General features: G+C 56.8%; 49 protein-coding genes and 1 tRNA gene (1 of these 50 running past the window's edge). 34 read left to right on the plus strand and 16 right to left on the minus strand.

Annotated elements, in window-relative coordinates; genetic code table 11:
• The 7 genes from G438_RS12340 to G438_RS0104975 form a co-directional block, all read right to left on the minus strand.
• On the minus strand, positions 1 to 302 hold a 302-nt coding region (locus G438_RS12340; protein ID WP_131245782.1), incomplete at its 3' end, for a hypothetical protein.
• Positions 296 to 2,404, minus strand: a complete 2,109-nt coding sequence (locus G438_RS0104950; RefSeq protein WP_205618411.1) for a putative T7SS-secreted protein — start codon at positions 2,402 to 2,404, stop codon at positions 296 to 298. The genes G438_RS12340 and G438_RS0104950, both read right to left, overlap by 7 nt.
• Positions 2,405 to 2,409: 5 nt before the next feature.
• On the minus strand, positions 2,410 to 2,748 hold the full coding sequence (locus G438_RS0104955) for a hypothetical protein (RefSeq protein WP_034285304.1): 339 nt from the start codon (positions 2,746 to 2,748) through the stop codon (positions 2,410 to 2,412).
• 20 nt (positions 2,749 to 2,768) lie between these two features.
• Positions 2,769 to 3,068, minus strand: coding sequence for a hypothetical protein (locus tag G438_RS0104960; protein WP_131245784.1), 300 nt, complete (start codon positions 3,066 to 3,068; stop codon positions 2,769 to 2,771).
• Positions 3,058 to 3,384, minus strand: coding sequence for a hypothetical protein (locus G438_RS0104965; protein WP_026460391.1), 327 nt, complete (start codon positions 3,382 to 3,384; stop codon positions 3,058 to 3,060). The genes G438_RS0104960 and G438_RS0104965 overlap by 11 nt, the downstream gene beginning before the upstream one ends.
• 279 nt (positions 3,385 to 3,663) lie before the next feature.
• Entirely contained in the window at positions 3,664 to 4,719 is a 1,056-nt protein-coding gene (locus tag G438_RS0104970; RefSeq protein ID WP_026460392.1) for a YhjD/YihY/BrkB family envelope integrity protein, read from the minus strand.
• Positions 4,720 to 4,899: 180 nt separating this feature from the next.
• Complete coding sequence (locus G438_RS0104975; RefSeq protein ID WP_026460393.1) at positions 4,900 to 5,442, minus strand: 2'-5' RNA ligase family protein; 543 nt, start codon at positions 5,440 to 5,442, stop codon at positions 4,900 to 4,902.
• Between the two features lie 150 nt (positions 5,443 to 5,592).
• Here G438_RS0104975 and galK point away from each other — a divergent pair, with 150 nt between their 5' ends.
• The 13 genes from galK to G438_RS10905 all read left to right on the plus strand — a co-directional run bounded on the left by galK (position 5,593) and on the right by G438_RS10905 (position 27,155).
• Entirely contained in the window at positions 5,593 to 6,882 is a 1,290-nt protein-coding gene (gene galK, locus G438_RS0104980) for a galactokinase (protein ID WP_420804715.1), read from the plus strand.
• Positions 6,883 to 7,114: 232 nt separating this feature from the next.
• Complete coding sequence (gene pth / locus G438_RS0104985) at positions 7,115 to 7,717, plus strand: aminoacyl-tRNA hydrolase (RefSeq protein ID WP_026460395.1); 603 nt, start codon at positions 7,115 to 7,117, stop codon at positions 7,715 to 7,717.
• A gap of 55 nt (positions 7,718 to 7,772) precedes the next feature.
• Positions 7,773 to 11,459, plus strand: coding sequence for a transcription-repair coupling factor (mfd, locus tag G438_RS0104990; RefSeq protein ID WP_026460396.1), 3,687 nt, complete (start codon positions 7,773 to 7,775; stop codon positions 11,457 to 11,459).
• A 171-nt stretch (positions 11,460 to 11,630) separates the two neighbouring features.
• Entirely contained in the window at positions 11,631 to 12,182 is a 552-nt protein-coding gene (locus tag G438_RS0104995) for a hypothetical protein (protein WP_026460397.1), read from the plus strand.
• Between the two features lie 420 nt (positions 12,183 to 12,602).
• Positions 12,603 to 13,883, plus strand: a complete 1,281-nt coding sequence (gene eno / locus G438_RS0105000) for a phosphopyruvate hydratase (RefSeq protein WP_026460398.1) — start codon at positions 12,603 to 12,605, stop codon at positions 13,881 to 13,883.
• A 283-nt stretch (positions 13,884 to 14,166) separates the two neighbouring features.
• Entirely contained in the window at positions 14,167 to 15,654 is a 1,488-nt protein-coding gene (locus tag G438_RS0105005) for a cytosine permease (RefSeq protein ID WP_051259318.1), read from the plus strand.
• A gap of 3 nt (positions 15,655 to 15,657) precedes the next feature.
• Positions 15,658 to 16,485, plus strand: coding sequence for a purine-nucleoside phosphorylase (locus tag G438_RS0105010; RefSeq protein WP_026460400.1), 828 nt, complete (start codon positions 15,658 to 15,660; stop codon positions 16,483 to 16,485).
• A gap of 567 nt (positions 16,486 to 17,052) precedes the next feature.
• Positions 17,053 to 17,622, plus strand: a complete 570-nt coding sequence (locus G438_RS10890; RefSeq protein ID WP_051259319.1) for a hypothetical protein — start codon at positions 17,053 to 17,055, stop codon at positions 17,620 to 17,622.
• 68 nt (positions 17,623 to 17,690) lie between these two features.
• On the plus strand, positions 17,691 to 18,182 hold the full coding sequence (locus tag G438_RS0105020) for a hypothetical protein (protein ID WP_026460401.1): 492 nt from the start codon (positions 17,691 to 17,693) through the stop codon (positions 18,180 to 18,182).
• Positions 18,183 to 18,196: 14 nt separating this feature from the next.
• The gene (locus G438_RS0105025) at positions 18,197 to 23,245 is read left to right on the plus strand and encodes a hypothetical protein (RefSeq protein ID WP_026460402.1); all 5,049 of its coding nucleotides are present in this window, start codon (positions 18,197 to 18,199) and stop codon (positions 23,243 to 23,245) included.
• Between the two features lie 28 nt (positions 23,246 to 23,273).
• Positions 23,274 to 24,443, plus strand: a complete 1,170-nt coding sequence (locus G438_RS10895) for a zinc ribbon domain-containing protein (protein WP_034285266.1) — start codon at positions 23,274 to 23,276, stop codon at positions 24,441 to 24,443.
• A gap of 106 nt (positions 24,444 to 24,549) precedes the next feature.
• The gene (locus G438_RS10900) at positions 24,550 to 25,986 is read left to right on the plus strand and encodes a zinc-dependent metalloprotease (RefSeq protein ID WP_051259320.1); all 1,437 of its coding nucleotides are present in this window, start codon (positions 24,550 to 24,552) and stop codon (positions 25,984 to 25,986) included.
• On the plus strand, positions 25,986 to 27,155 hold the full coding sequence (locus G438_RS10905) for a YlbL family protein (protein ID WP_051259321.1): 1,170 nt from the start codon (positions 25,986 to 25,988) through the stop codon (positions 27,153 to 27,155). Before G438_RS10900 ends, G438_RS10905 begins: the two co-directional genes overlap by 1 nt.
• A 67-nt stretch (positions 27,156 to 27,222) precedes the next feature.
• Here the strand turns inward: G438_RS10905 and G438_RS0105045 are convergent, their stop codons facing one another.
• Positions 27,223 to 27,771, minus strand: coding sequence for a PPA1309 family protein (locus G438_RS0105045; protein WP_026460403.1), 549 nt, complete (start codon positions 27,769 to 27,771; stop codon positions 27,223 to 27,225).
• A gap of 209 nt (positions 27,772 to 27,980) precedes the next feature.
• Between G438_RS0105045 and G438_RS10910 the strand changes: the two genes are divergently transcribed.
• The 3 genes from G438_RS10910 (at position 27,981) to G438_RS0105060 (ending at position 33,164) form a co-directional block, all read left to right on the plus strand.
• Positions 27,981 to 31,001 carry a UPF0182 family membrane protein gene (locus G438_RS10910; protein ID WP_051259340.1) on the plus strand — a complete coding sequence of 1,007 codons (3,021 nt, stop codon included), beginning with the start codon at positions 27,981 to 27,983 and terminating at the stop codon, positions 30,999 to 31,001.
• A 9-nt stretch (positions 31,002 to 31,010) separates the two neighbouring features.
• Positions 31,011 to 31,721: a putative quinol monooxygenase gene (locus tag G438_RS12555; RefSeq protein ID WP_205618412.1), complete on the plus strand. Its 711-nt coding sequence runs from the start codon at positions 31,011 to 31,013 to the stop codon at positions 31,719 to 31,721.
• 108 nt (positions 31,722 to 31,829) lie between these two features.
• A complete protein-coding gene (locus G438_RS0105060) occupies positions 31,830 to 33,164 on the plus strand; it encodes a carbohydrate-binding domain-containing protein (RefSeq protein WP_034285269.1) in 1,335 nt (444 codons plus the stop codon).
• A 263-nt stretch (positions 33,165 to 33,427) separates the two neighbouring features.
• On the opposite strand, the gene G438_RS0105065 is transcribed toward G438_RS0105060, so the two are convergent.
• On the minus strand, positions 33,428 to 34,024 hold the full coding sequence (locus tag G438_RS0105065; protein ID WP_026460405.1) for a 1-acyl-sn-glycerol-3-phosphate acyltransferase: 597 nt from the start codon (positions 34,022 to 34,024) through the stop codon (positions 33,428 to 33,430).
• A 25-nt stretch (positions 34,025 to 34,049) separates the two neighbouring features.
• Positions 34,050 to 34,889, minus strand: coding sequence for a D-hexose-6-phosphate mutarotase (locus G438_RS0105070; protein WP_026460406.1), 840 nt, complete (start codon positions 34,887 to 34,889; stop codon positions 34,050 to 34,052).
• Positions 34,890 to 35,103: 214 nt separating this feature from the next.
• Between G438_RS0105070 and typA the strand changes: the two genes are divergently transcribed.
• The 6 genes from typA (at position 35,104) to G438_RS0105100 (ending at position 41,367) form a co-directional block, all read left to right on the plus strand.
• Positions 35,104 to 37,023 (plus strand): translational GTPase TypA, encoded by a 1,920-nt coding sequence (typA, locus tag G438_RS0105075; RefSeq protein WP_026460407.1) that lies wholly within the window; start codon positions 35,104 to 35,106, stop codon positions 37,021 to 37,023.
• A gap of 202 nt (positions 37,024 to 37,225) precedes the next feature.
• Complete coding sequence (locus tag G438_RS0105080; RefSeq protein WP_026460408.1) at positions 37,226 to 37,507, plus strand: HU family DNA-binding protein; 282 nt, start codon at positions 37,226 to 37,228, stop codon at positions 37,505 to 37,507.
• A gap of 290 nt (positions 37,508 to 37,797) precedes the next feature.
• On the plus strand, positions 37,798 to 38,577 hold the full coding sequence (gene nagB, locus G438_RS0105085; protein ID WP_026460409.1) for a glucosamine-6-phosphate deaminase: 780 nt from the start codon (positions 37,798 to 37,800) through the stop codon (positions 38,575 to 38,577).
• A 73-nt stretch (positions 38,578 to 38,650) separates the two neighbouring features.
• On the plus strand, positions 38,651 to 39,013 hold the full coding sequence (locus G438_RS0105090; protein WP_026460410.1) for a DUF3039 domain-containing protein: 363 nt from the start codon (positions 38,651 to 38,653) through the stop codon (positions 39,011 to 39,013).
• Between the two features lie 59 nt (positions 39,014 to 39,072).
• Positions 39,073 to 40,818 (plus strand): DEAD/DEAH box helicase, encoded by a 1,746-nt coding sequence (locus G438_RS0105095; protein ID WP_026460411.1) that lies wholly within the window; start codon positions 39,073 to 39,075, stop codon positions 40,816 to 40,818.
• A 222-nt stretch (positions 40,819 to 41,040) separates the two neighbouring features.
• Complete coding sequence (locus tag G438_RS0105100) at positions 41,041 to 41,367, plus strand: DMT family transporter (RefSeq protein WP_026460412.1); 327 nt, start codon at positions 41,041 to 41,043, stop codon at positions 41,365 to 41,367.
• 259 nt (positions 41,368 to 41,626) lie between these two features.
• On the opposite strand, the gene G438_RS0105110 is transcribed toward G438_RS0105100, so the two are convergent.
• Positions 41,627 to 42,970: a nicotinate phosphoribosyltransferase gene (locus G438_RS0105110; RefSeq protein ID WP_026460414.1), complete on the minus strand. Its 1,344-nt coding sequence runs from the start codon at positions 42,968 to 42,970 to the stop codon at positions 41,627 to 41,629.
• 107 nt (positions 42,971 to 43,077) lie between these two features.
• Here G438_RS0105110 and clpS point away from each other — a divergent pair, with 107 nt between their 5' ends.
• From clpS to G438_RS0105130, 4 genes are read left to right on the plus strand one after another with little or no spacing between them, the layout of a single operon-like run.
• On the plus strand, positions 43,078 to 43,341 hold the full coding sequence (gene clpS / locus G438_RS0105115; RefSeq protein ID WP_026460415.1) for an ATP-dependent Clp protease adapter ClpS: 264 nt from the start codon (positions 43,078 to 43,080) through the stop codon (positions 43,339 to 43,341).
• Complete coding sequence (locus G438_RS0105120) at positions 43,301 to 43,939, plus strand: DUF2017 family protein (RefSeq protein WP_131245787.1); 639 nt, start codon at positions 43,301 to 43,303, stop codon at positions 43,937 to 43,939. The genes clpS and G438_RS0105120 overlap by 41 nt, the downstream gene beginning before the upstream one ends.
• A 9-nt stretch (positions 43,940 to 43,948) precedes the next feature.
• Positions 43,949 to 44,779, plus strand: a complete 831-nt coding sequence (gene murI / locus G438_RS0105125; RefSeq protein WP_026460417.1) for a glutamate racemase — start codon at positions 43,949 to 43,951, stop codon at positions 44,777 to 44,779.
• Entirely contained in the window at positions 44,776 to 45,585 is an 810-nt protein-coding gene (locus tag G438_RS0105130; RefSeq protein WP_420804717.1) for an MBL fold metallo-hydrolase, read from the plus strand. Before murI ends, G438_RS0105130 begins: the two co-directional genes overlap by 4 nt.
• 29 nt (positions 45,586 to 45,614) lie before the next feature.
• Here G438_RS0105130 and G438_RS0105135 read toward each other — a convergent pair whose 3' ends face one another.
• On the minus strand, positions 45,615 to 46,511 hold the full coding sequence (locus tag G438_RS0105135; RefSeq protein WP_026460419.1) for a LysR family transcriptional regulator: 897 nt from the start codon (positions 46,509 to 46,511) through the stop codon (positions 45,615 to 45,617).
• Between the two features lie 80 nt (positions 46,512 to 46,591).
• Here G438_RS0105135 and G438_RS10920 point away from each other — a divergent pair, with 80 nt between their 5' ends.
• Positions 46,592 to 46,921, plus strand: a complete 330-nt coding sequence (locus tag G438_RS10920; RefSeq protein WP_240470992.1) for a CBU_0592 family membrane protein — start codon at positions 46,592 to 46,594, stop codon at positions 46,919 to 46,921.
• A gap of 163 nt (positions 46,922 to 47,084) precedes the next feature.
• Here G438_RS10920 and rdgB read toward each other — a convergent pair whose 3' ends face one another.
• Positions 47,085 to 47,780, minus strand: a complete 696-nt coding sequence (gene rdgB, locus G438_RS0105145; protein ID WP_084403117.1) for an RdgB/HAM1 family non-canonical purine NTP pyrophosphatase — start codon at positions 47,778 to 47,780, stop codon at positions 47,085 to 47,087.
• On the minus strand, positions 47,777 to 48,550 hold the full coding sequence (gene rph, locus G438_RS0105150; protein ID WP_026460421.1) for a ribonuclease PH: 774 nt from the start codon (positions 48,548 to 48,550) through the stop codon (positions 47,777 to 47,779). The genes rdgB and rph overlap by 4 nt, the downstream gene beginning before the upstream one ends.
• Between rph and nudC the strand changes: the two genes are divergently transcribed.
• Positions 48,549 to 49,673 (plus strand): NAD(+) diphosphatase, encoded by a 1,125-nt coding sequence (nudC, locus tag G438_RS11940; RefSeq protein ID WP_051259323.1) that lies wholly within the window; start codon positions 48,549 to 48,551, stop codon positions 49,671 to 49,673. The genes rph and nudC overlap by 2 nt on opposite strands.
• A 104-nt stretch (positions 49,674 to 49,777) precedes the next feature.
• Entirely contained in the window at positions 49,778 to 51,850 is a 2,073-nt protein-coding gene (locus G438_RS0105160) for an ATP-dependent helicase (RefSeq protein ID WP_026460422.1), read from the plus strand.
• A 103-nt stretch (positions 51,851 to 51,953) separates the two neighbouring features.
• Here the strand turns inward: G438_RS0105160 and G438_RS0105165 are convergent, their stop codons facing one another.
• Complete coding sequence (locus G438_RS0105165; protein ID WP_026460423.1) at positions 51,954 to 52,886, minus strand: hypothetical protein; 933 nt, start codon at positions 52,884 to 52,886, stop codon at positions 51,954 to 51,956.
• A gap of 177 nt (positions 52,887 to 53,063) precedes the next feature.
• Here G438_RS0105165 and G438_RS11945 point away from each other — a divergent pair, with 177 nt between their 5' ends.
• The 4 genes from G438_RS11945 to G438_RS0105185 all read left to right on the plus strand — a co-directional run bounded on the left by G438_RS11945 (position 53,064) and on the right by G438_RS0105185 (position 55,573).
• Positions 53,064 to 53,942, plus strand: a complete 879-nt coding sequence (locus tag G438_RS11945) for an FtsB family cell division protein (RefSeq protein WP_165569232.1) — start codon at positions 53,064 to 53,066, stop codon at positions 53,940 to 53,942.
• 38 nt (positions 53,943 to 53,980) lie between these two features.
• Complete coding sequence (locus G438_RS0105175; protein WP_034285330.1) at positions 53,981 to 54,490, plus strand: DUF501 domain-containing protein; 510 nt, start codon at positions 53,981 to 53,983, stop codon at positions 54,488 to 54,490.
• An 18-nt stretch (positions 54,491 to 54,508) separates the two neighbouring features.
• On the plus strand, positions 54,509 to 55,468 hold the full coding sequence (locus G438_RS0105180; protein ID WP_034285271.1) for a Ppx/GppA phosphatase family protein: 960 nt from the start codon (positions 54,509 to 54,511) through the stop codon (positions 55,466 to 55,468).
• Between the two features lie 31 nt (positions 55,469 to 55,499).
• Positions 55,500 to 55,573: transfer RNA gene (locus G438_RS0105185), tRNA-Leu, on the plus strand.
• A gap of 13 nt (positions 55,574 to 55,586) precedes the next feature.
• Here the strand turns inward: G438_RS0105185 and G438_RS0105190 are convergent.
• Positions 55,587 to 57,167 carry a L,D-transpeptidase family protein gene (locus tag G438_RS0105190; RefSeq protein WP_051259325.1) on the minus strand — a complete coding sequence of 527 codons (1,581 nt, stop codon included), beginning with the start codon at positions 57,165 to 57,167 and terminating at the stop codon, positions 55,587 to 55,589.
• Positions 57,168 to 57,392: 225 nt separating this feature from the next.
• Here G438_RS0105190 and G438_RS0105195 point away from each other — a divergent pair, with 225 nt between their 5' ends.
• On the plus strand, positions 57,393 to 57,671 hold the start of the coding sequence (locus G438_RS0105195) for a Bax inhibitor-1/YccA family protein (RefSeq protein ID WP_026460427.1). It continues 624 nt past the right edge of the window; 279 of the gene's 903 nt are visible here — the first part of the coding sequence; its start codon is at positions 57,393 to 57,395; the stop codon falls past the right edge of the window.

The following is a 57,671-nucleotide window of genomic DNA, read 5'->3' on the forward strand; positions in this document are numbered from 1 at the left end:
GGTTTGGGTGTGCGGTAGGGCAGGCGGATGTAGAGGTAGTTCCTGCGTTCACGGTAGGCATCTCCGGCGATTGTGATGATGTGGCGGAGCATGTCGTCAATATGTGTGGCGCGCGCGAAGACTTGTGGGGGTTCCCAGCGTTCGTAGGAGTCGAGTTCGAAGAGGCCATCCCGTTCATGCAACGTGTACGTTATTCCAGTACCGAATATTAGGCGCAGTCTGTTGCCGCGGGCTGAAAAGAAACTATCGGGGTGATCGAAAAGAAGGCTCCCCACCGTATGACTCAGCGAAAGACTCACCATAGTTGAATAATACCGGCTTCTTTAAGGGCAGCCATCGTCTTTATTTCACCATCGGGACTGCGGAATTGTATTTGTGTTGCCCCACCGGGATATCCCATGCCGGGTGAGGCAGTGGACACTTCGACCGTCCATCCGTCGGGCAGGGAAGAGATTGTCATTTGGTTGTACGCTTTGCCTAAGCTGTCAGCTGGGATAGCGCGTTCTTGGAAGCTATATGGTCGCCCGTCCACTACAGGAGAAAACCACCTGCCCTTTGAATCGCCGACACGGTCAATGGTGTCGCCAAATTCGCGGACGAATTCGTCGAGTGTGAGTGTGCGTTCAGTGCCAGGAAGCGCCGACGGTTCCGGCCAGTGGTAATGCAGAGTCTTGTCCTCATGCCTGTAGGAATACTCATCCAACCATTCCTGGGTGTCGTTGAGGGCATTACCTTCGCGGTCCACGCCGTATTTTGGCGTGCCGTCAAGGATATCTGCACCTTTTGCGCCAGGCCTGAGCAACGACGGGTCTTTAAGTAGGTGGTGGGGATCAGAACTGGTTTGTGGGGTGGTTTCCGCAGTGTGCGAGTCGTCAGTACGGGCGTGATCAGCCTCGTTGCGAGTGTGGGTGGGTGCTTCGAGTGTGTCATCAAGGTGGTCGGCCTGTAGTGCCTCAGCGCCTTGGTCGAGGCGGGTGATACTTGGTGCAGTGACCGCACCGCCAGGCAGGTGCTTTTCGTTCGCCAAGATCCCCGCGCTACCGCTATCGATGGCGTCAGCGTTGCTGCGCTCAACTCTGGTATTGTCATGCGAAGCGTCATGTCGGGGGTTGACCGGAGAGTCGTTGACCGTAGCATCTTTGCGAGTCGTAACCTCGACCGCATTGTCAGCGGGTGATGCGGGAGTGAGTGTATCTCTTCGGGCTGTCGACCCGGCCGGATCACTGTGGGCGACGTCCAATGATTTTGGTGCGGTAGGTGCCCTGTTACCAGGGGTATCCAGGATACTTGAGGCTCGTGCGTTTTCGCCAAGACGGTCCCTGCCCAGGGTTTTGATTGAATCCGCACCGTCGTCAAGTTTGTCGACATTGCGAAAATGAGTGGCATCGCCGAATTTGCGTGCCGCCCCCAATGCGTCATCGACCCTCCCCACCCCTGAGGTGAGACGCCCCGCCGTTGAGACGCCACGCGTGGCCGCGGCACCCGCACCACCTGTCGCCAACGCCAACACCATATCAGGCACCAAATGGCCAAGTGCACGGGCAGGGTCATCAACCCATGTATCCCAGTCAAGGACTGCTTTAGCGATCTCAATACCACTGCCCATAGGATCGCCAGCAACCGCGTCGAGGAAGTCGAGAGCGTCTTGCGCACGAATACCGTATTTGGCACACAACTCGTCAACAGTCAGCTGCCCATTCGACAGCTTCATCACGTCCAATAAACCACCGTATTGCAGTTGAAATAGCAGATCATGCATATCAGCAACCGTTTCGAACGCGCCGACAAGCACCCCACCCACAAATGCCAGACCCGTTTGCGCCCAATTACGTGACGCTGGTGCCCCTTCACCACATGCGTACAATTCGGTGGCGCATGCGTGGGCTTGAGTATCAACCTTTACGATCAGTGCAGAAAAATCCGCTATAGCCTGGTCACGAAGCGCCTTGCCTGGATCCACAAACGGTTCCGACAGCACCGACACTTTCAACGAAGGTGTCAACACATCAACGCTCTCGCCCCAAGCTAACTCCTTCCTACCTAGTCCCATACGTTGCTCATAAGCATGGAGCGCCTTGAGTGTTTCCATTTCCCCACGGGCATAGAGGTTGGCGCATTCACGCCCATCCTGCTGTGCCTGAGCAAGAGCAGCTGCATACCCCTCCAATGCGGACGCAGCCCGAGTAAACATATCCGATGCCTGATACCACCGCTCAGGCTCCACTCGGAAACGATCCTGGAAACGCCGCGCTGCGCGTCCCGACCACCCATCAGTCGAAATTCGCTGCAAGGACCGTGCAATATCAGCCCACTGACCTGCGCGTACACGCATCACATGAGCGCGAGCATTAATACCTTCAGCGTTACCCTCGATAGAAAAAACGGGTGCGCCCTGAAATCTCACGCCCATTAATACGAACTCACCACCCGTTGAGTTGACAACCCTGCTGCCCTGTCACGCACGGCCTCAAATGTTTGGCGGGCAAAGGCATCAAACTCAACGTAATGAGCTGCGACCTTGCCTAAACGTCCTGATACCTCACTTAAATCATCAGTCATATCGTTGAGCCCGCGTTCCCACCGATCCTGGAAAACATCCAACGCGTCCCACACAATGTCATTAGCAACATCTGCGCGTTTCGGAACATAATCGTCCACATCAAAATCCCGCTTCTGCTGGACAGCATCAGCTGTCGCCGTTGCTGCAGTCACCAATACCTGCACGTCAATCTCAAAATCATGCGACACCCACACACACCACCCTTGGATCAGTCCAATAGCGCCACATTACGCACCTCAACGTCATAGGCAGCCTCGGACACCATGCCCACCGCATTAGCTGCATCATCCAAAAACCCAGCCAATTCCTCGATACGCTCATCAACACGCACCTGCGCACCCAATTGCGACTGTCTCGACGCCGACTCCTCGTCCCACTGATACACCTCGAAGGCAACCTGTGAACGCAATGCCTCACCATCAGCACGCACACCCTTCGCCTGCTCGACTAACAGTTCTCGCAACGCTTCGGCTTCCTGGTGTCGGAACACAATACGGCTAGCTGCCAACAGGACCACCCAACCGTTCCGTGAGGCGAGCCAAGGAGGTAGCATTTCGCTGTTCAGCAGCTGCCATATCTTGGTCCAGCATCTGCAATGCACCCCCATAAGCGCCCAAATCATGACACACCACGGCTACTGACTCAGTCCACAACGTCAGTGCCTCCCGCAAGGCTTGGCTTCCACTGGTGGACACACCTGGAAGTAATGTATCCGCTTCGTCCACCAGGGTTTCCATGCCATCAAGTAATTCAGACTGACAATTAAATACCACGTGGGCTGCACGCGTTTGTGCCCCAACGTTCAATGCGACCAAGCTGCCCACAGCAACTCCCGTAGTCAACGAATCAGATCAACCCACCGCAATATAACAAAATAGCAACACCTACCCCGCCGCTTGCCGTCAGACGGACTTCACGTCAATTGGGGACGTGTATTCACCGCGAAACCTACCATTCGCCACTGCGCGGACCTCATACACTCTGAACCAAAACGCCATGTCAGTCCCCATGAACTCACGTCTGTCATACGCGCTGTCGCGTCCCACAGCCATTAGGCGGCACACAACCACTAGCCGCAGGCTACTTTAATTGGACGACCTTGCCTAATGGTCCTCCAAGGCACCTGTGAGCGGATTATGTGGCCACGCCAGGGTATGGGGCGCCGACAAGGTGACGTAGTTTGGACATTCAGAGTCGTGCGGAGCAGCGGAGCCTTGCGCGGGCGTGATGGGAGGAGGGTTGGCTGCCCACGCACAGGCGTACAATATAGCTTGAAGCTGCAGATTGAGCCACAAAATTACTGTGAGTATTGCTGTGGCCGTCGCCATTAGTGGATTTTTCGTCAGCTGTACGATAGTTGTCCCCGCAACTCGTAAGGCGACTGAAGACACCGCAATGATGCCCACCGCCTGCCACAGGTCGCGCCCAAGTGGCCGCACCGCAGCAACCACGCGAATTAGCACAAAGCCAACAAAGCCATACATCAGCAGCGACACCAGATATGACACTCCGGTTGTCACGCGAACCAATGTGGGATCTTGAGCGCCAAAGGCACCGACAAGCCACGTTGAAGCCGTATCGGTTGCCACACCTAGGGCTGAGGCAAGGAGCAACACCAAGGGGAGCAGCACTACCCCAATGAGGCCCCGACCTTTAGCTCCTCCAAGGCCGGTAGGGGTGGTTGTCAATCCAAACATCAAGCGGATCGCTCTGCCAAGGGCCGCAATCATCGACGTTGCGCTCCACAGAGCAATGGCAAGTGCGATGCCGGTCGTGAGCCACGTGCCTTCAGTGCGAATAAAAGCCGAAAAATCAAGAACACCCTCAGGGTAGTTCTCGGTTTTCACTAGCCCTGGCAGTGTCGCATCGAATGTGGTGGAAAGCTCCGCCAAAAGCGCCGGGCGAGATCCAACAACGGCAACGGTGGCTGTGATGGCGGCAGTAAGTAGCGCCACTAAAGACATGAGTGCACTCAGCGCCATCCCAGCCGCAAGCTGCGACCCATTCCAGGTGGCGTAGCGCGTGGACATGCGTGCAATACGCGACGCCTTGAGGCGCTGCCCCCAAGGAGCAATACTGCGTGTCAGAGCATGCACAAGCGACGAGGCGGTGCGACCAAAGCGGTGATGTGATGACGGCTGTTGGCTGCGCCTGCCCATACCTTCGGTCCCCCCTTCGCGTTGCCTCTCTTCATACTAGCGATCCGAGCCAGCATCGTAAGTAGTGGCGTCATCAGAGTTTAAGATGCGGTGCGCCCGCAGCGTGTCATCGGGCCGTGCCGCCAGGATAGATTCTGCTCGGAGGTAACGCGGCGTGAAGGTGCCTGACGCACAGTGAAGCTACGATGCTTCCAAATCAAATAAGGCCATTGACGAGTAGATGCCGTTTTCGCTGACACGATCAAGACGAAAACCAGGAACCATCCACGACGCTTCAACAGTGTCACCGTAGACGAGAGCGCGACTGAGCTCTTCGTGTGTGACCCCTTGCGCCAGCGTCACATGCGGGTGGTAGGGGAAACGTGTGGGATGATCCAGTGGCCCAGAGCGGATGTCGTCCGCGAGCATGGAACACTCAGCGGCACCTTCATCTACGTTGACGAAAGCAACTGGAGACGTGGGCAAAAAGGAACCAGATCCGCGTAATGTCACGTGAAAGGCACGATGTTTTTTCGCTACCGACCTTAGGTGCCGAATGATGTCGGCACGTTTGTCGCGTTCGACCGCAATGGGGGGCATTAGAGTGATGTGCGCAGGCACGGAAGCACCTAATTCGTCACCAAAACTTAACCGTGCCGCACTAAGCTGGCTTACCCACGGTTCAGGGATGGCGATCACCACGCCGAGCCATTCTTGGCCCTCGCGAAGAGGCGGAAGAAACATGCAGCACCTGATGTTGAGTAGTAGCTGAGTGCAGTGTGGCGACGATGCGTCAAACTGCGGTGACACGCTAGTGTATTCGCTCTGAGCCCATGTAATCTATGTGACGAAACGAAAAGGCCAGGATTGTGTGAAGACGCACCCTGGTCCCCAATGGAGGTTGCACGCGAAAGGTTGATGACATTGTCCGAGGTTATTTGGAATCCTGCAGTTGATCCCACCGAAGGTAGCGCCAATGCTCGCGCATTATTTGCCGACGTTTTCGGCAATGAACCCGACGGTGTGTGGTCAGCTCCGGGGCGGGTCAATGTCATCGGCGAACACGTGGACTACAACGGTGGCCCTTGCCTACCTATCGCGCTGCCTCACCGTGCCTACCTCGCAGTGAAGAGACGCGCGGATCGCACCGTGCGCCTCGTCTCTGCCCAAACACGTGATGCCGTCGACGTTATGGACCTTGACGCTATTGGCCCTCAAGGTAGCGCTGGAGAAGTGAAAGGATGGGCCGCCTACCTGGCAGGCGTCGCATGGGCACTGGAACAGGAAGGCTATGGGCCTCTGCCGGGTTTTGACGCTGCCCTGTGGTCTTGCGTGCCCCAAGGTGGGGGGTTGTCATCTTCTGCTGCCTTAGAGTGCGCAATGGCAGTTGCCCTTGACGAGCTTGCGGACCTGGGACTTGCTGGGACGAACCATGCCCCTAATGATCGCGGCCGACAAATCCTTGTCAATGTGTGTCGCCGTGCGGAAAACGAAGTTGCGGGCGCAAATACGGGCGGTTTGGATCAAACAGCATCTCTGCGGTGCCGTGCCGGCCATGCGTTGGCTTTGGATTGTCGAGACATGTCTACTGAGTACATTCCATTTGACCTGGCGGCACACGATTTGGCGTTGCTCGTCATTGACACCCGTGCTTCACATTCCTTAGCTGATGGGCAATACGGTCAACGGCGTGCTGATAGTGAAGCGGCGGCAGTAGCGCTGGGGGTCCCGTTGCTGGTGGACGTCACCGATTTTGACGAGGCGATGGCCACGCTTGCTGGTACGCAGGAAGATCAGCCCCGCCTGCGTATGCGTGCCCGTCACGTCATCAGTGAAATTGCGCGAACCCGCGCATTTATTGACCTATTGAAGGGTGGTGAACTGTCAGGCGCGCGCCTGCGTGCGGCGGGTGCGCTGATGAATGACTCCCACGATTCGCTGCGTGACGACTATGAAGTGTCCAGTATTGAACTTGATGTGGCGGTAGATGTGGCCAGAGCCTGTGGTGCTTATGGTGCGCGAATGACAGGTGGCGGATTTGGCGGTTCCGCCATTGCCCTTGTGGATGTTTCGGCAGTTGACGATATTGCGCAGGCGATTACCTCTGCCTATGCGGCGCGCCGATGGACATTGCCGCACATGGTTGTGGCAACGGCTGGTGCACCTGCGGGGCGTAATCCCTGAGATTGCGCTGCTACACCCGCCGGTGTGCAGACACTGCGTGCCCGTCAGCCCACGGATACTGTGCCTCGTCAGCCCACCGACACTGCGCCCCCGATGGCTCGCATAGCGGTGCGACTATTTCGACTCGAGCCCGGGCAGGCACCCACATGGACGACAGTTCGCGTAGCAGTACGGCTATGGAGTAGCTAACGTTATTCAAGCCCGGTATCCACCGGGTGCGACAATAGACGCCATGACATCTTCACAGCCATGGCTGATCGTTGGACTGGGTAATCCCGGTGCGCAATACGCCGACACCCGTCATAACGTTGGACATATGACCATTAACGCCCTCGCTGCACGCTTAGGTGTCGCATTGACAAAACACCGCACACGCACCCACGTTGCACAGGGGCGCCTTGGCGTCCTTCCGGGTGGCATTCCAGGGCCGCAGGTCACGCTGGCAATTACCGACAGTTACATGAATGTCAGCGGCGGCCCAGTGTCCCTCCTCATGAAATACCTGGGCACTGACGCAGAGCACCTTTTGGTGATACATGACGAACTGGACCTGCTAGCGGGACAGTTACGGCTAAAAAAAGGTGGCGGCGAAGGCGGACATAACGGGTTGAAATCCATTAGCCAATCCTTGGGCACAAAAGACTACGCCAGGCTCCGCATTGGCATTGGACGACCGCCAGGCCGCCAAGATCCAGCAGACTACGTGTTGGCGCGCATTAGCGCTAAGGACCGCCCTGATATAGACGTCACCATCGAACAGGCCGCTGACGTCGTCGAAGATATTGTCCACTCGGGATGGAGCGCGGCCCAACAGCGCTTGCACAGCCAACCATAAAAGGCGCGTCAACGTCTCAACGTCGCTCCACCTCGTCAACTACGAAAGGCCCCCTGTGAAATTCAGTGCCATTGCCCCTCACCTGGCCAAGGATGCTGCCTTTGAACAGGCAGTGGACAGCGTACGCCAGGGCATCAGTGGCACCGTCGTCGCACCTAAAGGTGTGCGCGCTGCCCTGGCTGCGGCGATGGTGCACAACACGGAGGCACCGCTGCTGTATCTCACCGCCACAGGACGCGAAGCTGAAACCGTTACTTCTGCCTTGAGTAACTGGATGGATCCGGCACGTGTGGCACTTTTTCCCGCCTGGGAAACACTGCCACACGAACGCCTCTCGCCTCAAGCAGATACTATGGCGCGCCGCATCGCTGTTCTGCGGCGACTAGCGCATCCACGCGCAGACGACACCCAAGGGGGCCCCATTGATGTCCTTGTCGTCCCCATCCGCGCATTCCTTCAACCCATCATTGCTGGCCTAGGCGACCTTGAACCGGTTCGCGTCCGCGTCGGTGATCGCATTGACCTCACTGAATTGACTGAGCGCCTCAGCGCTTTGGGGTATCAACGCACTGACATGGTGGAAAACCGCGGCCAATTCAGCGTGCGTGGCGGTATCCTCGACCTCTTTCCCCCACATGAGGCTCACCCCTTGCGCGTCGAACTGTGGGGTGACGAAGTTGATGAGATCCGGGTTTTTTCGGTGGCAGATCAACGCACCATTGCCGAGGCGCCCAGTGGCCTCTGGGCGATTGCCTGCCGTGAGTTGCTCCTGACCCCTGACGTGCGCCAGCGCGCACAACAGGCTGGTGCGACACTGCCGGGTGCCAGCGAAATCTTGGAACTCGCATCGGAGGGCATTGCTGCGCCAGGTATCGAAAGCCTCGCTCCGCTCCTGGTGGATGGCATGGAACGCCTCATTGACCTTGTTGCGCCGCGTGCCACTATTTTCGTCTCTGACCCAGAACGTGTGAGCGCCCGAGCCAAGGACCTGGTGGCAACCACTGAGGAATTTCTGTCTGCGGCATGGTCGGTGGCGGCAGGTGGGGGAGCGGTCCCCCTGGAGGCGGGCAGTGCCTCGTTCCTTGATTACGGGCATATTCAGGCGCAGGCTCGGGAAGAAAAACGGCCCTGGTGGGAGGTGACGTCGTTGCCGCCAGCGGAACTTGCCGAGGCAATGGCAACGTGTCACCCTGCTGGTGCTGGTGCTGGTGCTGGTGCTGGTGCTGGTGCTGGTGCTGGTGCTGGTGCTGGTGCTGGTGCTGGTGCTGGTGCTGGTGCTGGTGCTGGTGCTGGTGCTGAGGTGCCATCGACCGTGGTCTCGCCACACCTGATGATCATCGGTGCACGGGATGTGCGACCATACCGAGGTAATTTTGAGGCCGCCACAGCCGACCTTACTGAATTGGCTCGCGCCCAGTGGCGCCTCGTTCTTGCCACAGATGGGCCAGGCCCCGCTAAACGCCTCGCCAGCATCCTTTCCAGCGCCGAGGTGGGGGCGCGCGTCGTCGACAAGGTTCCCCACGCCGATGGATTCGTACCTGGGACAGTCTTTGTCCTAGCTGCCCCCACAGGGCAAGGGTTCGTTGCTCCTTCCCAGCGGCTCGCTGTCTTAACCGAAGCTGACCTGACAGGGCGCAGCGGCACCGGCACGAAAGACATGCGTCGTATGCCGTCGCGGCGCCGCAAAGGTGTGGACCCACTCACCTTGAAAGCAGGCGACCTAGTGGTACACGAACACCATGGTATTGGTCGTTTTATCGAATTGGCGTCGCGCACCGTGGGGCGCGGAGAAGGAGCCGTGACCCGCGATTACCTTGTCATTGAGTATGCGCCGTCAAAACGAGGACAGCCTGGTGACCGTCTGTTCATGCCCACCGATTCTCTTGACCAAATATCTAAATACACCGGTTCTGACCAGCCGACACTGACAAAAATGGGTGGCGCGGAATGGGCGAAAACGAAAGCCAAAGCCCGCAAAGCTGTCAACGACGTCGCTAAAGAACTCATCCGCCTCTACGCTGCTCGTCAAGCGACAAAAGGATTCGCCTTCTCACCTGACACCCCCTGGCAGCGAGAATTGGAAGACGCCTTCCCGTACGTGGAAACACCCGATCAGTTGGTCACCATCGATGAAGTGAAAGCGGATATGGAAAAATCCGTGCCGATGGACCGACTCCTTACCGGTGACGTGGGATACGGAAAAACTGAGGTTGCGGTACGCGCCGCATTTAAAGCCGTACAGGATGGAAAGCAGGTCGCGATCCTCGTGCCGACGACACTGCTGGTTCAACAGCATTTGGAAACATTCCAAGAACGCTATGCAGGTTTTCCTGTGACGGTGGCCGCCCTATCGCGTTTTTCTACGCCAAAGGAATCAGAAGCTGTCAAAGCGGGTTTAGCGTCAGGTGGTGTCGATGTCGTCATTGGCACGCACACCCTGTTGACAGGCACTGTGGCATTTAAAGATCTTGGACTTGTCATCATTGATGAAGAGCAGCGTTTCGGAGTGGAACATAAAGAAACGTTGAAAGCGCTGCGTACTGATGTTGATGTCTTGTCGATGTCGGCCACGCCGATTCCACGCACATTGGAAATGGCTGTCTCAGGGATACGCGAAATGTCGATCCTGCAAACTCCGCCGGAGGAACGCCAACCGGTACTGACCTTCGTAGGTGCCCATACAGATGCACAGGTGATTGCGGCGGTGCGTCGTGAATTGCTGCGAGATGGACAGGTTTTCTATGTGCATAATCGGGTGGAGTCCATTTCCCGCGTTGCAGCACGTTTGGCTGATTTGATTCCCGAGGCGCGGATACGTGTTGCCCACGGAAAACTCAGCGAACACCAGTTGGAAGAGGTGATCGTTGACTTTTGGAATCATGAATTTGATGTTCTTGTGTGCACGACCATTGTTGAAACAGGTTTGGATATTTCCAACGCCAATACATTGATCGTTGACCGAGCAGATACCTTCGGTTTGTCTCAGCTTCACCAGCTACGTGGCCGTGTGGGGCGTGGCCGCGAACGCGCCTATGCGTATTTCTTTTATCCACCTGATCGCACACTGACTGAAACAGCGCATGAGCGGTTGAAAACTATTGCTGCTCATTCGGATCTGGGGGCGGGTCTTGCTGTTGCGCAAAAGGACCTGGAGATCCGAGGCGCCGGTAACCTGCTGGGAGGCGCGCAGTCGGGCCATATAGAAGGGGTTGGTTTTGACTTGTATGTGCGCATGGTGGCCGACGCTGTGGCGGCATATAAGGGGCAGGCACCTGCGCCTCGAGCCGATGTGCGTTTCGATCTTGCTGTGGATGCGCACGTTCCTGAATCTTATGTGGCGGGAGAACGACTCCGTTTAGAGGTGTATGCGCGCATCGCTGCAATCACCTCACCCGAACAAGAAGCGGATGTGCGTGCCGAACTTATTGACCGGTACGGGCCTATTCCGCGGGAAGTGGAGTTACTTTTTGCGGTGGCACGCCTTCGGGAAGTGGTACGTCGCGCTGGTATTGAAGAGATTGTCACCCAAGGCAAATATGTGAGGGTCAACCCGGTGTCCTTGGCGGATTCTCAGGTGATGCGTCTGAAACGCCTGCATCCGGGGGCGGTAATAAAGGCTGCGGTGCGTCAAGTACTGGTGCCAGCACCAACCACGTCACGTGTCGGCGGGGTGCCGGTAACTGACGAAGCCTTGCTGGAGTGGGTGGAAACGCTAGTGACGAAGATCCTGGTGCCCTTCTAGAAACCGTGTGCCTTTCCTTTCCTTATGTACGCCCACGCTGTTAGGTGCCTGTCGGCAGCATGCACATGCGGATGAGTGTCTCGTGTGGCTGGTGCGGCAGTCGACCTGGTTTATTCGGTACAATAGGCCCGGTTTCGCTGTGGAGACGCAGCACAGATTTGAGGAGTAGCAATGAAATTCTCGGCTGGGAAGAAGATGCTGGCAGTGATCGGCTCTGTTGCGGCGGTGGCTGCGCTCGGCGCTTGTTCCGCTCAGCCGGGGACTGCGGTGTCCATCGGTGACGTCGCATATAGCGAAGCGGAACTTGACCAAGGTGTCGCCCAGATTTCCGTGTTGCTTGGTCGTGAGATTAGCCGCACTGAACTGGTGTATGGCCTGCCGCAATTTGCCCACATTAACACCATCGGTGATGAGCGTGGCCTTGGCATCGATGAAGCGAATGTGTCGACAGAATTGGGAGCGTTACTCGCTGCAGGCCGCATCACAGCAATCCCAGAAAATCCGGGACGTATCGTTGAGGATTTCGTCAACGCTTCTGCTGTTGCCCGCGACCTTGGTGCCGACATTGAGCCACTCCTTGCCGAGGCGCAGGCGACTATGCCGGTGTCTGTTAACCCGCGTTATGGACAGTTCGACGAACTCTCAGGTCAATTCCAGCGTGTTCCGCTTGGCGACGTGCTGCCTATTCAGTTCCTTGGAGCGCTGACGCAGACTGCGCAATAGTTCTTGTGAGTTAGCGTGTAGGCTTGTGAGTCGGCGCGCAGGCGGGAAATCGTTCGTACCGCATTCAGAGGCGGCTGCCTGCAACGAACTAGGTGCTGGCTTCGTTGGAACCGGGTGCGCTGGCGTTGCTGCGAGGCGGTAGGCGGGCTTGCTGTGAGGTTGCCGCGCTGTGTGTGGCGTGCGCAGGTAGCTACTTGACGCACCTGCCCCAAGCAATAGGCACACTTATGTGATGGAGGTCGCTTAAATGTTCCATCCTCCTGACCTGCCGACGGGACCAATGTCGCCCCACTGATCGTGCGCCTCGGCCCGCGAGGTGGAAAGCATTTTGAAAATGTGTCCACGAAGATGACCGATGGGCCAGCACAAACTAAACTGGCTTGTGCATACAGTCACGCACTTAATCGATTGGAGAATGACGTGGCAAGGATTGAGGCAATTGGAGCTCGCGAGATCCTGGACTCGCGCGGAAACCCGACCGTCGAGGTTGAGGTCCTGCTCGAGGACGGCACCGTTTCGCGTGCTGCCGTTCCCTCCGGCGCATCCACCGGCGCCTTCGAAGCGGTTGAACGCCGCGACGGCGACAAGGGTCGCTACCTGGGCAAGGGTGTGCAGGCTGCAGTTGAAGCCGTCACCGAAGTTATCGCCCCTGAACTTATCGACGAAGACGCCTCCGACCAGCGACTGATCGATGAGGCAATGATCGACCTTGACGGCACTGACAACAAGGGACGTCTTGGCGCAAATGCTATCCTCGGCGTGTCTCTTGCCGTTGCGAAGGCGGCTGCGGACTCCGCTGACCTGCCGCTGTACCGCTACCTCGGTGGCCCCAATGCACACGTGTTGCCTGTCCCCATGATGAATATCCTCAACGGTGGTTCTCACGCAGATACCAACGTTGATATTCAAGAATTCATGATCGCCCCTATCGGCGCAGACTCCTTCTCTGAAGCACTGCGTTGGGGTGCGGAGGTGTACCACACCCTCAAGGCAGTGATCAAGGGCCGTGGACTGTCCACCGGCCTTGGCGACGAGGGAGGCTTCGCGCCGAACCTTGATTCCAATGCTGCTGCGCTGGACCTCATCATCGAAGCCATCGAAAAGGCTGGCTTCAAACCTGGCGACGATGTCGCTTTGGCACTTGACGTGGCATCAACCGAGTTCTTCAAGGATGGTCTGTACCAATTCGAAGGACAGGGTCGTTCCACTGACTACATGGTTGACTACTACGAGAAGCTCATCACCGACTACCCGATGGTTTCCATTGAAGATCCATTGTCTGAAGACGAATGGGAAGCCTGGACCGCTCTGACTGCCAAGATTGGTGGCCGCGTCCAGCTCGTCGGTGACGACCTCTTCGTGACCAACCCGGAACGTCTGCGCAAGGGTATTGCTACCGGCGCTGCGAACGCCCTGCTGGTCAAGGTGAACCAGATCGGCTCCCTCACCGAAACTTTGGACGCTGTCGAAGAAGCACACCGCAACGGCTACCGTTCCATGACGTCGCACCGCTCCGGTGAAACCGAAGACACCACCATTGCCGACCTGGCAGTTGCCACCAACTCCGGCCAGATCAAGACTGGTGCTCCGGCTCGTTCCGAGCGCGTTGCCAAGTACAACCAGCTGCTCCGTATCGAAGAAGAGCTCGCAGGCGCCGCCGTTTACGCTGGCCGCACTGCGTTCCCTCGCTTCGCGCGCTGAAGATGACAGCACTGAGATAGCTCACGCTAGCTGATTTCAACAAAATCCCCGGGGTCACAAACGGTGGCTCCGGGGATTTTGTATTGGCAGGTGGAATCGCAAACGAATCGCCACCAAACGACGAGTACACCCGCTAACCTGAGCCCTTCAGCAGCTTAGGACGAACTGGGGGTATCCTCCCGAGTTCACACGTCAAAAGTTTTTCATACTGTAAAATAAAGGGCGCAATCGGGCGACGTGGCCTTGACGGGCAGCGTAGTCACGAGCACCTGAAACTACACGAATGGTGAGCGTCCCGCTGGGTCGTTGCCAACATGAGGAGTTATACGTGTCCGACACAAACGTTATAGAACTCACCGGTATTGAAATTGTTGGTGAGGAGCAGCGCACAGCGAAACCACATCAGCTTTTCTTGCCGTGGTTTGCCTCAAATATTTCCGTCTTCGGTATGTCCTACGGTGCCTGGATTTTCGGCTTTGGTATCTCCTTCTGGCAAGCCACCCTGGTTGCCGTCGTCGGCGTGACGTTGTCCTTTATTATTTGCGGCATTATTGCACTTGGTGGCAAACGTGGTTCCGTTCCTACGATGGTAATGTCCCGCAGTGCTTTTGGTATTCAAGGGGCCAAAATCCCTGGAATTGTCTCGTGGCTGACCTCCATCGGATGGGAAACCGTCCTGGCAATCACCGCCGTACTGGCCACCGCGACGATCTTCGAACGTCTGGGTTGGGTCGGACAGGACCACACAACAGTCAATATTGTTGCCTCGGTCGTGGTTGCTGCCCTGATCGTTCTTGGTGCTGTTTTGGGTTACCACATCATTATGAAACTGCAGTCAATTCTGACCTGGCTCACTGGTATCACCACTATTATTTATGTCTTCCTAGTCGTACCCCATATTGATTGGGCTGCGGTGATGAGTATTCCGTCTGGTTCCGTTGCGGGCATGATAGGCGCGTTGACAATGGTGATGACTGGCACGGGCCTAGGGTGGGTAAATATTGCCGCCGACTGGTCTCGCTACCAATCCCGTGACGCAAAAGATTCCGGCATCATTTTCTGGAATACCCTTGGTGGCTCACTTGGCCCGGCTGTGCTCATCACCTTCGGTCTTATGCTCGCAGGCTCCTCTCAAGAGCTTTCTGACAATGTGGGACTTGACCCCATCGGTGCACTGTCGACGCTGTTGCCGACGTGGTTCCTCATTCCGTTCTTGCTGACTGCAATTTTGTCGCTGCTCTCAGGTGCCATCAACGGTATTTACTCTTCCGGCCTGACCTTGCTGACGTTGGGCATTAATATTCCGCGTCCTATGGCTTCATTGATCGACGGTATGATCTTGACGGCCGGTACCGTTTACGTGGTCTTCTACTCGCCCACCTTTATTGGCCCCTTCCAGTCCTTCTTGGTCACGCTTGGGGTACCGTTGGCTGCTTGGGCTGGCATCATGATGGCTGACATTATTTTGCGTAAGAAGCCCTATGACGAGAGGGCGCTTTTTGAGGCCTCGGGCCGCTACGGCGCCTACAACTGGGTGTCCCTTGGCCTAATGGTTGTCGCCTGCATCATCGGCTGGGGCCTCGTAGTCAACGGTTTTGAAGATGCCGCATTCAACAACTGGCAAGGCTACCTTCTGGGTCTTATCGGCGGGAAAGATGGCGTGTGGGCAGGCGCAAATATTGGCGTAATCTTTGCCCTTGTTCTGGGCTTTGTTGGCTACTGGCTGACATCAGCTGGCCGTATCCGTGCCCAGGAATCCTCTCAACGCTAGGGGATGGCAATGGATCCCATGCATTTTCGCAAGTACCTGGCCACCGACGAGGCGCAGCAAGGTGCGGACTATGTGCGCCGCCTCGCCAATGGTCCGCTGGACGTTTTCGTCGTCCTCGGCTCCGGGCTTGCCGAGGTGCTGGCTCCTTGGGGCGATCCACTTGCCCACTGCGCGCTTTCTGATATCCCCGGTGTCATTGCGCCGGTGGCTGACGGGCATGAGGATCGTTTCCTTGTGTATCGTCGACCCGTAGCTGTCGGCCCTGGCTCAGTCACTGTAGGTGTGGCCTGTGGGCGCACACACCTGTACGAGGGGCACGGCCCCGATGCGGTCACCCACCTGTCGAAGGTGGTGGCGCTAGCGGGTGCAGGTGTTGCCATCGTGTGTAACTCCAATGGTTGCCTGCGTGACTGGGACCTTGGGGATGTGGTGGCGATTGAGGACCATGCGAATCTGTCGGGGACCTCGCCGTTCTCAGGTACCGTATTCCTGGACGTTGCTACGGTATGGGATGACGAATTCACCGACGTGTTGACACAGCATGTGCAGCGGCGCGGCAATTACGCCATGTTACGTGGGCCGGAATACCAGACGCGCTTGGAAAGCCGCATGTTGCGCGCTGCTGGTGTGGATTGTGTTGGCATGTCGACCGTGCTTGAGGCCATTACTCTTCACGCCTTCGGTGTGCGGGTCTGCGGTCTGTCGGTGGTTTCAGATTTGAGTTTCGCTGTAGCGCCCACTGATCCTGGAGCCGTGTTGGAAGCGGCGGCGGCAGCTCAACCGGTGGTAAGGCGAGGTATTGAGGCGGTGCTCGCTGCCGTGTCACCGTGACGGACGACGACAATCAGGATGTGCCTTCGCTTTGCAGATCGGTGTTGTGTCTGCCGCGAAGGATAGGCATTTTTGTCAGTGTGGCGCTCCAAAAGGGGCGCCACACTGATTGTTTTGTGCAACCCATGGTTGCCACAATATTTTGAATGAATACACTTTGAAAAAGTGGTGAAAGTCATATATTTTCGGTGTGTTCATGATACAATATAGCGCACAATGGGGCTCACTTTTCAAAGGGGGAATGCTCTGTGGGTCCGTAATAGTGGCGTATGCGCCTCGTATTGTCGCCAGTGAGTGTGGGGCATTGGTGCCCAGGAAATGGCGATTCGTTGTGCCGCATATGTGACAGTAGACGCGCAAGCAGCGGCACCCAAGTGCCCAGATCTTCATAATGAATGCCGATCACCTTCAATGGCGAGATGCCAATGGTTGACGGCACCTACGTGCGATGGGACAAGATCGCAGCGCAAAGCAACCGACCTTCGTCTCTGACTTGGGTATTGCTGTTGCATTGTTTGTATAAGGAGCGATTCACGCAACTGTAGGAGCGGTGGAAAGGATTGCCGCATGACTACTATCGCAGCACCACCACAAGCACGCTGGAAAGCTGTGCTGAAAATGATGCTCAACCCTGGGGAAGTCGTCAAAAATCAAATGCTTAAGGTGCCGTGGCCGCTGTCGTTGACAATATCAGGGCTGGCATTCGCATTGTTTTTCCTGCAAACCGGGTTGGATATGTACCGCTCAGGCACAACCAGCATCATCATCGTTGGTGTCTTGACAGGATTGGGTTTCGTCTATGGAACCGTCGGCATGTCGCTTTTGGCACTGCTGATGTGGTCGCTGTCCCAAGCACAGCAGCACGGGCACACGATAGGTTGGGCGATATCAACCTTCGCATTAGGGTATTCGGCGACGCTGATATACAGCATCTTCGGTCTTATTTTTTCACTGGTATTCGACTGGAATACGTCGGTGGCATTCGGTGTGACGGGTCTTCTTTGGGCACTGAGGCCGACGATGCACACGATCAAGCAGATGTCTGGCGACCGTGTGGCGTTCAGTATCGCAATGACGTCTCTGAGTGGCGCCATCCTTCTATTTGGTTGGGCGGCGCTAGGAACATTTGCAAGCTAAGTACACGCCACTACGGCATATCCGCCGAATGAGAGATGTGGAAGATATGCGGGAGAGCAGGAGGAATAATGACAGCTCCAGTACGACAGGCGAGTGTCGTCGCACCCCAACGCAGGGGTGTATGGCCTGCGGTCTTGTGTTTCATTACCTTCGGTGTGCTGATGCCGTTGACGAGGCCAGCATTTAGTGTGTGGACATTCCTCTGGTCCATCCTCCTTGCGCTTGTTATTGCTGCGCTAACGCTGAGTCTCCTCCTTGCCTCCTTCCGTATGGGAACGCAACAACTCAGGCAATATGACCAACATTTTGCGCGCAATGTCGTAGGCGCAGGCATGATCTTTATGATTCCTTTCGCTGTTTTGGCAGCATTGGCGCTCATTGCTTTTGGATGGGACGCCATCATGCCCTTCGCATCCGCCGCAGTTACCACCGGTGCTGCCGCAGCTGGAACAGAAGCGATGACACGAGGCGCGCGCGGATTGCGCTTGATGATTGTTCCCACCGTCATTGCCATGATCTTTTCCACGATTTGGATGGTTCTTATTACGTTCATCCCCTAAAGGAGGTGGCTCCGATGTCGCATCGAAATACCTTTCGGCGAGCAGAATACTGCGTCAATAGGTTGGTGAAGTACGGGCTGCTGGCGCTTCTTGTCACGACCTACGTGGCACTGCCTCGACCTGCGATGGCAGCAAGCGTGCCCGATATCGTGACGGCAGTTGCAGGCAGCCATTTCACAAATGTTGAGGTCGATACCGGAATTGAAGAGCAGACCGGTTTTGATATCGATATGACTGGTGCCATGGGTGACTATGGCAGTGGCTATGGAGTACTCAGCGTTGTGGGGCCAACCGACCAAACAGGGATAAATGCGCTTTTGACATATGTCGACACTGTGGTTGAACAAACAATGGTTGACACCCAAACAATCAGCGGTAGCGAAGTGAGGAAATACAGGACTAACGGTGGTGTCGGAGTCGGTGTGGTCTTGGCTGACTATTTTGTCGTAGTGGAGCTCTATGACACAGGATTTGCCGAATCCGCAGATTTTGCAGCCTCAATGGTGATGGCTCAAGAACTTCTAGACGGCATGGAACAAGCAGGTCTGCTGTCCAGGGAAGCCCCCGACCTTGTCGATCAAGAGAGCGTCACAGAGGACACCGGTGGGATTCGAGCACTGACGGATCCCGAACGGATTATCGACACGATGAACGGTGGGGAAGCGTATAACGGTCCAACGGTGCCGTTGACTTTCGTCGCTCACATGCCGCACTACGTGACAGAAATACTGACCTACCACTGGAATGACGGGCAGGGAGCGTCACCGGGAACGATCGCATTACAGCACAATGATGGGACTGTTTATGGGCCATGGCAGGCGGTAGCTGGCTCAGGTCAAGGAGGTGCCCCTAACGTTGGATGGCATGTGTATCCCAATATTGTGATCCCCGAAGGAACCTACACCGTTGTTGATTCTGACCCCGCAACTTGGTCACACAACGCGCAGTCGGGTGGTCAAGGAATGGGCTACGTGATGGCGACCCCGGATTTCGAGGTGACTCAGGGCGAAGCAGACACACCTCCTTCTACCGGCGAACAGAATCAAGAAGCAACCGAGCCAACAACTAGCGCACCAGGACAAACAGCAGCTGGCGAGGCGGGGAGCCCCGCAGGGGTAGGAGCGGTTGGAAATATCCCCGGTCCAGCAACCACAGCCCAGGCGGTGATAGGTGTTGTTGTTCCCGGTGCAGTGGTGAGTCTTTTGGGTGTACTCGGCGCGATCGGTGGGGGCAGCGTGCCTCCGGTTGGGCCGACCACTCCGCTTCCACCCATATCTGGCGGGGGCGGTATGCCTCCAGGTCCGGGTATGCCAGGTGCAGGACGCACCCCTTCGGGTCTGCCAATTTCGGGGATGAGCGGACAGCAGCCATATCCAGGCGTGGGCAGCGGAATGCGCATTCCTTCGATACCTCCGCCGACTGGACAGCCGCCTGCACTGTCGCCCTTCCCTGTGCCCACCGGCAATGCACCCATACCCACCGGCGGAGCGTCCATTCCCACTGGCAAAGCACCCATGCCCACCCAAGGTGCGATACCCAGCGCAGGTAGCGCCGCCTCGCCAATGCCCAGTGGCTACGGTACGCAGGAAATGGCACCCCATAGCCCCATTGGAGCACAGCACTCACCGCCGCCCCAGGGTGCTCCACTACCTGGCCCGAGGCCCGTGCCACGTCCAGGTGCTGACGAGGCCATGCCAGGTGTTCCCGTTACGCCAAGTGCCGCGGCACTTGCGTCGCCAAATGCTCCTGTATCCAGCACGCCCGGCATACCTGGCGCGATGCCTGCCGCATCCGTCGGGCAAAGCGGACAGGTTCCAGGTGAGTCGATCACTCAGAGCGGCGTCAAAGGCAATGCTGAGCGCATGCGTCTACCAGCGGACGAAGTTGACAATAACAGTGTACTGAACCCTGCTCACAGTAGGTCTGAGCTGCGCACACATGGCAGCGCCGGATACGTCGACCCTGAGGAAGGTGGTACGCCTGATCCACAGCCTGAAAAGCACTACGACGAGTGGGGATACGGGAAAGACGGTTTCAATGCTGATGGTTTTGACCGCGATGGCTACGACCGGCAAGGTTTCGATTTTGAAGGGTATGACCGAAACGGACGTGACCCGTGGGGATATGACCGCAGAGGTTACGATAAAGACGGATACCACTGGAGTGGATTTAATGACGAGGGGTATAACCGCGTAGGTCGGCATTGGAGGGAAAGACCTACCTCCACTAATCCTTTCGCAGACGATCTTCCCATTAGCCTTGACGGCACTGAGGCACCGTGGTCACCCACTCAACCTCGCTTTGGCGAACCGTACCCTCCGACAGTATTACGATTTGGACCCAAAGCATGGACGGACGATCCTGGCTCGGGTGCAACCCAGTCACCATTGCCTGGTTCTTTACGTGACGGGTCGCCGACTTCCTCAGATGTGGCACCAGGCAGTTCAACCCGTATGCGCTCGGTGCCCACGGTGACACAGGCGCGGGTGAAAATTGGTGACATTGAGGGTAGTGATCCCGCACATGATGCTGCACCGCTTGCAGACGATACAACGTCACGTGTCGACGCCTTAGGTCACGATGGCACAGTGGATTTTGAGCAGACACCAGGATCGGATGCAATGCCTGAACCCGAGGTTTCGACACAGTCCAATTGGGAAGAAGGCTTTGATTACACCGATCCTGAAACTGGGCAAACATGGCGCTACGAATACGAACCAGGCTATGACGGTCCGCGACATGGCCAAACCGAAACCCTGGTGGGCCACGGCGATGGGCAAAGCTACGAAATTGCCTTCGATGCGACTACCGGGCAGTGGTACAACACAGACACCGGCAACGAATTTGATCCTTCGACCTTTAGGCAGTGGCAGGAAAGTGTCGCAGAGGACCGTCAGCGGGCATTGAGTGATTTAGCCAAAATGGCGGTGCGGCAGGACGCCGCAAGTAAGGATCTTGACGCCGCTGCGGACAGTTGGCATCAGCTCGAACAGATGGAGAAACTAGCTGACAAGTGGAATATTGGGCACGATGGTGGGCCCGGAGATATATCGGCGGCGATACAGGAGCAAAGAGACAAACTCACAGGTGGCGGTCGAGTCGACCTTGAGAAAATGCGGCGAATTCGACAAGTAATCGCTAGCCGCATTGAAGGGAAAACGGAGGCTGACACCGGTCCGCGTTGGGAAGACGGTTGGGATAAATACCTTGGGTGGACGATTGACGCTGCTGCTGAAACGACTCGGGAGGTGATTACGGGCGAACATAGTGACGGCACGATTTCGTGGAAAGGGATTGTGGCGCGTGTTGGGATTGCCGCACTTTCCGGGGGTTTTACCGAGGCAACGCGGGCTGTCGTGGTCAACGGTGTTATGGATGTTGCCGAAGCGATGTACCGCGTCAGTGACAGCATCGCTGCGGGTGAAACAGGTACGCAGGCGACTGCCAAGGCTGTCGGTGGCTACATGATGGGTGAATTCCTTGGTGAATTCATCGGCTGGGGAATGGGCAAGGGGATGAGATATGGAGCGGAGGCGATGGACAAATACTTCCCCGCTGCGAGTACCAGAATCGTTGATGGGGTTGAGTTTCTTGCCACCAAAAACAAGCAATGGAGTCGCGGCCTCGGCCTTATTACTGAGGAAGGGGGTGATGAAATCCTCGACAGAGTCAACAAAACCCTTGTTGACATGAGTGATGGCGCGGAAGGTAAGTTGCCGGATACAACGGTGCGGGCGCCTCGTCTTTCCGCAGATGACTACACGCCGCCTGGCCCAAAGGCACTAGGCGGCGACGGTGCCGGAGGAAGTGGGAAACTCCTGTCAGATGCCCAAAGGGCACAAGCAGCAGCCCACAGCACAGTGCGCGGTAGTGTCGAACATTTTGATGACCTACCTGATGCAACAAAGGCCGATCTGCTTTCCGAACAAGCTCGATACCAGGAATACAGACTGCAAGCTGAAGAAAACGTCTGGGGTATTGCCGACAAAACGCTGCGTGGTGAAGACCTCACAGTTGACGACCTCATGCGCCTCAAATCCGATCAAGCCTCAATGCGGACCTTGAAGAAGATTGAGCAGATGGAAGGACTCGGCTCACAGCTGACACCGCAGGAAGCGCGCGGCGTGCAAACGGCTTTCAACCAGGCAATGGAGGAGAAGGTATATCGACCCTCCTACGGACAGGTGGAGGATCACATCCGCACGAAATACCCCGACCTCGAGGCTGACCAAGTGCGTTGCCGGACCGTGCGTACCCCCGGCAGCGATCCCAAACAGTGGAGTATCAACACCGACAATGACGTAGTTGTCGAAAAACTCGTGCCAGGTCCCAATGGGCCAGAATGGGTGGAGATCCCCAAGAGCGAATGGGAGGACGTGTATTACGAAGCCTTTGCAGATAACTCTGGGTATAACCTCGCCGAGGCGAGGCGGCGCTTCCCACATGCCGACTGGGACAGCATGGATCAGTCGATGCGTCTCCAACAATGGGCAAAATTCCATGAGGAAACACCGATGGATCAATTTGATTTGTCGGCAGCGCGAGATTTTTCTGACCAACGTACCGCGATGATCCCTCCTTCTCCTACACATGGTCGGCCCATGATCGAGGTGACACAAGCTGAACTCGACAGTGGAGTGGATTACGTCATCGTTGACGGCAAAGCAATGCGCCCATCCACCGGCTATGAACTCACCCGACGTGGACAAGGCACAATGATCGATCCTCAACAGCTTGGCCTGATGGAGCAGCATAAATTTGACCAATACTGGAATGCCGGTTCGACGCCCGCAGAAGTGATGCGCAATCAAACGGAAGCACTTGAACAGTTGGGTAAGACCGCTGCAATCGCTCACACCGTTGAGCGAAGCTATCAGGACATGGGGTATCGCATCGTACCTATGCCAGAAAATATGCGCACAGCCATTGAAGTAGTAACTGACAATCGCCTAGCTCCAGCGGTGCGCGCACAGCGTTTGCAGGGACTGGGTTTTGAAACGCCAGGCGCGTTGCTCGACAAAATTGTGGGACGTATCGATGCAATCAAAATTGCACGGAAATAACAGACGTATCAATCCGTAAGGGGCAGCAATGGACACACCACATGAGGCCAACGCCATTGATATTTTCAAAATAGCGCCAAGCGACGTCGCGCACCTTGCTCGACAGGTCAGTATCACACCAAACCCTCTGTCACCCTACTGGGGTGACGGACAAGAGATGAGCCTAGGGGAGCCATCACAATATTTGGATGCCATCATGCGCAGCCCGCATTGCGTGCCAATTACGCATGCTCTCGTGGCACCCCTGGTGAAAATTGAGTGCCGCCGAGGAGGAAGTGTGACGGCGCCTGAACATTACCAGGTGCTCCTATCACGTTCCGGCGGCGCGGTAGTGGCACATATGCGCAGCAGGGATGGTGAAGTGCTTGTACTGCATTTTGCTAACGCAGCTATCTTCGTTCAGTGGTGGCTCAGTATCTCTGCCTCGTCGGCCAGTTACGCCTCTCCACCGCTGTTTTCGGAAGGAGAAGATCTGCATGTTTTCCTGTGCCTCCTGCATAGCATCGACATGTATCAACGGGCGTATTTTGAAAGTATGCTTGACTACCGCCCAACGCTTGATGAAACATTTGACACACTGCACTTCGTTGACCTGTTCCGTCGGTCTTTGGCGAGTCGTGATTGGCGCTGGCAAATACCGACCCTTTTGGGGGTGCTTCCCGAACTTGAACAGTGGAATATCGAGCTGCTAGAGGGGCACCTTGAACGGGCATGCGCTTTAGGTTTCCTGACTCGGCACGAGGCCAAGTGGGCTTTCGGGGATCGTGTGAGGTTAATGGGGACCGAGGTCATCACCAGTTGGCTTGGTTCCACTGGTGCTCACGCCAGTGTGATGATGGACGGAAACCGGGCGGATCTGAGCAGCCTGCTTCTGATGCCAACAGCAATTACCAACCACCTTTTTACCTTCCTGCCCATGCAGGAACATGGTGTGACGGTGAGCCACCACTCGTACAGTACGCAGGAGGCGACCAACAGCATATTGACCTGGTTTGCTGCGCTGTACGAAGCAGCTGAACAGACACAAGCACAACCCGCATTTGGGCACGGTGAGGCAGGAATAGTCCCTCCATCTCCTGGACGGCCGGTAGCGCGGCGCGTGGATGGTGCCGTATCGCAGGTATGCGGTAACTGTCGGGCGGAACTCCATGGTGATGCGCGTTTTTGTCCATACTGCGGGACGCCGGTAGTGGGGTGACCCAGTGGGGAAGCACTGCGATAGTTGAACAAGGAAGGTCCCATCTCACAGCACACCTACAGGTCATCTCAGGCGCTCACCCAACTGGGCGCGGTAATGTCAGACTATGAATAGCCAGACACCTGGAACTGGAGATAACCCAGACGACAACGATGCCGCGCTCGAAGCATTCTTCCGCGGACTTCTCGGGGAGGAAGCAGGCGCGGAAGCTGCGCGTGCAATGAAAGCCTCCGGTATTGATCCCAGCGTAGTCAACGAGGTAATCGGCTCTCCTTCGCACATGCAGGCAGCCTTGGGACAATTCAAGTACCTTCTTGATACGTCGACCTCGCCAGTAAACTGGAAAATGGCGCGCGATATTGCTGTTCAAAAGGCATATACGGCGGGTGACCCTGCCCCCACGGCCTCTCAAGCCGAACGTGCGCGTAATGCCATGAGCGTGGCGGACCTATGGATTGATGCCGTCACTGACTTTGTTCCCGGACAAGTGGAACGCACAATCTGTTCCCGCGTGCAATGGATTGACGCGACTATTCCCATGTGGCAACGGATCTGCGAGCCGGTTGCAACGAATGTGTCGCGTGCCCTCGTTGATACGTTGGCGTCACACATGGGTGGTGCTGACGACCAGGACGATGATGGCGCGATGCTGCCTCAGGAAGTGCGCTCTCTGTTGGGGCAGAGTAAGCAGATGATGCCGCGCTTGGCCTCAATGATGTTTGCTGCTCAGGTTGGGGAAGCCCTTGCGAGCCTGGCAACCGACAGTGTCGGCTCCACCGATGTGGGTGTTCCACTTGCGGGCAGTGGGGTCAGCGTATTAGTCCCGCATAATGTCGATTCATTTGCTGATGGACTCGATATTCCTTTTGAGGAGGTGCAACAGTATCTTGCAGTGCGTGAATGCGCACACCAGCGTCTTTTCCACGCTGTCCCGTGGCTTGCCGGTGACCTTATTCGAGCGGTGGAGACCTACTCTGCACATATTGCGATTGATACCGAGGAAATTGCTGCATCAGTGGCGTCGGTGGATATGTCGGATCCACAATCGATGGAGCAAGCGCTCGCAGGTGGAGTATTTGCCAGCGAACCTACTGTTGAACAGGCCAAAGCCTTGGAGCGCCTCGAAACGCTACTTGCTTTGGTCGAGGGCTGGGTGGAAGTGGTGTCCTTCCGCGCTGCTGCACCGTATTTGCCTCACATTGAACAACTGTCGGAAATGCTACGTCGCCGTCGCGCAACCGGTGCGCCTGCCGAACAGGTGTTGGGGCGCCTGATTGGGCTGCACATGCGGCCGCGGCGTGCCAGGGGAGCGGCTGAGCTTTTCCGCATTGTCGAGGCCGAAGAAGGTCGCGCTGGCCGTGACGCATTGTGGGATCACCCGCATATGACGCCAGCATCATCAGATCTTGACATGCCTGAAGCATTCCTTGTGATGCGGCAAGCCGCCCGTGAACAAGACGCCGATATTGACCAGGCCTTGACCGCTTTGCTTGACGGCACCATGGGGTATGCCGAAGGTATGGATCCCGAGGTGGATAAGTAGTGGCGCAATATCATGACGACGATACGGCGACTCTTCGTCCGAAGCGCCGCATAGCCACTGGGATAATTGCCTGGTCGGGGGTGGTTGCAATTGGTTTGGCACTCACACTTATCCCGGTGCCCTTCGTCGTTGAATCACCGGGACCTACCGTTGACGTGGGCGGCAGTCTGGGAGGCAACCCCATCCTTGACATTTCAGGGACCGACCCGCAGACAGGGGATGCGCTCACGCTTGACCCGCTGCATGAGGCTGGTGACGCCTCGGGGCAGATACGCTTAGTAACGGTCAGCGAAAGCGGCGGCCCAGGGCATTCTCTTAGTACTGTTGAACTCTTCCTCAAATGGCTTGATTCCCGTAACACTATTCATCGTTACAGCGATATATACGGTCCCGATGTCACTAGCGACGATGTGACTGCCGCAGGTCAAGCGCAGATGTCGAATGCGCAGTCCGCATCAACCGTGGCGGCCTTGGAAGAATTGGGCTGGGACGTGCCAGCAACGATTAAAGTCGTGGGCGTTGTTGAGGGCTCCCATGCGGTGGGCAAATTGATGGAAGGCGATGTTCTTGTGTCCATCACGACGCCTGATGGCACAGTTCATCAGGTCGATAGCCCATCGGTGCCATTTCGTGTCATGAAGTCAGTGGCGCCGGAATCTCAGCTGAATGTCACAGTGGTCCGCAATGGTGAGACCGTTACTGTTGATGTGACGTCGATAGGGACGGTTGGTGCTGACGGCCAACCTGAGGAGGGTTCCAAACTGGGGTTGTACTTAGAGCCTGAAGCGACTCTGCCCATTGAGGTGGGCATTGAGCTTGAAAATATTATGGGCCCCTCTGCTGGCATGGTCTTTGCCTTAGGGATTATTGATCGTCTAACGGCTGGTGATATGACTGGCGGTCAGGTGATTGCGGGAACCGGTACCTTGACCTTTGATGGGGAGGTGGGGGCCATCGGCGGAATCAAACAGAAGATGTGGGGTGCTGTGCGCGATGGTGCCACATGGTTCCTTGCGCCGCAGGATAACTGCTCTGATGTGGTGGGGAATGTGCCCGAAGGCTTGCGTGTGGTCTCTGTGGGCACGCTTTCCGAGGCGCGGGCTGCGGTTGACGCTATCGCACAAGGCAGCGGTGAAGCACTTCCTACCTGCCAAAGCGTGCAGGGATAGTGGCAACTGTGCGACAGCGTCGCTGTCGCCTCCTGTCCTGGCTGTTGCCTCCTGTCCTGTCGGGCAACTAATTCAGGGAAGCCAACAACGCCTCGGCAAGTGAAGGAGCAAGCGCACTGGCTTGGCCTACTTTGTCGTCAGCATCATGGGTGCGACTACGGATCGCCGACCATGTTTCACCACTGCGTAGCGCGCCCACGGCAAGACGCACATCCGTGCGCTCAGGATGATTTTGCACATAGGCCAGAGCCTCCTCTGGGTCTGCTGGGGCAGATTCTTCCACATGAGGGGGAACAACAACTCGTTCCACAGTCAGTGCTGCGCCAACGACTTGTTCTGGCCAAGCTAAATGGCCCAGCACGTCCTCTAGGTCCTCTTCACTCAGGTCGTCTTGGATGATTGCGCTGAGGTGCTCGTCGCTACCATCCCACCCGTTGCGAAGATTCTGCGCGATGTCATCGGGAAGATCACCGTGTTCCAGCAGGCGTGCGGTGGGCACCAGGGCATAAAGCGATGGGGCATGATCCCAGCCTGCGTGGGATGCCACTTTCTCAATGTCGACAACAACGTGTGCGAGGGCAATCTGGCGTGCAGTGGGCATCATTGGGTCTGTCATAAAGGTATTTTCGCATCCTTCACACGACAGTACACAGCAGCGGTACTCACCTGCTTACCAAGCAGGCGGCGAGGCGCGCCGCTAGGATTAATGCGACACTCCACGACGCATGAGAGGACTCCTCAGTGAGCACCTTCCCCACCTTCCCAGACTTTGGTGGCAGAGGCAACGGCGATGAGCCAAAGCGCCCGCAGATGCCCCAATTGCAGATGAAGAAACTTGGCCCTGGTGCCATCGTGCTGATCGTATTGGCGGCACTGGCGTTATTTGTCTACTCGGCCGCGTCGTTTTGGACTGAGATTTTGTGGTACGACCAAATGTCATCCACACGTGTGCTTTTCACACGCTGGATCGCTGTCGCCACTCTATTCCTCATTGGTTTTGTGCTGACAACGTTGGGGACCCGTTGGGTCTTTGGATGGTCGTGGAAACGGCGAGAAGCAGCCACCCGCGGGGAACAATCCGCTAATTTACGAGGCTACCGTGAGGCTCTGGAACCAATCCGCGGGTTGGCATTTTGGGGTGTCGCACTCTTCCTGGGCGTAACCACCGGCTTACGACTGGCGACGGAATGGCAGACGGTCCTCACCTTCCTTAACCGCACACCATTCGGTGTGACCGATCCTGAGTTCGGTTTGGATATTTCCTTCTACGTCTTTACTTTGCCGATGCTGGCCTTGGTGGCAGAGATTTTCCTGCGGATTACTGGCATTATGCTGCTCGCGGCACTGGTTATCAGCTACCTGTATGGCACTATCCGCTTGCTGCCTCGCCCTCATGCATCCAAACCTGCCCGCCTGCTCACTGGAATCCTTGCCGCTATCGTCAGCGCCCTTATCGGAGTGAACTACTGGTTGGGACGTTACGCGCTGCTGTCGAAGCGCGGGGCGAATTGGGATGGCGCAATGTATAGCGACATTCATGCAACGTTACCAGCGCAGACAATATTGGCCGTGATCTCGGCAATCGTGGCTATCCTTTTCGTATTCGCTGCGTTCCGTGGCACATGGCGCCTTCCAGTTGCAGGTGTAGCAGTCACAGCTGTATCTGCCGTTGTTCTGGCCATGGCGTACCCGGCGCTGATCCAACAATTCCGTGTAGTGCCCAATGAACGTCAGTTGGAGTCGGAGTATATTCAGCGCAATATCGACGCTACCTTGGCGGCATATGGTTTGGACGACCTTGAGTATCAAACCTACGACGCGAAAACCGAAGTGGAATCTGGCCAGCTTCGCGCTGACACACAAACAACCTCACAGATTCGCCTTCTTGATCCGCTGGTCATTGAAAAAACAGTGCAGCAGTTGCAGCAGTCTCGTCCTTACTATGGGTTTACCAACGGTTTCTACGTTGACCGCTACACCGTCAACGGCGAAAAACGTGACACTGTGATATCAATGCGGGAACTCAACCTTGCTGGCCTGTCTGAGGAACAACGAACTTGGGCCAATATGCATACGGTCTATACCCATGGTTTTGGTGTGGTAGCTGCATATGGTAATACCGTCACACCAGGCGGTTTGCCGTCATACTGGGAACAATCAATCCCATCAGTTGGTGAAATGGGCGAGTACGAACCGCGTGTCTATTTCTCGCCTTCAGTCACCCACTATTCGATTGTTGGCGCACCGGATGGTGCGCCTGACCAGGAACTTGACTATCCAGATGACAATGCCCCCGGCGGACAAGTGTCCACTACCTTTAAAGGCAACGGCGGCCCGTCAGTGGGTAACGTGTGGAACAAATTGTTGTACTCCATCAAATTTGCCTCCACCGATATCTTCTTCTCGTCCCAAACTAATGAGGCATCGCAGATTCTCTACGACCGTGATCCGCTGCTGCGTGTCTCAAAGGTCGCGCCGTATCTGACGTTGGAACAGGAAGCGTATCCTGCTGTCGTCGATATGGACGATGACCCAGCAACGCCCAAACGGCTCGTGTGGATTGTTGACGGCTATACGACCACCAACCACTATCCCTATGCGCAGCATCGCGCCCTTGACCAGTCCACCTTGGATTCACGTTCTACCCAGGCCGCAGCATTCGTTAACACGAATACGGTTAATTACATGCGTAACTCCGTTAAGGCAGTGGTGGATGCTTACGACGGTTCAGTGAAGCTGTTCCAATGGGATCAGCGCGATCCGATCTTGTCGACGTGGATGAAGGTGTATCCCGATACTGTTTCCCCCCTCTCGCAGATTTCTGGCGATCTCATGAGTCACCTGCGGTACCCTGAGGACCTGTTTAAGGTGCAACGTGAGTTGCTGACCAGCTACCACGTGACCAACGGTTCTGATTTCTACACCGGTGGTGACCGTTGGCGCCTCGCACAGGAAACATCGACAGCGGCAGGCGCTACAACGACTGCAGTGGATGCCGAGGGTAATCAGGTCACTGTGCCTGCCGCGCAACCTCCGTACTACCTCACTATGCAGATGCCAGGGCAGCCCACGGCTGAGTTCTCGCTGACCTCTGTCTTTGTGCCAGGTGGTGAGTCGCGTCGCGAGGCAATGGCGGGCTTCCTTGCAGTTGATTCTGAAACGGGCAATGAGCCAGGAAAAATCCGTGAAGGCTACGGTAAACTGCGCCTGATTGCTTTGCCAGCGTCAACGACGGTACCTGGCCCGGGGCAGATCCAGAACGCCTACGACACGAATAACCAGATCGCGTCACAACTCAACATTTTGAACCTGTCAGATTCCACGGTTATTCGCGGGAACCTGCTTACCCTGCCAGTTGGCGGTGGATTGCTGTATGTGCAGCCGGTCTATATCCAAGGCTCCGGCAACGCCCAGTACCCGATTTTGCGCTTTGTGCTCACCGCTTTTGGCGATCAGGTTGGTTTTGCTCCAACTTTGGAGGAATCTCTTGACCAGACCTTCGGTGGTGATTCGGCGGCTACGGTGGCTGACACGTCGACAAGTGCCGGGACAACAGATGCCAGTGGCGTTGAGACGATGACTCCCACGAGTGCCCAAGAGCGACTGAGTCAGGCATTATCTGCTGCATCAGAAGCAATGAAGGCCGCTGACGCTGCTCGTGTGGCGGGTGACTGGGCAGCCTTCGGCAGTGCCCAAGAGAACTTAAATAGGGCCATCGCTGATGCCATTGCGGCGCAGACAGAACTTGGTATGCCGATTCCAGGTGTGACTGATACAGCTCAAAGTGGGGCAGCGACCGGTACTGAGGCGACTGACAGCGCTGCTCAAACCACCACTGCGCAGTGAGGGGTGCCTATGGCTGAACACGTCGTACTTGAGGGTGAACTGATTTGTCGCACGAAGGAAGAAACGGCGTGTGTGCGTGATGAATTGCCTGCCCACATTACTTTGACGCAGGCTGAGCAGGGGTGTCTGCGCTTCGTTGTTGAGCGAACCGAAGATCCTTTGGTGTGGGTGGTGTCAGAACGATTCATGAGCCGCGATGCTTTTGAGACGCATCAACAGCGCGTCGCCGCTAGCCGATGGGGCGCGGCGACACGCAGTATTGAGCGCCGGTATCAAATCACCACGGTTGATGCACCTGACCCTTACCGCATCGACTACGAATGGTTATGGCAGCCGGGAGCGCAGGAACTTACCGCAATCCTGCGTGTAAGGCTCAGCCACGCTGATGCCGATACCCTCGCGCAGGCAGTGGAGATTTTTCGTGAGGGTCTTCATTGCGATATAAACGGCGTGCGAGGCCGTGGTGGGTGGTCAGTGCGCCTGCATGCTGAACACGATAATGGTGCTGGTGCTGGTGCTGGTGCTGGTGCTGGTGCTGGTGCTGGTGCTGGTGCTGGTGCTGGTGCTGGTGCTGGTGACGCTGTGTGCACGATTGACCTTGTGAGCGGCGGCGAAGACGTGGCCGACGCTATTGAGGATGCCGCAGACTATGCGTACCGGATATTCTCAGTGGTACCGGGTATCGGCATGGAATGGACCCAACTGCCACGCGGATCATAAGTACACCCAAGTGCCTCCACAGCTTCCTCATAGAAACCCCAGGTGGAATAGGGGACAACAAGGGCAATGCGCTCCTGCGCAGCACCTGCCCACCACTAGGAGGAAATTGTGGCACGTTCAGTACCAGGTACAACAAAGAAAATCACAGCTGCGCTCGCGGCGCTTGCGGTGGCGGCTGGCCTCGCTGCTTGCGGGACCTCAACAGCAGCACCCGCAGAAACTACGCAAACCCAGACCGCGGCCTCGACAACAACAAGTTCCGAAGAAACCAGCAGCGGTACAACAGCTAATGCCAGCGCATGGACCGCAGCAGGCGGCACCACCGAATTAGCCAGTATTGACACTCACTTTGATGCCGACGACTTGACGTGGGAGGCCTCCGAAGTACAAAGCGTCACCTTGGCAGACAATGCCTCCGCCTCAAGTGCTGCAGGTGTCACCGTGTCCGGTAACACGGTGACCATTACTGAGGGCGGTGTTTATGAGCTTTCAGGTAGCCTGAGCAACGGCCAAGTTGTGGTTACTGTCGCAGATGATCAACGTGTCACACTCATCCTTAACGGCGTGAATATCACCAATAGCGCAGGTACCGGCATCGCTGTAACCATCGCTGACGAAGTGTTGGTGTACACGGCCGCCGGAACGACCAACACTATCGCTGATGGAAGCGGATACACGGTGGCCGATGATTCCACGCCTGTGGCGGCCATTGCCTCGAAAGCAGACCTTACCCTGGCTGGTGAAGGCACTCTGAATGTCACCGGCAATACTAATGACGCGATCTCCTCTTCCGATGGTTTGGTCATCGTATCGGGCACTATTCACGCGACAGCAGCTGATGACGGTATCCGCGGCAAAGACTACGTCGTTGTTCATTCGGCAGCGATCACCATTGAAGCTGGCGGCGATGCGCTCAAGTCCGACAACGTTGAAGACGAACAACGAGGATGGATCCTCATTGGTGGCGGTCAGATCACCATTAATGCCGGCGACGACGGCATAAAAGCAGAGCAGGCAATGGAAATCTCCGGTGGCACCATTGACATTCAATCCTCAGTAGAAGGCTTGGAATCGATGTACCTCACCATCAGTAGTGGCGATGTGTCAATTGTTGCCTCCGATGACGGCATCAATGCCACCACCTACATCGAGTCCAGCAGTCAAAACAGGGAAGCCGACGATGGGTCAATGCTCACCATCAGCGGCGGTAGCGTCACGATTGACGCTGGTTTTGATGGACTGGACTCTAACGGTGGTGTGTCACTCACCGGCGGCAGCATCACCATCAACTCCGCACAAAACGGAGGGGACTCACCGATTGACGGCAATGGCACTGTCACACTGAACGGTGCCACAGTCACAGCAAACGGCCAACAGATCACGTCAGCATCCCAGCTTGGGGGAGGCATGGGGCCTGGCGCTGGTCGAGCACCACGCCAATAACAAAGTCTGACTGCAGCAGGCGAGGCCAAGAGCACGCACCGACAGGTACGCCGTCGCAGCTTACGGAATAGTGCGTTGACAAAGAGCAGTATCAGCCTCTACACGGTAATGGGAGCAGGTTCCGACAAAAACGGAACCTGCTCCCATTCGTATCGTCGTCACACACAATCACCACAAGTGACAATGCGCGTCGAATACGCGTAGAAAGATACGGCAGTTCCCTCATGCGTCTATGCGCGTCACCATAGTGCGCAGGCCTGCGGCTAAGCCTGACTCTCGTCGTCTTCCATCCGAAGACGAGGTACAGAGGTCTTGTCAGCCCGCACCCCCGCCATAGGTGCGTAGAAGCGGCGAATCACGTCCATATCCGCCTTCGTATCACCTGTGAGATGCACAGTCGGTCCCCACCCAAAAGACATGGAATTGCGGTCAACAAAACCCAACTGAATGGGAATATCCGCTTCGCGAGCAATCCGATAGAAGCCTGATTTCCAATAGGGACGAGGCGAACGGGTCCCTTTGGGGGTGATCGCAATGGTGAAGGTTTCACCGCGCGCGCGAGCCTGGTCAGCCATCCGCGCCACCGCCTCGACAATCCCGTTGCCGCGACTACGGTCCACACCGATACCACCCACCCAACGGATGAAAGGACCTAAAACGGGGGCCTTCACCAACGAATCCTTCACAAGGAAACAAAACGGTCGTCCTAGGCTCCAAAATGCTACCGCCATAAATACGCCATCCCAGTTCGACGTATGGGGTGCTCCAATGACAATAACCTGGTCAGGCAGGGGTTCATGGGAAAAAGACCAGCGCGACAGGCGCAGGAATGTGCAGGCAATGGCTTTGCGGATACGCATATATTCTCTTTCTGGCACGCCAGTGTTAGTCGAGCGGATCTACCGAGATTGACACCGACACAGTGTGGGACTGTCCGGCCTCAAGATGCATGGCATTGTCCCGAATATTACCGGATTCGACACAGATAAAATCCTGCCACTCATCACACAGAACGTCGGCAAGCGATTGGCATCCCTCAAGCCATGGAGACCAGACAACGGTTGAGTCTGAGCCTTGCTTTTCCACGGTGATCTCTCGCAGCCATCGGGGATCACGTATTGTCACCGTGGACCGTGAATCGTAGACGCGGTCAATGGGTCCAACAAGGAGCACTTCGCCGTGTTGAATATGGGAAGGGCCTACACCTTCGTCACGCCACGTATCGCCCTCAAGGCCCCACAGGGTGACATCCTTGACATCACCAACTGCAAAATAGGTATGTAACGCCACTTCAAGGTCGAAGGCATGATTGTCACTATTAGTGAGCGTCAGAGCAAGGGTGAGGCAGGTGCCACTGGTGACGACAAGCTCAGCGGCGAACGCATGAGGAAAGACCCCGTCGTGCGCCTCGGGGCGGTGATTCAGAGCAAAACGTACCGTTGCCTCGTCAATACGCTGGGCACTCCAGCAGGACGTACGGGCAAAACCATGCCGAAGCGTGGTGGGTACGCTGAGCACGGGCGAACGATCAGGTCGGCTAAACCACGGAAGACATATGGGAATACCTCCGCGGATGGCCTCGCCGTCAAGGGGAGGTGTCGTGCGAGGCATCCACAAAACAGGGCGCTCACCCTGGGGTGCCCAGGTGAGCACTTGAGCACCGTACGGTACAGCTGTGCCGTGTGAGTCCAGCGAAGAGATGCTGAGGGGATCGACCGTAGTCATGCAGGTAATTTTATGATGTTTGAACTACCTCTGACGACCGGTTTCACAGTATCGCCCGTATAACCGTGGTGTATTTCGCAAGCGTCGGGGGATGGCCCCAGGGCAAAGAACCGATACGCTGGAGGTCAACGTGACGTCATCTACCCTCGATATTCCCGAGGCTGCCGACTGCCCATCTTAGGACATGTGTGACGTCCCCTTGAGGAGGAACCCTATGCCGCAACGCTCAGACCTGCGCAATGTCGCTATCGTCGCACATGTTGACCACGGGAAAACCACACTCGTGGATGCCATGCTGTGGCAGTCAGGAGCGTTTAGCGATCGCGCTACCGTTGAAAAAACTGGCGAGCGTGTCATGGACTCAGGTGATCTTGAGCGAGAAAAGGGGATCACAATCCTTGCGAAGAATACCGCCGTGCACTACGCCGGTCCGGCTGCACAAGAACTGGGCATGACCAATGGCGTCACCATTAACGTCATTGATACGCCTGGTCACGCAGACTTTGGAGGGGAAGTCGAACGCGGATTGTCAATGGTTGACGGTGTGGTTCTGCTGGTTGACGCCTCAGAGGGACCTTTGCCTCAAACGCGTTTCGTCTTACGTAAGGCGCTCCAAGCACAACTGCCGGTGGTTGTTGTTGTCAACAAAGTGGATCGCCCGGACTCGCGCATTGAGGAAGTGGTATCCGAAACGACGGACCTTCTGTTGTCGTTGGCTGAAGACCTGTTGAACGAGGGTGTTGAAGCAGATGTTGATGCCTTGCTTGACGTGCCCGTCGTCTATGCATCCGCGAAAGCTGGTGTATCGTCTTTGACAAACCCGGGGGACGGGCAGCTGCCCACCGAGGATCTTGAGCCGCTTTTTCGTACGATCCTCACACGCATCCCAGGTCCCACGTTCGATGAGGATGCGCCCCTTCAAGCCCACGTCACTAACCTGGATGCCTCCCCATTTCTTGGGCGCCTCGCGTTGCTACGCATACATAACGGCACCTTGAAGAAGGGAGCCACTGTTGGTTTGGCGCGGCACGATGGCACAACGAAATCGGTGCGCATCACGGAACTTTTGCGCACCGAAGGTTTGGAACGCCACTCGGCTGAGCAGGCCGACCCCGGCGACATTGTTGCGGTTGCTGGTATTGAGGACATCACCATTGGTGAGTCCTTGGTTGACCTTGATGATCCGCGTCCTTTGCCGCTGATTAAAGTGGATGATCCTGCGATCTCCATGACTATTGGTATCAATACCTCGCCCATGGCGGGCCGTGTCAAAGGTGCGAAGGTCACAGCACGTCAGGTAAAAGATCGCCTTGATCGTGAACTGGTAGGTAACGTGTCGCTGCGGATTGTTCCCACAGAACGGCCTGACGCGTGGGAGGTGCAGGGACGAGGCGAACTGGCCTTAGCGATTCTGGTTGAGCAGATGCGTCGGGAAGGTTTCGAACTGACCGTTGGAAAACCGCAGGTGGTGACTAAGGATATTGATGGCGTTACCCACGAGCCGATGGAGCGGATGACCGTTGACATTCCCGAGGAGCACTTGGGTGCCGTTACGCAGCTCATGGCGCAGCGTAAAGGCCGTATGGAGACGATGGCGAACCACGGTTCCGGGTGGATTCGTTTGGAGTTCCTTGTGCCTGCGCGTGGCCTCATTGGTTTTAGGACGCGGTTCCTCACAGAAACGCGAGGTACAGGCATTGCCTCGTCAATTGCGCAGGGCTATGCGCCGTGGCAGGGCGTCATTGAACAGCGTCTCACCGGGTCTTTGGTTGCTGACCGCCCAGGTCAGGCTACCCCTTACGCCATGATTAACCTTCAAGAACGCGGCAGCTTCATTATTGAGCCTGGCTCTGAGGTTTATGAGGGGCAGGTTGTGGGTGAGAATGCGCGCGCCGAAGATATGGACGTCAATATCACCCGCGAGAAGAAGCAAACGAATACGCGGTCGGCGACTGCTGATGTGTATGAATCGTTGACACCGTCTCGTCGCCTCACTTTGGAAGAGTCCTTGGAGTATGCCGCTAATGATGAATGCGTCGAAGTGACCCCCGATGCGGTGCGTATCAGGAAGGTCGTTTTGGATTCGCAGGAGCGGTTTAAGATTGCTGCCCGGGAGCGTCGCGCTCAACGTTAACGTGCGCCGCGCAATACGTCCGAATGTGACGCGAGGCATTATTTTTCCTCTTCGGAGCCGCTGTGAGCGTCCAAAATGCGGGAATTGCAACACTTTTGGCTCAAATCCTGGTTCAAAGCTGACAATCGGGTGTCATATTCCGTACTGTTTCCCTTGTGACCACTACTGTGGTCCCTGACTACGAAAAGAATGAGGTTCCGACATGTCCGTCAACCGCACCGAACTCGTTGCAAAGATCGCTGAGCGCGCAGGCCTGACCAAGGTTCAGGCAGATGCCGCCCTCACGGCTTTCCAGGATGTCCTGGTTGAGTCGCTCGCTGCAGGCGAAGCCGTCAAGGTAACCGGCCTGCTGTCCGTGGAGCGTGTTGAGCGCGCCGCTCGTACCGGCCGCAACCCCCGCACTGGTGAAGAAATCCAGATTCCTGCTGGCTTTGGCGTGAAGCTCTCCGCTGGCTCGACTCTGAAGAAGGCCGTTTCTGCCTGATTAGTTCACTGACTATTGGTTGTGCCCGCCTCGATGAGGTGGGCACAACCTTTTCTGCGGTGGCAGCGGGGCTGAGGTGAGACCACGGGCTGAGGGCACCACGGGCTGCGGTGAGACCACGGGCTAAGGTGGTTGCGTGCCTGCGTGCCGAGGCGGCATGCCGTGGTTGGCTGCGTAGGCCGGTGTGGGGGCAGTGGGAATACATGCCGTTAGGCGTTTTTCTGAGGCGAGGGCTATGCTTTGTTGGACTGCTAATAAAGATGCACGTTACCAACGACCAGGAGAAGCTGATGCGCATTGCAATCCTTCCCGACGAGGCGACGATCGCCAGCGTTGCTGCTGACCGTATCGAAGCGCTCTACCAACGCAAGCCCGAGTTTGTTATCGGTCTTGCCACCGGCTCGACACCGCTGCCGCTGTACGCCGAGCTTATTGAACGTTACAAGGCCGGGCGCCTATCCTTTGCGCACGCACGTTCCTACAACCTCGATGAATACATTGGTCTTCCTGAAGACCACTATGAAGGCTACGCCAATTTCATTCACCGCAACCTTGTTGACCACGTCGATTTTGCTCCAGGTGCGGCACACGGTCCGAATGCATGGACTGGTGACTCTCATGCGGCAGCCGCGGCCTACGACCAAGCAATTAAAGATGCTGGCGGTATTGATCTGCAGGTCCTTGGGATTGGCTCTGATGGCCATATTGGCTTCAATGAGCCAGCAGGTTCCCTCACGTCGCGTACGCACGTGGGTGTCCTTACCGACCAGACACGTCGCGACAACTCGCGTTTCTTCGATGGTGATATCACCGCTGTGCCCACTCACTGCATTACTCAGGGCCTTGGCACCATTATGGAGGCACGCGAAAACCTCATGATTGCCACTGGGGAAAACAAAGCCGACGCTGTGCGTGAACTGATTGAAGGTCCGATCAGCCAGCGCTGGCCTGCCACAATCCTCCAAATGCACGACAATACGATCGTTTTGCTTGACCGGGCCGCCGCCTCGCGTCTGGAGATGGTCGACTTCTATAACGAAGTGTGGGAAAAAGAGCAACTCCCGTTGTGATCTCGACTCCACTGCCCCCGCTCGTCGTGAACGAGCGGGGGCAGTGTCGTAAGTGAACACATACAATGGAGCTATGCGTGCACTTGACGATCCCCTTGGCCCAGGCGACCCACTCGGCCCTGGTAGCCCCCAAGGGCCTACCGGAACCCAGACCTCGACGGGACTTCTTGAACGCACCGAAATTGAACGCGAAAAGGCACCCGGCGATGGTGACCGGTTTGCGCATTTCGTCCGCAAAGATAAAGCGGATCACTCAATGATGACCGGACAGCCGGTCGTTGCCTTGTGTGGCAAAGTATGGATACCAAGCCGCGATGCATCCCGTTACCCGGTATGTCCCACCTGTAAGGCTCTGCGGGACAATATGGGCAATAACGGGAGAAACTGGCCCTTTTCAAATGGTGACTCGTCAGGCTCGGGAGGCACTGACAAGTGACTCCGGCCCACTCGCGGCCCGCAGGTCCAGCCCACGCTTCGACCTCGGCCGCCCAGTCGTTGCCGCCTGCTTTTCCGGCGCGTGCTCCTTGGGGGACCGCCCAGAACCTTCGCGCCTGGCAGGCAGCAGCCCTTGAACTTTACCTGGAGCGCCAGCCGAAAGATTTTCTTGCGGTCGCTACGCCAGGTGCAGGAAAAACGACATTCGCGCTGCGTATCGCTGTGGAACTCATGGGTCGAGGTGTTGTCGACAAAGTCACCATCGTTTGCCCAACCGAGCATTTGAAAGTTCAATGGGCAGAGGCGGCATCACGCGTTGGAATCCACATTGACCCTGCGTTCACGAATGCTCAAGGACGCGCTGGTTCTCATTTCGATGGTGTTGCAGTGACCTATGCGCAGGTCGCTTCTAACCCAATGGTCCATTCGTCACGGACGCGCACCTACCGGACGCTGGTAATACTCGACGAGATCCACCATGCTGGCGATGCGCTGTCGTGGGGCGACGGGGTTCGGATGGCATTTGACGAGGCTACCCGGCGCCTCGCGCTCACAGGTACCCCATTTCGCTCCGACACCTCGCCCATCCCCTTCGTCCGGTACGTTGAAGATGCTGAGGGGATACGACGGAGCCGAGCCGATTACACCTACGGCTATGGGGATGCCCTGCGCGACGGCGTGGTACGTCCGGTGCTATTTATGTCGTACTCAGGGCAAATGTCGTGGCGGACACGGGCAGGCGACGAGTACACCGCGCGGCTGGGTGAACCGCTGACGAAGGATCTGATGAAACAAGCGTGGCGTACCGCGCTGGACCCAACAGGAGAGTGGATTCGATCGGTCCTTCAAGCAGCCGATCAACGTCTTGAAGAAGTCCGTCGTCAAATGCCTGACGCTGGCGGCCTCGTCATTGCTGCTGATCAGAAACAAGCGCGCGCATATGCGCGTCATTTACGGGAAATCACTGGCAGGACAGCCACTGTGGTACTTTCTGACGATGCTGACGCTTCGGAACGCATTGATGCTTTCCGCGAATCCACTGACAAGTGGATGGTGGCGGTGCGCATGGTGTCGGAAGGTGTTGACGTGCCACGGTTAGCAGTGGGTGTCTATGCGACAAATACCGCGACGTCGCTGTTTTTTGCGCAGGCAGTTGGACGATTCGTACGCGCGCGTCGCCGAGGCGAAACGGCAACAGTGTTTATCCCATCGGTATTGCCCTTGTTGGATTTGGCCGGTCAGATGGAGGTCGAGCGCGACCATGCCCTTGACCGTAGGCCTAGTGATGAGGATACGACGTGGCATCCTGAAGACGCTGAACTGGCTGCCGCACAGCGCGAAGAAAAGGCCTCCGATGATTTATTAGGATCATTTGAAGCGCTAGGCGCTGACGCAGAATTCGATGCGGTGCTGTTCGACGGGTCGCTGTGGGGAACCGGTGCAGAGGTCGGTTCTGTTGAAGAACAGGAGTATCTGGGTATTCCAGGTTTGTTGGACCCGCATCAGGTTACGGCATTGCTTCGGGCCAGGCAGGCTGAACAATTAGCGCAGCAGAAACGGCACGCAGCCGCCAAACGGCAGCGTGAAGCGAATGCGGGTTTATCGGATCATCGTCGACGAGCAGCGAAGCGGAAGGAATTGTCTCACCTGGTGTCGTCGTGGTCGCGTCGATCAGGGGAGAGCCACGCGAATATCCATGCCACATTGCGACGCCGTTGCGGGGGGCCAGAGGTGGCGCAGGCAACAACCGAGCAGATCGAAGCAAGAATCGCATTATTGCGCGAATGGTTCGTTGGGCGTTCGTAGTTTTTCGCTGTTATCGTTTGTGCCACTACGGTGCGGGTGTCACCTTTTTGTGGTGGTGCCACCCTCTGGAGGGTCGCCGTATCATTGACGAGGCGATTGCCTCTGCGCTGGAACGCTCCGTAAGTGGTCCCGCACTGAGGTCATTGTCCTTTCGCATTGACGTGCCGGGACGGCCCGGTGCGTACACCACAGTCGGGGACGGCCCCGAGAATGGACAGTGTCATGCACTGGATCGTGTTGATCGGATCGGGTCTTTTTGAAGCCGCATGGGCGGCAAGCCTTGATCGCTTAGGGAATCGCTTTTCCTGGATTGACCTCGTGACATTTGCGGCGACGGTGACGATATCAATGGGCGGCCTGATGTGGGCGATGAGGGAGGTCCCCGTGGGTACCGGATATGCCGTGTGGGCTGGGACAGGAGCCGTGGCAACCATTGCGTGGTCGGTGTATTCAGGGTCGGAGACACTGACGCCAATGAAAGCTATTCTGTTGACGACCTTGGTAGCGTCGATCGTGGGCTTGCGGTCACTCGAAGGTGGATCGGCTTAAAGAGCCGCATGTGGGGGTTACTGTCTGCAGTATGGGAGGTGTGTGGCGACGCTCATACCTGCGGAGGTACGCGTGGCTCCACGCACGGGCACTGTGCCACCCTCATCGCACTGTGCACTACCGCCAAGATCGTGTGCGACCCTCATGGCATCGTGGGTGCCACGGCGATGTGCCACCGCCAAAGCACTGCGCACCGCCGCAAAATTGGCGTGCTATCCGTAAGTTCGCCCTACGCCGCATAAGCAGGCTCGGAGCTGCACTACGACACGGTGACGTAACGTGTCGGAATGGCCGCATCTCCTTCAGACAGGCGCCACGCCTGGTACGGCAACTCATTGCGTGAACGAATGTGATGCTCCTGGGCACGCAGCAACGCCTGAGGCCCCCAGGCATCAGGATCAATGACGCCATCCTTGACTAACTGAACCTGCAGCGGGCGGGCACCAATACGGTGCAACTCCGCCTGCGCCGCCTCGTCCGTGTCAGCAACCACCAGCACTTCCTCGCTGGCGTATCCTGACTCATCGACCACGCGCCCAGCCCATTTGCGTCCGCCAACGGTGGATTTTGATTCCGATTTCTTAGCAACAGGCCACATTTTCCCGTCGCTGCCTTCACGGATCACCACTTTGTAGACCAGTGCCGCAGTAGGCACACCCGAGCCGGTGACAAGTTTTGTGCCGACGCCATAAGAGTCGATCGGTGCGGCACCCAACGCCGCGATAGCGTATTCGTCAAGATCATTCGTCACCGTAATCTTCGTGGAGGTTGCGCCCATGGCGTCAAGCTGCCCGCGTACAGTGAATGCTTGGGCTACCAGGTCACCAGAGTCGAGGCGGACTGCGCCTAATTCGCCACCTGCTGCACGTGCCGCCTCGACCGCATTTTTCACGCCCTGTGTGACATCGTAGGTGTCGACCAGCAGCGTGGTACCTGTGCCCAGCAAAGCAATCTGCGCAGCAAAAGCCTGCTCTTCGCTGTCGTGGATCAGGGTGAACGCATGTGCTGCGGTACCGATTGCCTTAATGCCGTATCGTTTGGCCGCTTCAAGATTAGATGTTCCAGCAAAACCACCAATAATTGCTGCACGCGCGGCAGATACTGCGGCACGCTCATGGGCACGGCGCGCACCCATATCCATACACGGGCGACCGTGGGCGGCAATCGTCATACGGGACGCTGCTGAGGCAACAGCACAATCGTGGTTGAGGATACTCAGTAGCAGCGTTTCCATGAGGGTGCATTCAGCAAAGGTCCCCTCAACGGTCAGCAGCGGCGACCCTGGGAAATAACATTCCCCTTCGGCATACCCCCAAATATTGCCTGAAAAACGGAAGTTTTCCAGGTATTCCAGTGCGTGCTCCGACACTACGCCGCGTTCGCGTAGCCACTGGATTTCCTCGGCTTCGAACGTGAAACGCTCCAAAGCTTCCAGAATGCGGCCGGTACCAGCGACCACGCCGAAACGACGAGTCGCCGGTAGGCGGCGACCAAATAGCTCAAAAACGCATCGTCGCTGTGCAGCACCTGAACGCAAAGCGGCGTCAAGCATCGTCAGCTCGTACATATCCGTCAGTAAAGACGTTGAATAAGAGGCAGGCATGGCACCAACCTAGCCCACATTGGGGCAATTGATCCAACCAAAGTCCCGCGCGCGGACGCGAAGCGTCATAGGCTTGTGCCGTGAGCATCGACGTGATCACACATCCGATGGAGAACACGCAGTCCAGGCAAACGACATTGGCTGCGTGGCGAACTGTGGTTTGGGACGACCCCATTAACCTCATGGACTACGTCACTGAAGTCTTTGCGCGCCATTTCGGTTACCCACCTGACAAGTGTGAAGCCTTGATGTTGTGCGTCCACATCTGTGGCAAAGCGATTGTGTCGACTGGTCTGCGGGAACGTATGGAAGCTGACGTGATGGCTTTGCATGGCTACGGCCTCCGCGCAACGCTGGAACGGGACGAGTGACTCAGGTGATCGGACACGCGTGGTGATCGGACGTTTTGAGCGTACTGGCGACGGCTATACGGCGACAATCGACGGAGACCACAACCTCCTCGTCCAGCAACTTGCCCACGAAGTGCTGGTGTTGCTGGACACGCCTGACGAACCCTCCCCACTGCTTGCTGCCGTCACCGATGACTTCTCGCGCCTGGAACCGGCGGACCCGGCACTGACCTACCTGCTGCCAGCTATGAGCGGTGACGGCGCGCAAGCGCAGGAGTTACGGGCACTCACCGAAGATTATTTACGCGCCGAAAAATCGTCGCGCCTACGCAAAGTACGTGCGGACCTGGAACGTGCCCGCTTGGCAGAAACAGGGCAGGTGAGCCTTGGTCACGACGACGTGTGGGAATGGCTGGCTGCGCTCAATGATGTTCGTCTCGCTTTAGGTGGCGAACTTGGCGTGGAAACGCAAGCCGATGTGGCAGCAATCGAGCAATTAGCTGCGCAACTTCAGCTGTCACGCGATCAGCGTTCGAATGCGGCGCTGATCTACATGATTATCACCTGGTGGCAGGACTCACTACTAAGGGCAGTGCGCGAAGGGGCCTCAAGCAACTAGTGTCCAAGTATGGATAATGCGCCCATCGGCATCTTTGACTCCGGTCTTGGTGGTTTGACCGTTGCGCGCGCAGTGATTGACAAGCTTCCTGACGAAGAAATCCTCTATCTTGGCGACACAGCCAATACGCCCTATGGGCCAAAGCCGATTGCTCACGTACGTGAACATACGCTGGCGGGTCTTGACGAACTTGCCTCCAGAGGCGTCAAAGCGATTGTCATCGCCTGTAACTCGGCAACTGCTGCGGCACTGTCAGATGCGCGTGAACGGTACTGGATTGACGCCGGTATTCCGGTCATCGAGGTCATCACTCCAGCAGCGCGGGCAGCAGTCAATGCCACGCGGAACCGGGTGGTGGGCGTGATTGCCACCGAAGCGACCGTGCATTCTCAGGCCTATCAGAATGCGTTAGCTGCGGTACCTGATTTGGAGTTGCATTCAGTGGCGTGCCCGCGTTTCGTCGAATTTGTCGAGGCGGGAGTGACTACCGGTCCTGAGTTGGAGCAGGTGGCCCGTGATTATCTCAATCCGCTAAAAGATGCTGGCGTGGACACATTGATTTTGGGGTGTACGCACTATCCGCTACTTACAGGTGTGATTGGCCGTGTACTTGGTGAGTCCGTTACCTTGGTGACATCTTCGGAGGCTACTGCGAATGTCACGTATAACCTCCTCACTGATCGCGATATGCTACACGCGCCGTGGGATGAGGGCCAAGGGCCCGCTCATCAGTTCCTTACGACTGATTCGGGATCAACCTTTCCGCGGCTTGCTCGCCGTTTTCTTGGCCCTGAGGTGCAGCGAGTTGAAGAAATCCAGTTACAAGGCATCGGAGCATGATGGAACTTCGGGTGATCGGCTGTACGGGCTCAATGTCAGGGCCAGCGTCGGCGGCGTCGTCCTACCTGGTCCGTGCCTATGGGCATGATCCGCTTCGAGGCCGTGACCGTTGGTGGAATATTGTTCTTGATATGGGTCCGGGTTCTTTTGGTGGCCTGTGGCGGCATATTGATCCTCGGGACCTTGATGCAGTTCTTTTTTCTCACTGTCATGCGGATCATATTGGTGATGTGATTTCCCTTCATGTTCACCGCAGGTGGGGTCCTGCCCAAGGTTTGCCACCGATTTTGCTGGTGGGGCCAGCCGGTCTTGAACAGCGAGTCCGGCAAATTGATGGCGTGGATGAAGCGGAAGATTATTCCGGAGAGTTTCGTTTTGCGACCTTTGTTGACGCGCATTCATTTGCTGTGGGGCCGCTGACGATCACCCCTGCGCGCGGCTGGCATTCCGTTGACTCTTTTGGTGTACGCATCGATGGCCCTGGTGCGAAGGGGCAGGTGTCGCTTTTCTATACGGGCGATACTGATGAATGCGATTCCATTGTTGAGGGTGCTCGCGGTGTTGATCTGCTGCTGTGTGAAGCAGGTTTTATGGCCACTGACGAGGTGCGCGGTATTCACTTGGATGGGGCGCGTGCGGGGCGTGTGGCTTCGCGCGCCGATGTTACGTCGCTGCTGTTGACGCATATTCAGCCGTGGAATGACCCTCAGCAGGTGTGTGCCGAGGCGCGCACGACGTGGACTGGTCCACTGGGTGTTGTGCGAACTGACGCGATTTACGAGGTCGGGGTGGGCTTTTCGGCGTAGCGTGCCTTTTGTGGGCGTTGCGCTAGTGACTATTGTGTTCGGCTGTGCTGTACCCAGTCCATGAGGTGCGTGATGACCTGAGCGGTCGGTCCCTGATTTGCGCCGCGTTTGTGTCGCAGGAGGATTTTGCGGCTGCCCAGGTGAGGCATGGGTGTGACGCGTAATCCTGTGAGGTCAATGCCGCTGACAGCCATGGATGGTAAGACGGTGGCACCAAGTCCGGCTCGTAAGAGGGCAAGGGCCGTGTCGTAGGTGGAGTAGCTGTAGGGTGCGACCGTGAGTTTACCCACTTCGGCGCGTACGCGTCGCAGTGGCTCGGTGCCAACGATATCCGGGTTGGGACGCAGCCATGTGAGGTTGGCGAGGTCGTGGGTGCCTGTCAGGCGCGGCCAGGTGTCAGGGGTGATAACTACCCATGGTTCGTCGATGAGTGCGTGGTCCTCATAGCCTCTGGGTGTGGGGGAGCTTTTTACCTCGCGATCAATGAGCAAAATGTCGAGCTTGCCTGTGCGTAGTTGGCTCAGTCCCTCGTTTTCCTCTACTTCGGCAAGGTGGAGGGCGATGCCTGGTAAGTGGTGGTCAAGGTGGGGGAGGAAGGGGATAAGGACGCAACGTAATGCGGTTTGGAATGACCCAATGGTGACGGTGCCTGTCACTTGTCCGGTGAGTGGGCGCAGTTGTTCTTCGATGTCAGCAAGGTCATTTTCGAGGCGTTCTGCGCCACTTGCCAGTAGGCGTCCTGCGGGGGTGAGGACTGTTCCGTCGTGTTGGCGTTCGAAAAGTTGGAGGCCGACCTCTTCTTCCAATTTCTTGAGCTGCTGGGATACTGCAGATGGGGATACGTGCAAGATGTCGGCTGCGGCGACGATTCCACCCTCGCGGTGGACGGCCAGGAGGATGGGGAGGCGACGAGGGTCAACATGCATCACAGCGAGTCCTTAAGTAAAACTTTAGATCATGTGAAGATGAATTCTATTGTGCTTTAGTCTGTGGGTGGGACACAATAGTGTCCGTGCAAATAACGATGGCAACTATTACGGCACTGCTTGGCTGGATCGGTGCGGGTGGCACCATGGGCGCGTACTACCTGGTGTCAACGGGGCGCGTACATCCAGAATCTTTGAGGTACCACGTGCTCAATATCAGTGCCTGCGTTCTTCTGGCCTACGCCTGCTTTATGACCGCAGCGTGGCCATCGATGGTTGCCAACCTGCTATTTGCTGCAATCGGTGTTCGGATGACATGGAAGGTCCGTGACCGCCTGGCCGCGCGCATTATGTCCCTGCTGCGCATTGGACGCCGAAATACAACGAAGAACGTGGTACTAAGCGCCTGACAACGCGATGCGATGTGATGGTCTGGAATGCGATGCGCTGCGACACGGCACACCCGACGCCACCGGTGGGGGCGTCGTCTGCTCTTGCTCAGCCTTGCGGCACCCAGTGACGTTGACGCACCCAGCGACACACTTGAACGTCACCTGGTCAGCAGCACCGTACCTACGCCTGGTTTGTTGCTGAAAGGTAATCGACGACTCTGGGCGCCAGATCACGGAGAGCCTTGCCACGGTGACTGATAGCGTTCTTGCGTTGAGGCGTCAATTCAGCGCTGGTGACCGATTCGCCAGTGGGAACAAATATTGGGTCGTAACCAAAACCGCCGCACCCGCGACGTTCGCGTAGTAGCGTGCCTGTCATCTCGCCCACGGTGACGTACTCAGTGCCGTCAGGTAGGACGAGGGCTGCCGCACAAACAAAGGCGGCACTTCTGTGACGGTCTGGGACATCCGATAACTGAGCCAGCAAAAGATCAAGATTTGCCTGGTCATCACCGTGGCGCCCCGCCCAACGGGCAGAGAAAATCCCCGGTGCCCCTCCCATCACATCAACGCAAAGACCCGAGTCATCGGCAACAGCGGCTAAACCTGTCGCTTCGGCCAAGGCACGGGCCTTAATGAGTGCATTTTCGGTGAAACTCGCACCATCTTCAACGGGTTCATTCACCTGAAAATCGGACATGCGGGCGACAAGATTCTGGGGAAGTACACCCAGATGGTCGGCAAGTATCGCCTGAAACTCACCTATTTTATGTGCATTGGCTGTAGCAAAAACCAGACGTGGAGCGTCAGAATCTGCAACGCTCAGTCCGCTGAGGTCCGCTGGGGTGCTGTGTGAGGGCAAGGACTGAGCGGTCATGGACGCACCTCGATCATTTCACCAAGGTTGGCTTCAAGACACATCTGTTGAGCCAATGTGAGGTGCTCATTGCCAAGCGCAGCCAAATCTAAAAGACGTCCAAGTTCAGTCCGATCAAAGGTCGCGTGTTCAGCGGTCCCTTGCACTTCAACGAAGGCGCCCGTACCGGTTTGCACCACATTCATATCCGTTTGGGCGCGCACATCTTCCACATACGGCAAATCCAACATGGGCACCCCATCAATAATGCCCACCGATATTGCGCTGACCGATGACGTGAGGACTGGCTTGTCATCCTTGGGAATAATGAAACCTTTCTCGCGTCCCCACCGCACGGCCTCGGCAAGAGCCACCCAGGCGCCAGTGACTGACGCTGTACGTGTACCACCGTCGGCGCGCAGCACATCACAGTCAAGAACGATGGTATTTTCTCCAAGTGCTGAGACATCGACGACAGCACGCAGCGAACGGCCAATGAGACGTGAAATCTCTTGTGTACGGCCCGATATTTTCCCTTTGACCGATTCGCGGCCCGAGCGTTCAGAGGTGGCACGCGGCAGCATCGCATATTCGGCAGTTACCCACCCTTCACCGCTGCCTTTACGCCAGCGTGGCACCCCTTCGGTAAACGAGGCGACACACAGAACGCGGGTATCGCCGAATTCGACCAGGACCGAGCCCTCACCCGTGCCAGACCATCCACGAGTCAAACGGACAGGTCGAAGTTGCTCAGGGGTGCGCCCATCGGCGCGAATCACAGTTTCATTCATGCCTTTACGTTACCTGGGCGCTACGGTGGACGTCATGGTTGCCCGTTTTCCTTTCGCTCGCGGTCACGTGGACCCACTGGTAGCTGTCCGCAGCACACTGAATATTGAAGCGTGGCTGCGCCAGCCACACAAACCAATTCCGGGGATCGCCCAGCGGCGAATATCGCTTTTTGTACTCAGCGGTTATCAGGTTCTTATCTGCACTGGCGCTCAGGGCCGCCACCTGCTTCATATTGACGCGACGGAGGTGCCAGCTTTGGCGCTTGCTCAGGATGCACGTGCCGTCTACGGTATTGGGGCGACCAGCGACGATACGTATCACGTAGCAGTCAGTATTGACGAGGCCGCCCGCGATAGGCTGCTGAGTGCTGTACGTAGCGGTGCGATTACTCCCCTCAGGACACTCGGTAGTCCTAAAGAGGGGGCAGGAGCCAGTGGGCAGCTTGTGAGCACACTCGTCGGAGCGTCGAGCGCCGCCGACAAGGAATTAGGCGTGCCTGAAAACTGTGATATCGCATGGGCTGACCTTCGACATGTGGCGCACCTGTTTTCCGATGACGACAGTGCAGTTGCCACATCTGCTGTGGCGCTGGACGCATGGCACCGCGATAGTCGTTTCTGCACCCACTGCGGCAGCGCCTCGTCAATTACGGACGCCGGATGGACCCGAACGTGCGGTCGGTGCGACCATGTTGAGTATCCTCGACAAGATCCTGCGATGATCGTCGCCGTCTTTGACGACGAAGAACGGTTGCTGCTTGCCCATAATGTGGCGTGGCGCCCGCGAGTCATGTCGCTGATTGCAGGTTTTGTTGACGCCGGTGAAGACCCGGAGCGCACCGTCATCCGTGAGTTACGCGAAGAAGTGGGGATCGAGGTCGACAATGTGGAGTTTATCGGCGCGCAGCCGTGGCCATTCCCACGGTCAACAATGATCGCCTATCGGGCGCGCTTGGCGGCACAAAGGCTGCAAGTGCCACGACCTGATGGCATTGAAATTGATCGCGCACATTTTTTCAGCCGCACTGAGTTACGTGCTCGGCTCGCTGACGGTAGCCTAGAGCTCCCCAGCCCCACGTCGGTGGCTCGCGCAGTGATTGACGATTGGTTATCCCGCAGCTAGAACAGTGTCGGTGCCGCACACCACCGTGGTGCTTGACGACTGGTTATCCCACAGCCAGACCAGACGAAGACACAGATGTCAGTGGCCGCTAGCATAATGTCACTATGTCCACCATGCACCCAGACGCGCTCCTTGAGGCACTCGACCCCCAGCAACGCGCTGTCGCCTTACAGGTGACAGGCCCGCTGGCAGTGCGTGCAGGTGCCGGTACCGGAAAAACGCGGGCAATCACATACCGCATTGCCTACGGCGCGGCAGTGGGGGCGTATGACCCACACAATGTGCTCGCGGTGACCTTCACAGCCAGGGCCGCTGCGGAAATGCGTGCTCGACTGGCTAAATTGGGTGTGCCGCAGGCACAAGCACGCACATTCCACGCCGCTGCCCTGCGGCAATTGCGTTACTTTTGGCCAACGGTGATTGGCGGTGAACTGCCCACCCTGATTGAACACAAAGCATCGCTTGTTGCCGCGGCGACACATCGTGTGGGGATTCGCGCCGACAAAGACATGGTCCGTGATCTTGCTGCCGAAATCGAATGGGCGAAGGTGTCGATGGTCGACGCTGAAAATTACCAGGGACGCCTTGAAATTGAGGGACGTTCTGCACCAGCAGGTTTATCCGCCGATGACGTGGCCCGCCTTTTTGATGCTTACGAGGACGCGAAGGAAGAGCGCGGTGGTATTGACTTTGAAGACGTCTTACTCATCATGTCAGGCATGATGCAGGAACGTGACGATATTGCCACAAGGGTCCGTGCCCAGTACCGCAGCTTCGTGGTCGATGAGTATCAAGATGTTTCGCGCCTCCAACAGCATTTGCTTAATCTGTGGCTGGGGCAGCGACGCGATATATGCGTCGTGGGTGATGCTGCACAAACTATTTATTCATTTGCAGGCGCCAGTGAACGTTACCTCCTTGAATTTGCACAGCGTCATAAGGGTGCCAATATTGTGGAACTCAGCCGCGACTACCGCTCCACTCCCCAAATAGTTGATGTGGCCAACCGGCTAATGGACCCTGCCACCCCCGGTGGTCCTGCTAGCAACGAAGGCCGCGTTCACCTGGTTTCGCAATGTGTGGATGGCCCACAGGTCACCTACCGAGCGTACGACAATGACCGGGCCGAAGCTGACGCCATCGCACAAACAGTGATGAAGTATGTTGCCAACGGCGTGCCCCTGCATGACATTGCGATTTTGTACCGTACGAACAGCCAGTCTGAACTGTTTGAACAGGCTCTCTCAGACGCGCAGATCCCATTTCTTATCCGAGGCGGCGCACGTTTCTTTGAACGCGAAGAAATTCGTCGAGCGTTACTTGCCTTACGGCGGGCGCATACCGATACTGCACACGGTGCGAACGTCGATGAGGTAAGCATGGTTGAGCAGGTGAAAGAGGCGTTGACGCTGGCAGGGTGGAGCAGTGAACCGCCTGCGCAGCGTGGTGCTGTGCGGGAACGGTGGGATAACCTCCAGGCCCTGCTGGATCTGGCACAGGAAAACCCCGACCGCAGCTTGACTGATTTCCTTACCGAATTGGAAGAACGTGTGCATGCCCAAGCGGCCCCAGCGGTTGCAGGGGTTACTCTGACCACCATACATGCGGCGAAGGGCCTTGAATGGGACGCTGTTTTCCTCGCTGGACTCAGTGAAGGTCTGCTTCCTATTTCCTACGCCACGACTGAAAGTGCCCGCGATGAAGAGCGGCGGCTACTGTACGTGGGTATTACGCGGGCGAAACGGTATCTTGAATTGTCATGGGCCAGTAGTCGCAACGCGGATTCGGGTCGGGCAAGTCGCAAACGTTCCCGTTTTCTTGACGGTTTGTGGCCGCAGGAAGGCCAGGGGCGGAGGCAACATGCCAGGGCCACGCCACGACCGGCCCCTGGTAAAGAAGCAGCGAAGCAATTCGACGAGGAACAAAGTCCAGCGGTGCGGGATCTTTTTACTCGTCTACGCGCATGGCGTTTGGAGGAAGCGCGAGCAACACATAAGCCACCCTTTGCCGTATTCACCGACCATACGCTGCGCAGTATTGCAGTGGCACAGCCTCGGACAATGACGCAGTTGCGTATTATTCGAGGCGTAGGTGACGTCAAATTAGAACGATACGGGCAGGCGGTGCTTGCCATTGTGCGCGGTGAAACGGTGGTCGTTGAAGACGCAAGTGCCTAAGGGGTATGCGCGTCATCTGCCTTCAGTGGATGCTGCGCTGTTGGTGCGTCGTTACGTTGTGAAGGGTACGCCGGTTGTGGCTCGTAATGGGCATGCGGGCCACCTACATATCAACAAAGGGGCTGGTTGAGGCCGTGCAGGTACACCTGGGGTGAATATCCAAGCCTTGGCAGTGCGGAATACCGAAGTTATCGACAAGGATGGGCAGCGGCGGGGGAGTGGGTGCGCTTACTCGTGGTGGCTGGGCATACGTGACAAATAATTGTGCCAATATCGTCGCCACACCTGTTGAGCGGAGGTGAGGTACGCGAGGCAGCGGATGGTTGCGTATCTGTGCGCAATTGATCGCCCAGTACGGGTCGCGGTGTGAGGTTCGCAATTCCCAGCAGTGGATACATGGTCCTTTCGATGCGGAAGTGAGTGGTCCAATTAAAGTGCTTTCCTCGTTGTGTACCACCGCCACATGCGACACCCCCGTTTGCTCCACACGGGCGTAGCGCGCCGGGTCGACACTGCGTTCACAGGTGCATACCGCAAAATCCCAGTGACTGAGGCGCAGACACTGAGCTGACGTAGTGGCCTCAATATGGTGGCGTGCAGCCATTTCACGCGTGAGAGCAAAGGCATGTGGTCCCCACGCGCGTGATTCTTCATGGTCAATATGTCGTTCGTCGCGAAAATCCACGGAAATATTGACGCTGTCAGAGGCAATCCGTAGTGCTTCAAGGAGCACCAGATCGACACCAACAGCCAGCAATTTCAGACGGGGAGGACCCAATGGCGTAGCACTAAGGCCATGTGCAGCAAGAATCCAATGGAGCGCCGCGGCAGTAACCGTCGAGGTCGCACCTGGTTGCGCAGAGACAGCGTAGCGCTGTTCGCGCTGGGCTTGACGCATAAGCCAGGCTATTTCGTCCGCGCGTAAGCGTGGCAGGAACAGTTGATGCAAAGGATCACCGCCAATGACAAGGTCCGACGGGCCACGGCGAATAACGGCGGTGCCATATCGAAGACAGTTTTGTGACTCAGATTCCACAAGAACCCCTTTCAATGACGAATTGACATAAGTATGCATAAACTAATAAGAAATAAAAAGATGAAATGTTGACCTGTGGACAACAAATGGGGGAGCAGGCACGGGAATAATTCACAGTGTGTCGACATGCCGCGTCACATCCACGTCAGACGAAGTCCACGCGCCACCATTGATGACATGTCACAAAGCTCAGGTCCGCAACGACCACACGCGCCTCGGCGGCCTGCACGCACGCCGGGCATAGGACCTGACGCGAGCGAGAACGACACCATCCGCGCTGGCCGTAAAGATCGCGCGGGGGGCCGCGATTCGGGGCGCCCAAGACGCGAACAAGCCACAAAATACACCACACGCAGCCAGCGCTCCAGCGGCACCACACACTCCGCGGCCACGACACCAACTGCGCACAGTCACGCTGGCGCTAATCGCACAGATACTCGGATCACCTCAGAATCTGCTGACGCACCACGGCGGGACACTGCTCGTCGCACGCGAAAACTCAGCGACCAGGCACCCCACCCTAGACTGCACACCCCCAGCACGTCGTCGCCTCGTAAAGGACAAGCGAAAGCCGCACAGATTGACTTTTCTCGGCGTTTTGAAATCGGCGGCGTTGAAATTTCGATGCGGTGGCTGGTGAGCCTACTCCTCATTGGTGTCATGGCCATAATGATCCTGCCTGCACTATTCCAGTGGTACCAGCAACAGCGCGAATACCAGGCAATCGTCGCCGAAGTCCAAGCAGCGCAGCAACGCAACGCGGATATGCAATACCAGCTTCAACTGTGGAATGACCCACAGTACATTGCCTCCCAAGCCCGCAGCCGCCTCGGCTATGTCAAACCAGGCGAAACACAATACGTCGTCGCTGATCCTGGTGAGGAATACCAAGACGTCGCACAAATTGCGGCCGCCGAACATGAAGGACCAAAAAAACCGTGGATTCAGCTTGTCGCACTGTCACTGCTTGAAGCAGACCAAGCTGACCCGCGCGCCCACCTGATGTCAGGCACCTCCACCGACGAAACCGTGGAACCTGCAACGACAAACCAGTGATTGCCCGCGCCGGGCAAAGCAATGAGAAGATAGACCCTGTGACTGCAACATTCTGGGACCTTGCCACACACGACGACCTTGCCACCTTGCGTGAGCAACTCGACCGCATCCCCCGAGGTGTTATTGGTATTGGCGCGCGTTGTATATGTTCGCGTCCGCTCGTCGTCGTGACCGCGCCACGCCTCGAAGATGGCACCCCCTTTCCAACGACTTTCTACCTGACTAATCCGGGCGCCGTGAAGGCCTGCTCGACCCTCGAAGCCGAGAAAGTCATGGAAGAACTCAACGCGTGGCTCGCTGACGATGAAGAAGCCGCCGGTGCACACGCCCGCGCGCACCAGTCGTATATTGAATTACGTCGCACCCTTGGCGAGGTCCCCGAAATTGACGGCATTTCCGCAGGAGGAATGCCCACGCGCGTCAAATGTCTTCATGCTCTCGTGGGCCACGCACTGGTCGCTGGCCGCGGCGTGAACGTTGTGGGGGACAAAGCTCTGGACATGATGGAAGAGCGTGGCCTGTGGTCGCCTCGTCGATGCACTTGCTGACAGACAAGGATATTTCCGATGCGTGTTGCCGCCATTGATTGCGGAACGAACTCTATTCGCCTCCTCATTGCCGAGTCCTCTCCGGGGTGTACTCAGCTGATAGACCTGAGCCGCCAGATGCGTATCGTGCGCCTAGGGCAAGGTGTTGACAAAACGGGTGTGTTAGCGCCCGAAGCTATTGAACGTTCACTGGCCGCGGTGCGCGAATACCGGGCCCTGATTGACCAAGCAGGGGTTGACGCTATCCGTTTTGTGGCGACTTCAGCCATGCGTGATGCTGCCAATCGAGACCTATTTGTCACCCCGGTGCGTGACATACTCGGGGTGGATGTTGAGGTAGTGCCAGGTGCTGAAGAAGCCGCGCTGTCGTTTGCTGGCGCTATTAGTGCCCTCGACACCCAAGCAAAACGGCCAGTGTTGGTTGTCGATATTGGTGGGGGATCCACTGAATTAGTGCTTGGATGTGGCACGGTTGATGAAGCAATTTCCATTGATATGGGTTCAGTCAGAGTCACCGAAAAATTCTTCGCTGATTGTGCGCACGATGCAGGGATTCCTGCTGAACGTGCTGCGATGGCCACGCAGTGGATTGACGATCAACTAGACCAGGCTGAAACGAGTGTGGACCTGACCAAAGTCGCCACCCTGGTGGGCGTTGCAGGAACCGTGACCACAGTGACAGCGCGTGCACTTGGCTTGGAACAGTATGAACCGACGCGCATCCATGGTGCAGTCCTTCATCGCACGCAGATTGACTTAGCTGTCGCCGACATGGTGAATCTTCCGGTGCCAGTGAAGGCGTCTTGGGGTTTTATGCCGCCAGGCCGTGCCGATGTCATTGCTGGCGGCGCACTGATTTGGCGTCAGGTAGTGGACCGTGTCGCTCGGCGCGCTGGCGAAGCAGGGCGTTCAATTGAGACGGTAGTCACTTCAGAGCACGATATTTTGGACGGTATCGCGTTGTCGCTGCTGAAATGACCCGCTTCAGGCTATACTCAATGAGCCGCTAGCCCCCATAGCCCAATTGGCAGAGGCAATCGACTTAAAATCGATGTGTTGTGGGTTCGAGTCCCACTGGGGGTACCGCCGGGTTTGGTTAATGGTGAGTGACCACTGTTGTGCCGAGTTCGACCCAGTCATGGATCCAGTGCGCGTCCTCAACGGGGATATTGACACACCCATGTGAGGATTCATCGGTGCCGATGCCGAATTCTTTGACCCATGGCGCACCGTGAAGCGCGTAGCTTCGATACCAGTACGCCACCCACGGCACATCCCGCTCGCAGTATTCCCACTCAGGCGTACAGCCCATGTCTTGTTTGGTGTACTTCAGGTACACCTTGTAAGTGCCTGTAATGGTTTCGTTGCCCACGCCACCGTGGTTAATAAGTATGGGGCCATACACTTGTCGGTAGCCAACATAAGCGGTAAGGGTCGAATCGGTGAGGTTAACATCCACCCATTTTTCGCCCGCCGAAGCCCGATGTGCGAAGCGATCAACGCCTGCCGATACGACACGATTATCCATACCAGCAGGAATCTCGTTCGCGGTCACCTCGCCGGTGTAGGCGGTACCTGAAGACAATGCATCAAGGACTCCGGCCACGACCGCGTCACGGTTGGTCACTTCCAAACCCACCTTTGGTGGCCGAGCAGGTTCCAACTGATTACCTGCCGCATCAACATTCATAATGCCGTTAATCGGCTGTCGATTGACGTTGTCCACAACCCCATCAATCCAGGCCGTTACTTTCTCATCATTGACTGCGGCTCCAAAAACCCCGTCAGTTTCTTTGAACTCCAACCACGCAGCTTTTTCAGCCGCAGGCGCCGGGTAGGTATTGGGCCCGTGTGTGAGCGTGACCTCTTGGGCAAGAAAAACATTAGCGTCAGTGGCAGCCGTAGCGGCCTCCTGCGTTGACACCTGAGGCTCAAGCACTTCGATATTCAGCGGCACCGTTTGCGCTGTCAACGTCACTGCGGCAGCAGTGACCGCATCTTTCAATTGTTGCGGATTCACACCTTCGCCAACGCTTGACTCAGACGAAGTGAAGGTGGCACTTTCTGCTGTGAAAGTCACTTGCGCATCAACGGGCAGCGTGCCGCTTTGTTCTGTGAGCCTGGTCGCCAATTGAGTGACACCAGCATCGTCAAGATGGACCACCGGGGCGACGTCGGTAGAGCTAAAAAGAGACTGTAAACGCGGAAAGACCCCATGTGATGCTGCTAGTGCGGCATCAGCCGTAGCCTCAGCATCAACAACAACACCTGCCTCCGCCAACGACACGGTGGTGTCGCTGCCCGCAACCGCCAGGGCTAATGTGGCTTCCTGCGATTGCTGAGACACCAACTCAATAATTTCTTCACGTGACATGCCACCAACAGGATTGCCAGCCACGGTGACACCAGCGGCAGCATAGCCAGGTATTTTTGCCGTGAAATCAAAAATGAGGAAGGCAAGGGCTGACGCAACAAGCACAGTGAAAACTAGCGGGACAATCCGAAGCGATCGACGAGGCGCAGCGTGTCGTGCAACGGTGCGCGTGCGACGCGCTGATGGACCTCCTCGGCGCGACTCGGCTGCCAAGGCGCCCGTCATAACCCGAGATTGGCGCGGCGTCTGTCCCTCAGAATCTTGCGCATTCATCGAACCGTGTGTATTGGGATGCATGCTCATAGAGGCTCCGATGTCTTCACTTGCACCATTTCTCCAGCCATACCGGCAGTGTCACGTGCCAACGTGACACTGCCATCATAATTGTCCAAAGCGTGAAAAAACGGTCCTGCCGTCATTCACCCTGAAAAACCCCTGGTTTTTCCGAGAGATTGCTCCTTAAAGTGGCGTCCACGCCTTGAACATGATTCAGTTATTCCAACAGCGTCCGTGAATGGAGAAAGACTCATGGCCAACCCTGTATTCGACAAACTCGGCAAAGAGTGGACAACCACCACGCCAGCTGGCTACCCCACAATGCCCGGCTACAGCGTGGGGGACACCACCGCCTCGTCAACCTACACCACGACGGGCACCGGTGCCGCCCAGCCCACCTACGGGCAAACCGCGTGGGATCAGCAAACAATGGAACATGCCTACGCGGCCCCCGCTGCAGATGCCGTTGATCGCGGGCGTATGACGTGGGACGACGTGCTCGTGCGCACTGGAACATCCTTCGGCCTGCTC

The organism is Schaalia suimastitidis DSM 15538 (genome assembly GCF_000429105.1).
Taxonomy (GTDB): domain Bacteria; phylum Actinomycetota; class Actinomycetes; order Actinomycetales; family Actinomycetaceae; genus Pauljensenia; species Pauljensenia suimastitidis.

Excerpts from the sequence above, each read along its gene's own strand:
- G438_RS0104970 (WP_026460392.1), bottom strand. The coding sequence starts at position 4,719 with ATGGGCAGGCGCAGCCAACAGCCGTCATCACATCACCGCTTTGGTCGC.
- G438_RS0104975 (WP_026460393.1), bottom strand. The coding sequence starts at position 5,442 with ATGTTTCTTCCGCCTCTTCGCGAGGGCCAAGAATGGCTCGGCGTGGTG.
- galK (WP_420804715.1), top strand. The coding sequence starts at position 5,593 with ATGGAGGTTGCACGCGAAAGGTTGATGACATTGTCCGAGGTTATTTGG.
- pth (WP_026460395.1), top strand. The coding sequence starts at position 7,115 with ATGACATCTTCACAGCCATGGCTGATCGTTGGACTGGGTAATCCCGGT.
- G438_RS0104995 (WP_026460397.1), top strand. The coding sequence starts at position 11,631 with ATGAAATTCTCGGCTGGGAAGAAGATGCTGGCAGTGATCGGCTCTGTT.
- G438_RS0105005 (WP_051259318.1), top strand. The coding sequence starts at position 14,167 with ATGGTGAGCGTCCCGCTGGGTCGTTGCCAACATGAGGAGTTATACGTG.
- G438_RS0105010 (WP_026460400.1), top strand. The coding sequence starts at position 15,658 with ATGGCAATGGATCCCATGCATTTTCGCAAGTACCTGGCCACCGACGAG.
- G438_RS10890 (WP_051259319.1), top strand. The coding sequence starts at position 17,053 with ATGACTACTATCGCAGCACCACCACAAGCACGCTGGAAAGCTGTGCTG.
- G438_RS0105020 (WP_026460401.1), top strand. The coding sequence starts at position 17,691 with ATGACAGCTCCAGTACGACAGGCGAGTGTCGTCGCACCCCAACGCAGG.
- G438_RS0105025 (WP_026460402.1), top strand. The coding sequence starts at position 18,197 with ATGTCGCATCGAAATACCTTTCGGCGAGCAGAATACTGCGTCAATAGG.
- G438_RS10895 (WP_034285266.1), top strand. The coding sequence starts at position 23,274 with ATGGACACACCACATGAGGCCAACGCCATTGATATTTTCAAAATAGCG.
- G438_RS10900 (WP_051259320.1), top strand. The coding sequence starts at position 24,550 with ATGAATAGCCAGACACCTGGAACTGGAGATAACCCAGACGACAACGAT.
- G438_RS0105045 (WP_026460403.1), bottom strand. The coding sequence starts at position 27,771 with ATGACAGACCCAATGATGCCCACTGCACGCCAGATTGCCCTCGCACAC.
- G438_RS10910 (WP_051259340.1), top strand. The coding sequence starts at position 27,981 with ATGAAGAAACTTGGCCCTGGTGCCATCGTGCTGATCGTATTGGCGGCA.
- G438_RS12555 (WP_205618412.1), top strand. The coding sequence starts at position 31,011 with ATGGCTGAACACGTCGTACTTGAGGGTGAACTGATTTGTCGCACGAAG.
- G438_RS0105065 (WP_026460405.1), bottom strand. The coding sequence starts at position 34,024 with ATGCGTATCCGCAAAGCCATTGCCTGCACATTCCTGCGCCTGTCGCGC.
- G438_RS0105070 (WP_026460406.1), bottom strand. The coding sequence starts at position 34,889 with ATGACTACGGTCGATCCCCTCAGCATCTCTTCGCTGGACTCACACGGC.
- typA (WP_026460407.1), top strand. The coding sequence starts at position 35,104 with ATGCCGCAACGCTCAGACCTGCGCAATGTCGCTATCGTCGCACATGTT.
- G438_RS0105080 (WP_026460408.1), top strand. The coding sequence starts at position 37,226 with ATGTCCGTCAACCGCACCGAACTCGTTGCAAAGATCGCTGAGCGCGCA.
- nagB (WP_026460409.1), top strand. The coding sequence starts at position 37,798 with ATGCGCATTGCAATCCTTCCCGACGAGGCGACGATCGCCAGCGTTGCT.
- G438_RS0105090 (WP_026460410.1), top strand. The coding sequence starts at position 38,651 with ATGCGTGCACTTGACGATCCCCTTGGCCCAGGCGACCCACTCGGCCCT.
- G438_RS0105100 (WP_026460412.1), top strand. The coding sequence starts at position 41,041 with ATGCACTGGATCGTGTTGATCGGATCGGGTCTTTTTGAAGCCGCATGG.
- G438_RS0105110 (WP_026460414.1), bottom strand. The coding sequence starts at position 42,970 with ATGCCTGCCTCTTATTCAACGTCTTTACTGACGGATATGTACGAGCTG.
- clpS (WP_026460415.1), top strand. The coding sequence starts at position 43,078 with ATGGAGAACACGCAGTCCAGGCAAACGACATTGGCTGCGTGGCGAACT.
- G438_RS0105120 (WP_131245787.1), top strand. The coding sequence starts at position 43,301 with ATGGCTACGGCCTCCGCGCAACGCTGGAACGGGACGAGTGACTCAGGT.
- murI (WP_026460417.1), top strand. The coding sequence starts at position 43,949 with ATGGATAATGCGCCCATCGGCATCTTTGACTCCGGTCTTGGTGGTTTG.
- G438_RS0105130 (WP_420804717.1), top strand. The coding sequence starts at position 44,776 with ATGATGGAACTTCGGGTGATCGGCTGTACGGGCTCAATGTCAGGGCCA.
- G438_RS0105135 (WP_026460419.1), bottom strand. The coding sequence starts at position 46,511 with ATGCATGTTGACCCTCGTCGCCTCCCCATCCTCCTGGCCGTCCACCGC.
- rdgB (WP_084403117.1), bottom strand. The coding sequence starts at position 47,780 with ATGACCGCTCAGTCCTTGCCCTCACACAGCACCCCAGCGGACCTCAGC.
- nudC (WP_051259323.1), top strand. The coding sequence starts at position 48,549 with ATGCCTTTACGTTACCTGGGCGCTACGGTGGACGTCATGGTTGCCCGT.
- rph (WP_026460421.1), bottom strand. The coding sequence starts at position 48,550 with ATGAATGAAACTGTGATTCGCGCCGATGGGCGCACCCCTGAGCAACTT.
- G438_RS0105160 (WP_026460422.1), top strand. The coding sequence starts at position 49,778 with ATGTCCACCATGCACCCAGACGCGCTCCTTGAGGCACTCGACCCCCAG.
- G438_RS11945 (WP_165569232.1), top strand. The coding sequence starts at position 53,064 with ATGTCACAAAGCTCAGGTCCGCAACGACCACACGCGCCTCGGCGGCCT.
- G438_RS0105180 (WP_034285271.1), top strand. The coding sequence starts at position 54,509 with ATGCGTGTTGCCGCCATTGATTGCGGAACGAACTCTATTCGCCTCCTC.
- G438_RS0105190 (WP_051259325.1), bottom strand. The coding sequence starts at position 57,167 with ATGAGCATGCATCCCAATACACACGGTTCGATGAATGCGCAAGATTCT.